Annotated in this window: 49 protein-coding genes, 3 tRNA genes and 1 other RNA gene (1 of these 53 only partly in view); 10 read left to right on the top strand and 43 right to left on the bottom strand. The window is 62.6% G+C overall.

Translation table 11 applies throughout. From position 1 onward, the window contains the following. From HGEM_RS04495 to HGEM_RS04470, 6 genes are all read right to left on the bottom strand, one after another. On the bottom strand, positions 1–499 hold the 5' portion of the coding sequence (locus HGEM_RS04495) for a hypothetical protein (protein ID WP_019128217.1). It extends 110 nt beyond the left edge of the window; the window shows 499 of its 609 coding nt (coding positions 1–499); it begins with the start codon at positions 497–499; the stop codon falls past the left edge of the window. Between the two features lie 47 nt (positions 500–546). Continuing rightward, positions 547–2,046, bottom strand: coding sequence for a sulfatase (locus HGEM_RS04490; protein ID WP_019128216.1), 1,500 nt, complete (start codon positions 2,044–2,046; stop codon positions 547–549). A gap of 328 nt (positions 2,047–2,374) precedes the next feature. Next, positions 2,375–3,202: a PTS system mannose/fructose/sorbose family transporter subunit IID gene (locus HGEM_RS04485; protein ID WP_019128215.1), complete on the bottom strand. Its 828-nt coding sequence runs from the start codon at positions 3,200–3,202 to the stop codon at positions 2,375–2,377. Then, on the bottom strand, positions 3,202–4,014 hold the full coding sequence (locus HGEM_RS04480; protein ID WP_019128214.1) for a PTS mannose/fructose/sorbose/N-acetylgalactosamine transporter subunit IIC: 813 nt from the start codon (positions 4,012–4,014) through the stop codon (positions 3,202–3,204). The genes HGEM_RS04485 and HGEM_RS04480 overlap by 1 nt, the downstream gene beginning before the upstream one ends. A gap of 172 nt (positions 4,015–4,186) precedes the next feature. Continuing rightward, positions 4,187–4,669: a PTS sugar transporter subunit IIB gene (locus tag HGEM_RS04475; RefSeq protein WP_019128213.1), complete on the bottom strand. Its 483-nt coding sequence runs from the start codon at positions 4,667–4,669 to the stop codon at positions 4,187–4,189. Positions 4,670–4,684: 15 nt separating this feature from the next. Then, positions 4,685–5,116 (bottom strand): PTS sugar transporter subunit IIA, encoded by a 432-nt coding sequence (locus HGEM_RS04470; protein WP_035101292.1) that lies wholly within the window; start codon positions 5,114–5,116, stop codon positions 4,685–4,687. 335 nt (positions 5,117–5,451) lie between these two features. Here HGEM_RS04470 and HGEM_RS04465 point away from each other — a divergent pair, with 335 nt between their 5' ends. Continuing rightward, positions 5,452–6,210: a DeoR/GlpR family DNA-binding transcription regulator gene (locus HGEM_RS04465; RefSeq protein ID WP_019128211.1), complete on the top strand. Its 759-nt coding sequence runs from the start codon at positions 5,452–5,454 to the stop codon at positions 6,208–6,210. A gap of 114 nt (positions 6,211–6,324) precedes the next feature. Next, entirely contained in the window at positions 6,325–7,416 is a 1,092-nt protein-coding gene (locus tag HGEM_RS04460) for a radical SAM/SPASM domain-containing protein (RefSeq protein ID WP_019128210.1), read from the top strand. 257 nt (positions 7,417–7,673) lie between these two features. On the opposite strand, the gene HGEM_RS04455 is transcribed toward HGEM_RS04460, so the two are convergent. From HGEM_RS04455 to HGEM_RS04415, 9 genes are all read right to left on the bottom strand, one after another. Beyond that, a complete protein-coding gene (locus tag HGEM_RS04455; RefSeq protein WP_019128209.1) occupies positions 7,674–9,104 on the bottom strand; it encodes a chloride channel protein in 1,431 nt (476 codons plus the stop codon). A gap of 10 nt (positions 9,105–9,114) precedes the next feature. Then, entirely contained in the window at positions 9,115–9,927 is an 813-nt protein-coding gene (locus tag HGEM_RS04450; RefSeq protein WP_035100684.1) for a sulfite exporter TauE/SafE family protein, read from the bottom strand. Between the two features lie 121 nt (positions 9,928–10,048). Next, positions 10,049–11,506: an ATP-dependent Clp protease ATP-binding subunit ClpX gene (gene clpX, locus HGEM_RS04445; RefSeq protein WP_019128207.1), complete on the bottom strand. Its 1,458-nt coding sequence runs from the start codon at positions 11,504–11,506 to the stop codon at positions 10,049–10,051. Beyond that, positions 11,506–12,132, bottom strand: a complete 627-nt coding sequence (locus HGEM_RS04440) for an ATP-dependent Clp protease proteolytic subunit (RefSeq protein WP_019128206.1) — start codon at positions 12,130–12,132, stop codon at positions 11,506–11,508. The genes clpX and HGEM_RS04440 overlap by 1 nt, the downstream gene beginning before the upstream one ends. 175 nt (positions 12,133–12,307) lie before the next feature. Next, on the bottom strand, positions 12,308–13,642 hold the full coding sequence (tig, locus tag HGEM_RS04435; RefSeq protein WP_019128205.1) for a trigger factor: 1,335 nt from the start codon (positions 13,640–13,642) through the stop codon (positions 12,308–12,310). Positions 13,643–13,741: 99 nt separating this feature from the next. After that, positions 13,742–13,825 (bottom strand) — tRNA-Leu (locus HGEM_RS04430). Between the two features lie 229 nt (positions 13,826–14,054). Beyond that, a complete protein-coding gene (locus HGEM_RS04425; RefSeq protein ID WP_019128204.1) occupies positions 14,055–14,645 on the bottom strand; it encodes a metallophosphoesterase family protein in 591 nt (196 codons plus the stop codon). Next, positions 14,642–16,603, bottom strand: a complete 1,962-nt coding sequence (locus tag HGEM_RS04420) for a BMP family ABC transporter substrate-binding protein (protein WP_019128203.1) — start codon at positions 16,601–16,603, stop codon at positions 14,642–14,644. The genes HGEM_RS04425 and HGEM_RS04420 overlap by 4 nt, the downstream gene beginning before the upstream one ends. A 106-nt stretch (positions 16,604–16,709) precedes the next feature. Continuing rightward, the gene (locus HGEM_RS04415) at positions 16,710–18,905 is read right to left on the bottom strand and encodes an alpha-galactosidase (RefSeq protein ID WP_019128202.1); all 2,196 of its coding nucleotides are present in this window, start codon (positions 18,903–18,905) and stop codon (positions 16,710–16,712) included. A 519-nt stretch (positions 18,906–19,424) separates the two neighbouring features. On the opposite strand from HGEM_RS04415, the gene HGEM_RS04410 reads away from it, so the two are divergent. Genes HGEM_RS04410 through HGEM_RS04395 form a run of 4 tightly spaced genes read left to right on the top strand, consistent with a single transcriptional unit; the run spans position 19,425 to position 26,067 of the window. Then, entirely contained in the window at positions 19,425–20,489 is a 1,065-nt protein-coding gene (locus HGEM_RS04410) for a LacI family DNA-binding transcriptional regulator (RefSeq protein WP_019128201.1), read from the top strand. An 18-nt stretch (positions 20,490–20,507) separates the two neighbouring features. Continuing rightward, positions 20,508–22,061 (top strand): 4-alpha-glucanotransferase, encoded by a 1,554-nt coding sequence (malQ, locus tag HGEM_RS04405; protein ID WP_051008437.1) that lies wholly within the window; start codon positions 20,508–20,510, stop codon positions 22,059–22,061. A 1-nt stretch (position 22,062) separates the two neighbouring features. Beyond that, on the top strand, positions 22,063–24,327 hold the full coding sequence (locus tag HGEM_RS04400; protein ID WP_019128199.1) for a glycogen/starch/alpha-glucan phosphorylase: 2,265 nt from the start codon (positions 22,063–22,065) through the stop codon (positions 24,325–24,327). A 36-nt stretch (positions 24,328–24,363) separates the two neighbouring features. After that, positions 24,364–26,067 carry a glycoside hydrolase family 13 protein gene (locus HGEM_RS04395; protein WP_019128198.1) on the top strand — a complete coding sequence of 568 codons (1,704 nt, stop codon included), beginning with the start codon at positions 24,364–24,366 and terminating at the stop codon, positions 26,065–26,067. Between the two features lie 173 nt (positions 26,068–26,240). Here the strand turns inward: HGEM_RS04395 and HGEM_RS04390 are convergent, their stop codons facing one another. From HGEM_RS04390 to HGEM_RS04375, 4 genes are read right to left on the bottom strand one after another with little or no spacing between them, the layout of a single operon-like run. Continuing rightward, positions 26,241–27,086 (bottom strand): carbohydrate ABC transporter permease, encoded by an 846-nt coding sequence (locus HGEM_RS04390; protein ID WP_019128197.1) that lies wholly within the window; start codon positions 27,084–27,086, stop codon positions 26,241–26,243. After that, the gene (locus HGEM_RS04385; protein ID WP_019128196.1) at positions 27,086–27,955 is read right to left on the bottom strand and encodes a carbohydrate ABC transporter permease; all 870 of its coding nucleotides are present in this window, start codon (positions 27,953–27,955) and stop codon (positions 27,086–27,088) included. The genes HGEM_RS04390 and HGEM_RS04385 overlap by 1 nt, the downstream gene beginning before the upstream one ends. Positions 27,956–27,967: 12 nt before the next feature. Next, the gene (locus HGEM_RS04380; RefSeq protein ID WP_019128195.1) at positions 27,968–29,251 is read right to left on the bottom strand and encodes an ABC transporter substrate-binding protein; all 1,284 of its coding nucleotides are present in this window, start codon (positions 29,249–29,251) and stop codon (positions 27,968–27,970) included. A 21-nt stretch (positions 29,252–29,272) separates the two neighbouring features. After that, positions 29,273–30,382 carry an ABC transporter ATP-binding protein gene (locus HGEM_RS04375; RefSeq protein ID WP_019128194.1) on the bottom strand — a complete coding sequence of 370 codons (1,110 nt, stop codon included), beginning with the start codon at positions 30,380–30,382 and terminating at the stop codon, positions 29,273–29,275. A gap of 416 nt (positions 30,383–30,798) precedes the next feature. Here HGEM_RS04375 and HGEM_RS04370 point away from each other — a divergent pair, with 416 nt between their 5' ends. Beyond that, positions 30,799–31,653, top strand: a complete 855-nt coding sequence (locus HGEM_RS04370; RefSeq protein WP_019128193.1) for an AraC family transcriptional regulator — start codon at positions 30,799–30,801, stop codon at positions 31,651–31,653. Positions 31,654–31,723: 70 nt separating this feature from the next. On the opposite strand, the gene HGEM_RS04365 is transcribed toward HGEM_RS04370, so the two are convergent. The 5 genes from HGEM_RS04365 to HGEM_RS04345 form a co-directional block, all read right to left on the bottom strand. Next, on the bottom strand, positions 31,724–33,667 hold the full coding sequence (locus HGEM_RS04365; RefSeq protein ID WP_019128192.1) for an amylosucrase: 1,944 nt from the start codon (positions 33,665–33,667) through the stop codon (positions 31,724–31,726). Positions 33,668–33,779: 112 nt separating this feature from the next. After that, entirely contained in the window at positions 33,780–34,040 is a 261-nt protein-coding gene (locus tag HGEM_RS04360; protein WP_019128191.1) for a hypothetical protein, read from the bottom strand. Between the two features lie 210 nt (positions 34,041–34,250). After that, positions 34,251–35,606, bottom strand: a complete 1,356-nt coding sequence (gene gdhA, locus HGEM_RS04355; RefSeq protein ID WP_019128190.1) for an NADP-specific glutamate dehydrogenase — start codon at positions 35,604–35,606, stop codon at positions 34,251–34,253. Positions 35,607–35,890: 284 nt separating this feature from the next. Next, positions 35,891–35,964 (bottom strand) — tRNA-Gly (locus tag HGEM_RS04350). A 4-nt stretch (positions 35,965–35,968) separates the two neighbouring features. After that, a tRNA-Pro gene (locus tag HGEM_RS04345) sits at positions 35,969–36,045 on the bottom strand. Between the two features lie 155 nt (positions 36,046–36,200). Here HGEM_RS04345 and HGEM_RS04340 point away from each other — a divergent pair. Further along, complete coding sequence (locus HGEM_RS04340; RefSeq protein WP_019128189.1) at positions 36,201–37,313, top strand: diacylglycerol/lipid kinase family protein; 1,113 nt, start codon at positions 36,201–36,203, stop codon at positions 37,311–37,313. Between the two features lie 38 nt (positions 37,314–37,351). Here HGEM_RS04340 and HGEM_RS04335 read toward each other — a convergent pair whose 3' ends face one another. From HGEM_RS04335 to HGEM_RS04325, 3 genes are all read right to left on the bottom strand, one after another. Next, positions 37,352–37,705, bottom strand: a complete 354-nt coding sequence (locus HGEM_RS04335; protein ID WP_338081886.1) for a hypothetical protein — start codon at positions 37,703–37,705, stop codon at positions 37,352–37,354. A gap of 122 nt (positions 37,706–37,827) precedes the next feature. After that, the gene (locus tag HGEM_RS04330) at positions 37,828–38,805 is read right to left on the bottom strand and encodes an alpha/beta fold hydrolase (RefSeq protein WP_019128187.1); all 978 of its coding nucleotides are present in this window, start codon (positions 38,803–38,805) and stop codon (positions 37,828–37,830) included. A gap of 30 nt (positions 38,806–38,835) precedes the next feature. Continuing rightward, positions 38,836–40,119 carry an O-acetylhomoserine aminocarboxypropyltransferase/cysteine synthase family protein gene (locus tag HGEM_RS04325; protein WP_019128186.1) on the bottom strand — a complete coding sequence of 428 codons (1,284 nt, stop codon included), beginning with the start codon at positions 40,117–40,119 and terminating at the stop codon, positions 38,836–38,838. 237 nt (positions 40,120–40,356) lie between these two features. On the opposite strand from HGEM_RS04325, the gene HGEM_RS04320 reads away from it, so the two are divergent. After that, the gene (locus tag HGEM_RS04320; protein WP_019128185.1) at positions 40,357–40,821 is read left to right on the top strand and encodes a C-GCAxxG-C-C family protein; all 465 of its coding nucleotides are present in this window, start codon (positions 40,357–40,359) and stop codon (positions 40,819–40,821) included. On the opposite strand, the gene HGEM_RS04315 is transcribed toward HGEM_RS04320, so the two are convergent. From HGEM_RS04315 to fucO, 6 genes are all read right to left on the bottom strand, one after another. Further along, the gene (locus tag HGEM_RS04315; RefSeq protein ID WP_019128184.1) at positions 40,818–41,453 is read right to left on the bottom strand and encodes an IMPACT family protein; all 636 of its coding nucleotides are present in this window, start codon (positions 41,451–41,453) and stop codon (positions 40,818–40,820) included. The genes HGEM_RS04320 and HGEM_RS04315 overlap by 4 nt on opposite strands. Before the next feature lie 127 nt (positions 41,454–41,580). Further along, positions 41,581–42,204: a DUF47 domain-containing protein gene (locus HGEM_RS04310; RefSeq protein ID WP_019128183.1), complete on the bottom strand. Its 624-nt coding sequence runs from the start codon at positions 42,202–42,204 to the stop codon at positions 41,581–41,583. A gap of 112 nt (positions 42,205–42,316) precedes the next feature. Further along, entirely contained in the window at positions 42,317–43,369 is a 1,053-nt protein-coding gene (locus tag HGEM_RS04305; protein ID WP_019128182.1) for an inorganic phosphate transporter, read from the bottom strand. 362 nt (positions 43,370–43,731) lie between these two features. Continuing rightward, an RNA gene (rnpB, locus tag HGEM_RS09765) (RNase P RNA component class A) lies at positions 43,732–44,099 on the bottom strand. Between the two features lie 107 nt (positions 44,100–44,206). Next, positions 44,207–44,839, bottom strand: a complete 633-nt coding sequence (locus HGEM_RS04295) for an HAD family hydrolase (RefSeq protein WP_195891235.1) — start codon at positions 44,837–44,839, stop codon at positions 44,207–44,209. 677 nt (positions 44,840–45,516) lie between these two features. Further along, positions 45,517–46,677 (bottom strand): lactaldehyde reductase, encoded by a 1,161-nt coding sequence (fucO, locus tag HGEM_RS04290; RefSeq protein WP_019128180.1) that lies wholly within the window; start codon positions 46,675–46,677, stop codon positions 45,517–45,519. A 171-nt stretch (positions 46,678–46,848) separates the two neighbouring features. On the opposite strand from fucO, the gene HGEM_RS04285 reads away from it, so the two are divergent. Next, positions 46,849–47,385, top strand: a complete 537-nt coding sequence (locus HGEM_RS04285; protein WP_019128179.1) for a nitroreductase family protein — start codon at positions 46,849–46,851, stop codon at positions 47,383–47,385. Positions 47,386–47,447: 62 nt separating this feature from the next. Here HGEM_RS04285 and HGEM_RS04280 read toward each other — a convergent pair whose 3' ends face one another. The 10 genes from HGEM_RS04280 to HGEM_RS04230 form a co-directional block, all read right to left on the bottom strand. Beyond that, positions 47,448–48,128, bottom strand: a complete 681-nt coding sequence (locus tag HGEM_RS04280) for a PspA/IM30 family protein (RefSeq protein ID WP_019128178.1) — start codon at positions 48,126–48,128, stop codon at positions 47,448–47,450. 105 nt (positions 48,129–48,233) lie between these two features. Then, entirely contained in the window at positions 48,234–49,298 is a 1,065-nt protein-coding gene (locus tag HGEM_RS04275) for a hypothetical protein (RefSeq protein ID WP_154646803.1), read from the bottom strand. A 218-nt stretch (positions 49,299–49,516) separates the two neighbouring features. Further along, positions 49,517–50,200 carry a DivIVA domain-containing protein gene (locus HGEM_RS04270; protein ID WP_019128176.1) on the bottom strand — a complete coding sequence of 228 codons (684 nt, stop codon included), beginning with the start codon at positions 50,198–50,200 and terminating at the stop codon, positions 49,517–49,519. A gap of 58 nt (positions 50,201–50,258) precedes the next feature. After that, positions 50,259–50,549, bottom strand: coding sequence for a YggT family protein (locus HGEM_RS04265; RefSeq protein WP_019128175.1), 291 nt, complete (start codon positions 50,547–50,549; stop codon positions 50,259–50,261). A gap of 10 nt (positions 50,550–50,559) precedes the next feature. Further along, entirely contained in the window at positions 50,560–51,294 is a 735-nt protein-coding gene (gene sepF, locus HGEM_RS04260; protein ID WP_019128174.1) for a cell division protein SepF, read from the bottom strand. A 206-nt stretch (positions 51,295–51,500) separates the two neighbouring features. Beyond that, on the bottom strand, positions 51,501–52,274 hold the full coding sequence (locus HGEM_RS04255) for a YggS family pyridoxal phosphate-dependent enzyme (RefSeq protein WP_019128173.1): 774 nt from the start codon (positions 52,272–52,274) through the stop codon (positions 51,501–51,503). Positions 52,275–52,464: 190 nt separating this feature from the next. Next, complete coding sequence (locus tag HGEM_RS04250) at positions 52,465–53,316, bottom strand: phosphate signaling complex PhoU family protein (protein WP_019128172.1); 852 nt, start codon at positions 53,314–53,316, stop codon at positions 52,465–52,467. Positions 53,317–53,505: 189 nt separating this feature from the next. Then, entirely contained in the window at positions 53,506–54,297 is a 792-nt protein-coding gene (locus HGEM_RS04245) for a purine nucleoside phosphorylase YfiH/LACC1 family protein (protein WP_019128171.1), read from the bottom strand. Positions 54,298–54,706: 409 nt separating this feature from the next. After that, positions 54,707–55,840, bottom strand: a complete 1,134-nt coding sequence (gene ftsZ, locus HGEM_RS04240; RefSeq protein ID WP_019128170.1) for a cell division protein FtsZ — start codon at positions 55,838–55,840, stop codon at positions 54,707–54,709. Positions 55,841–56,277: 437 nt separating this feature from the next. Then, the coding region (locus HGEM_RS04230; RefSeq protein ID WP_081580807.1) for a cell division protein FtsQ/DivIB at positions 56,278–57,671 on the bottom strand (1,394 nt) is incomplete at its 5' end.

The following is a 57,671-nucleotide window of genomic DNA, read 5'->3' as shown; positions in this document are numbered from 1 at the left end:
AGCCTCGATCGACCCCGTGGAGCCCCTCGACGCGGCGCTCCATGTCCTCGATATATCCCCAGCCCTTCTTGATGTAGATGTCGTGCATCATGCGCGCCTCCGCGACGGCGTCGGCGTCTTCCCAGGCCTCAATCTCGGCGAGAAGCCTCGTCGCCCCTTCGGCATTGCCGCGCTCGAGATAGTAGTTGAAGGCCTTCCCCACGAGCTCGCGGCGCTGGCGGTCATTCTGCCTCATGGAGAGCATTCGCTCGATCACGGAATCCGCCTCGCCGTACGCATCGAGCGCAAGATACCCGTTGAGCTGCATAAACGAGCGATTCCAGGCAGGGAAGACGAGCTTCACGAGCGGTTTCTCGAGCAAGGCGAGGTACGCGCGCACCTCCCCCTGCTCGAGAAGCGAAGCGAGCTCATGGGTATATGCGCGCTTCGCCACTTCAGTGAGGATCAAAAGCGCCGTCGCGGCGATGAGTATCACGGCGCCGATGATGCGGATGTCCACGAAGCCTCCCTGTCGTGTAGGAGCCTGTCCGGTAAGGCCGCGCGAACCTAGGAGAGGCCCAGGCGGTCGAATTGCTCGGCGGGCGCGTCGTGCTCGACGAGGCCGCGTCGCAGCAGCGCGACCATGCGATCCTCGGCAGGGGCATCCTCCCCCGCCAGGTTATGGACCTGGGCATAGTCCCCGTCCAGATCGAAGAGCAGCGAGTCGCGCACCTCTTCCAGGCAGTCCTCTCGCTGATCGATGTTCGCCGGCTTCGTGCAGGGGAACCGGTAGACGGGATAGTCCGTCCACGAGAGGAAGCGCCCCATCTCGATATCATCCACGCAATCGGTGCCCATCTTCTTGCGGATGGTATGGGGAATGGCCGCGTACTCGTAGCACGGGCGGTTTCCCGGCACGGGAGCACGGAAGTAGGTGTAGCGGCCATCCGTCACGTTCACCGTCATGGCGTGCACGCCATAGAGCGCATAATCGCGCGTCGGGGCGGTCGCATCGGTCATCAACGGCATGAGCGATGTGCCGCGCACGGTCGATGGCACCTCGCAACCGTATGCATCGAGCAGCGTAGGCATGATATCGATCGCCTGGGTCAGCTGCCCGGCGCGCTCGCCTGCCCGAGCACCCCCCGGGAAGTGCACGATAAACGGCAGATGGGCGAGCTCGTTATACAGATGCATGTAATTCTTGCCCAGATAGTCGCGATCGCCGAGGAAGTACCCGTGATCGGTGGTCACGAGAATCATCGTGTCGTCGTAGATGCCACGCGCCTTGAGCGCGTCGATGAGCGTGCCGAACCAATGGTCCGTGCACGTCACCAGCGCCTTATAGCGACGCTGCACGTACTCGATGGCGCTCTCGGGAATATCCGTCTCGCTCACGCGACGATAGGGCGGGATCTCGAAGTAATCGCGATCGAGTCCCTCGGCACCGCCGTACATGTCCATGTAGCGGTCGGGCACATCGAAGGGCTCATGCGGGTCGAACGCCTCGACCATGAGGAAGAAGTCATCGTTCTCGGCATTTTCCTCGATGAAGTCGCAGGCCGCCCGGAAGGTGCGCGGGCTCGGCATGTCCTCCTCGCGCGGCCACTTCGCCCGATTCTTCTGATACTGCTCGCGCACACGGCCGTAGAAGGTCTCGGGCATGTTGTCGGGCTCGTCGATGCGACTCACCCACGGGTCGCCCTCCTGGCCGCGGAAGAGCTCCCAGCTGTTGAACAGCTGGAGATAGCCCTCGCCGCCCGTGCGAGCATAGTGGCAATGGTCCGTCTTGATGCAGGTATAGGTACCGCCCGCCCGCAGACCGTCCACGAGCGTGGCGTCGAAGGGCTCGATGGGGCCCCAGGGCCGCTCGAGGAAGTTGTAGCGCCCGCACATGATGTCGCGGCGCGCGGGCATGCACGGCGCGGAGCCGATCCAATGGTTGTCGAAGACCAGCGAGTCCTCAGCGAACGCGTCGAGATGCGGCGTATGGGCGGCTCCCTCGGGGTTGTAACACCCCAGCGCATCCCTGCGAAGGGTGTCCATCAGCACCAGGATCGTTCTCATGCAAGCGCCCTTTCTCTATGATGGCGGGCACGGTGATCGCCCGCTCGCGTTTGTGGGTATAACGCTCATGTTCCACAAGATGCCCGGAATATGCGATGAAGTCCGGGCATGTTGAGGGACACGGGTGTCCGGACCCGCCGTGCGGCAAGCAGCGGGTCCGGACCGCTCGCATGGGGCGCCTCGGTGATGCTTCGGGCGCCCCATGCCCTTTGCGTGACAACGGTGCGAACGCCGGTCACGCGATTACGTTGCGATGACGTCGTACATGCGGTGCCACGCGCCCGGCATCATGAAGCCGGTAGGCGCGGCGCCGAGAGGCCGACCGTCCTTACGCGAAGATGCTGACGCCGGTGTAATAGCCGATGGCAGCGAAGACAAGCGCGAACACGATGATGCCGATGATCACCTGGGCGGTGTTCTTGCCCTGACCCTTCTTGATGAGCTTATAGCAGATCAAGGTGAGGATGACCGGCAGCATGTACGGCATGACCGCGTCGAGCTGGGTCTGGATGACGAGCGGATCGCCCTCGGAGAAGGCGAACTGCAGCCCCGTGGTGAGCTTGACCGTCTGCGGGATCAAGCAGCCCACGACGATGACGCCGAGGACGTTGGCGAGGTTGCCGAGGCGCTCGATGAGCGCGACGCCGCCCTGCTCGATGAGCTCCATGCCCTTGGTGTAGCCCATGTGGATGCCGAAGTACTTCAGCGGCCAGTAGAGCACGTTGATGAGCAGGAACATGACGAGCGGGCCGATGAGCGAGCCGTTGCTGACGCAGAGCGACGCGCCGATGGAACCGGCGATGGGGTACCACGTGAGGTTCAGCATCGAGTCACCGAGGCCGGCGAACGGACCCATGAGCGAGGTCTTGATGCCGGTCACGGCATCCTTGTGGTCCTCGTCGGTGGTCTCCTCGAGCGCGGCGCAGATGCCCAGGATGAACGGGATCGCGAGCGGATGGGTGTTGAAGTACTCGAGATAGCGCTTCATCGCCGTGACGCGCTCCTCCTTGGGGCGGTCCTTGTAGAGCTCCTCAAGGACCGGCGAGAAGCAGTAGGTGAGCGAGAGCGACTGCATGCGCTCGTAGTTATGCGCGAACTGGCAGCCCTGGGTGCGCAGAAGAACCTTGTTCAGGGCGTGATTGCTGACGTGAGCCATTACAGATCATACTCCTCTCCATCATCAGCGCCTTCAGCGGAGGCGATGGCCGGAGCGGCCTGCGTGTTCTTCTGGCCCTCGACGACGAAGTCGTAGAAGCCGGCGATGGCGGCAGCGATGATCGCGCAGCCAAGGGTGGGGATGCCCACATACGCGTTGAGCACGAAACCGATGAGCAGGAAGATCCACATGTTCTTCTTCATCATCATGGTGAGCAGCATCGCGAGGCCCACGGCGGGCATCATGCCGCCGGCAGCGCTCATACCGGAAAGCACCCAGGGCACATCGTTCTGCAGGAAGGCCATGATGTTCTCGATGACGTAGGAACCGATGCCGGTGGCGATGAACACCGGCACGGCGCGCGTCAGGAAGAAGCAGATCGCGCCACCCCAGAAGAACTTGTTGACCGCCTTGAACTCACCGGACTCGGCAGCCTTGTCGGCACCGTGCAGGAAGGTGGCGTTCGTGGTCATGACCAGGATGTTGAGCTGCTGGACCAACGTGGCGGTGGGGACGCCGATGGCGACGGCGAGCGCCGTGGCCTCGGTCACGCTGCCGCCGGACATGATGCCCAGCGACGCGCCCACGATGGTGCCGGAGATGACATCGGGCGGAACGTACGCGCCGATGTTGTTGACGCCAAGCCACATGAGCTCCATGGTTGCGCCGATGATGATCGCGGTGGTCATGTCGCCCAAGATGATGCCGACACCGACCGACGCGAGCAAGGGCTTGCGGAACCCGAGATGCGGGCCCAACTGGTCCCACTCGCACAGGCCCGCCCAGATGGCGAGGAGCAGTGCTTGAACCATACCGTTTCCTCCTTTACAAGTATGGAAATTGCAACGGGTCGCTGGCATGCGGCCCGCAGTGCCGCTGAAACGATCGCGCTCGCCTGGCCAAGAAACCGGACACCTGAAGGCGCGGCGGGACGAGCGCGGGGTGCGCCCGGCGGCGATACGTCACCGGGCGGAAACGGAGCGCCTAGCCCTTGAAGTTCTTGAGCAGGTCGGGCACGCGTTCCTTGGTGTCGCGGGTCGTCGTCTGCATCCAGCACTCCACACCGAGCGACTCGAGCTCCTCGAAGGCGCGCTTCTCGTCCGCGGTGATGGACATGTTCTTATGGATGCGCTGGCGCTCGTCGTTGAAGCGCATACCCGAGACGTTGAGATAGGTGAAGTCAAGCCCGTTCTTCTTCAGGGCGAGGGCGTCGATGGGGTTGCCGAAGAGCACGAGCGTGACCTTTTTGAGCGTGGTCTTCTTGAGCACGTCGATGAACTTCTCGACGGTGAAGACCGACACCTTGATGTTCGGCACCGCGAGTCCGGCGACCGAGCGCTGCACGGGGTCGTTCGCGCAGGCATCGTTCACGATGATCACCGACTCGATCCCGAAATCAGGAATCCACGTCGTGGCAACCTGGCCATGGATGAGACGGTCGTCAATGTCTACAAGCTTGAGGGGCATATCGCTCACTCCTTTCTAGAGGTCGAGGTCGTCCTCGTCCTCTTCTTCCGCCAGCTGGACTTTGACCTCCTTGAGCGCCTCGGCATTGGTGGCGAGCACATGCTCGCGCACCTCGTCGGGCGTAAGGTCGGCCGAGAACACGAGATCGATGAGCACGGGCAGGTTCACGCCGGTAAAGGCGACCATCTCGGCACCGCGCAGCAACGCGCGCGAGATGACGTTGAACGGCGTGCCGCCGTAGATGTCACAGAGCGCGACCACATGGTCATATGCCTCGTCGAGCTCTGAGTAGACCTCGGAAAACTCCGCCTCGAACTCCTCGGCGCTCTTGTTCTCGGTGAGCGAGAGCGCGCAGACGCGCGTCTGCTTGCCCGCGAGCATCTCGGTGCCCTCGAGCAATGCCTCGCCGATGTGCGCGTGCGTCGCAAGGATGATTCCAAACGACATGCTTCCTCCTGACGAATCGTCTTCGCCCGCGCGCGTCGTTTCCATGCGCAGCCGGGCTCCTCCCCTTGTCGGTGTTCCGTGAAGCTGTTGTTCTAATTTGTTCTTTATTGAACATTAGATAACGTAGCAAATGAACACATTACGAAACCGCTAGCCTTACATATATACCGATACAACTCGTGGTTTCGTGGACGAACATATCTTAGCAGGACTTTAAAGCCCAAACGTCAATCGTGTAGAAAATACCGTTTGGCGCGAATATTTGACCGTCTACGTAATTTTTTGATTCTATTTGTTCATTTCTGTTATTTTAAAGAAGCCTAAGGGAGGTAGAAATGCTCAAGGTTCAACGACAGGAAGAAATCGTACGCCTATGCAACTCATCGGGGCTCGTCACGGTGAACGAGGTCGCGGAGCTTCTCGGCACCTCGCCGATGACCATCAGGCGCGATATGGAGGAGCTCGCCCAGGAACATCGCATCGAACGCGTGCGCGGCGGCGCTAAAAGCGTTGTCACCGTGCCGCAGATGGTACGCGAGTTCCCGCACGATAAAAAGAGATCGCAGCACTATGCAGAGAAGCAGCATATCGCGAAGCTGGCGGTGGGGCTTCTGAGAGACGGCGATGCCGTGTTCCTCGGCGCGGGCACCACCTGCGAGCTCATCGCCCAGAATCTGGGCGAGAAGTCGCTCAGCGTGGTCACCAACAGCATCTCCGCCTTCGAGCTGCTCAGAGAGAATCCCAACATCGAGCTCTATCTGCTCGGCGGCCTCTATCGCCGCAAGACGAGCGTGCTCTACGGACATCTCACCGAAGAGGCCCTCTCGTCCATGAGCGTAGACAAGGTGTTCTTCGGGGTGAACGGCATCTGCGCGCCCGACGTGATGGGGCACAACGTCGATATCTCGAACCTCCAGCGCATGGCGCTCGACAAGGGACGCAAACGCTACATCGTGGCGGATTCCTCGAAGTTCTTCCGAAAAGACCTGTTCACGTTCTACACCCTCGACCAGATCGACGCCGTGATCACCGATCCGGGCATCACCGCCGAACAACGCGCCTCCTGCGAACAGTACACGCAGGTGATCTGCTAGCGACGGGTCGGGCGGGACATCTTTCTGCTGGCGGCGGGCGCGACCGAGTCGTCTCCCTGCCAACGGCGAGTCCGACCGGACCGCCTCCAACATCTCATCCGTTCGAGGAGCCCCATGAAGTACATCAGCTTTCTCATCAAGCCTGCTTCGGCCTCGTGCAACATGCGGTGCCGATACTGCTTCTATGCGGACGTCGCCGAGCACCGCGCGGTGCGCTCGCACGGCATCATGGGCACCGATGTGATGGAGGCGCTCATCGACCGTGCACTCGGGCTCGACGACAGCGCGCGGATCGCCTTCGCCTTCCAAGGCGGCGAACCCACGCTCGCGGGACTCGACTTCTTCCGCGCGTTCGTTGCGCGCGTGGAGGCCGGGCGCACGCATCAGCAGGTGAGCTACGCCATCCAGACGAACGGCTACCTTATCAACGAGGAATGGGCGGCATTCTTCCACGAGCACCGCTTCTTGGTGGGCATCTCGCTCGACGGCTACCGCGAGCTGCACGACTGGCTGCGTCCCGATGCTGAGAGTACGGGCACCTTTGCGCGCGTCATGCGTGCCATCGACGTATTGCGCGACGCACACGTGGAGTTCAACGTGCTCACGGTGCTCACCGCGCAACTTGCCAAGCACCCGCAGAGGCTCTATCGCTTCTACCGCGACCACGGTCTTGACTACGTCCAGCTCATCCCCTGCCTCCCGGGACTTGACGACGATGCCGATGAGTTCTCACTCACGCCCGAAGCGTTCGCCTCGTTCTACAAGGTGTTCTTCCGACTCTGGCTCGATGAGTACCGCCAGGGGCGCTACCGCTCCGTCACGCTCTTCGACAACGTGATCCCGCTCTTTGCCGGCGTGGCCCCGCAGCAGTGCGGCATGCTCGGGCGGTGCGCGCCGCAATTCGTAGTGGAGAGCTCGGGCGATGTGTATCCGTGCGATTTCTACGTGCTCGACCGCTACCGCTGCGGGAACATCGTGGATAACACCCTCGAAGAGCTCGCAACCTGCGATGCCGTGCGCGCCTTCCTCGCCGAGCCCCGGCGCGCGTGCTCGCGATGCGCCGACTGCCCCTTTGAGCGCATCTGCCATAGGAACTGCAAGCGCTTGAATATCGCCTATTACCGCGAGGATTATTGCGGCTATCGCGACTTCCTAGAAGAGGCCGCCCCGCAGATGGCCGCCATCGCGCGCACGATCCGGCGCTAGAGACGCCAACGCGAAGCATTGTGGGGTCTTGTCAGCCACTTTTTCAAGTTTTGGGCACTTAACGCCGTTCCCCTCGATTATAGCTGCAAGCCACAAGCGGTCTACCAGGCAGGATACCATCGCGGACAAACGTGCTACTGGGCATCACGCACATGGAGTGCCCAAAAGTTGAAAACACTCGCGCATGCAGACGCCGACTACCCTAAAGCACGGTCGGAGCCTCGGATTCGGGTATTGGAGACCGCCTCTTCCCGCCCTCAGCTTGCCCTGGTGGCCTTCTCGTGATGGTCCGCGATGACCTCGTTGACGGTATGCCCTTGGTCCGCCTCGAGAGAGCGCCACTTGGGCGTTACGATGCGCTGCGCCGGGTACACGCCGCGGTGCCCCGCCACCAGATAGCTCACAAACGAGACGATAACGAAGTACGGAGCCGCCAAACCCCCGAAGAGGTCCACACCGAGCAAGATCGTCGTCATGGGCACGTTGAGCGCCGAGCCGAACACGCCCACCATACCGAGCGCCGCACCGAACGCCGGCGTAACGCCAAGCGAGTAGCCAAGCGCCGCGCCGAGCCAACCACCGAGCGAGGCCCCGATGCCGAAGATGGGCGTGACCTCGCCGCCCTGAAAGCCCGCCCCCAGCGTAAGCGCCGTCATGGCGAGCTTGAGCAACGCATCTACGGGCGTCGCGGCCCCCGTGAACCCAGCCTCCACAAGCCACGAGGAAAGTCCGCCGTAATCGTATAAGCCAAAGACCACATAGGTCCCGAGCACCACGAACGCGCCAACCAGCGCCGCTACCAAGTAGTTCGTGATATGGGCGGCATAGAATCGCTTGACGACGCGAATCGCCCCCGAGAACATGCGCGCCGCGATACCGAAGACCACCGCGGCCAGCACCGCGAACGCAAGCGAGGAAGGCCCGAGCTGCGGGACCATGCCGATGGCGTAGCTCTCGCGCGGGGATCCGAGCGCCGTCGTCACGGCATCGCCGACAAACGAGGCGAGCAAACAGTACACGCCAGCGCGATATTGCAGCTTGCCCACGAAGCACATCTCCATACCGAAGAAAGCACCCGCAAGCGGCGTGCCGAACACCCCGCCGAACGCAGCGGAAATGCCCGCCATGAGGAGATCTTGATGATCGTATTCGCCAAGCTTGAAGAGACGCGAAACGGCATCGGCAATCGTCCCGCCGATCTGGACCGCCGTGCCCTCTCGGCCCGCCGAACCGCCGGCAAGATGCGTGGCAACCGAGCACACAAAGGTGAACGGTGCCATAACGGGCGGAATGTGCCTGCCAGAGACCGTGCAATCAATCACCAGGTTATTGCCGCGCGCAGCATCCTTGCCGTACCTGCGATAGAGCCACGCCGTGAAGACGCCAACCGCCGGCAGCAGCGCGAAGCAGATGAGATGGGCTTCGCGAAAACCCGTAACCGCGTCAAGACACGTGAGAAACGCCCAAGCAGCAACGCCCATGAGCGCTGCGACAAGCGCAACGAGCGAGAAGAGACGCAGGCTCTGCCATGCGTTGCGAGCCCCTCGAATCGTATCCTCGGCGAACACATGCTCGCGAGCTCGCAGGTAGCCACCGATAGCGGCAGATGTCCGAGCAGGTGCCCCGGCTCCGTCGAGCTCAGAGACGGATCGCTCTTCCATACCGACCGCGGTGTCGCTCTCCTTCATTGAAGCACCCCTAGAAAACGAGGTGCTTGGCTGCGTTGTACACGCAGATGAGCACGATGACGACCATGAGCCCGCTGAAGAGCTTGTCCACGTGGCGCTCGTCGATGTGCTTGTTGATGGCGCGGCCGCAGATACCTCCCAGGATGCCGCAGCAGATCATGCCCGCGATGAGCAAGGGATCGATGACGGAGAAATCGACGGTAGGAATGCTCGTGACGGTGCTCGTCGCCTGCGAGCACAGGATGATGAAGAGCGAATTCTGCGCCGCCTGCTTGGTGCCCATGCTGAAGAAGAAATAGAGCACGACGAGGTTGATGGGGCCTCCGCCGATGCCAAGGAACGACGACATGACGCCGAGTGCGAAACCGATGACCACACACGCCGCAGCACCCGAGATGTTGAGCGTGGAGATACGGCTCTTGTTGAGGTTATAGACGAGCGTCCCGATCGTGATGATGCCGAGGGCGACCGCCTGAACGGCACCTGCGAGCTCGGGCGTGGGAAACAGCCCCTCCACGATATCGAAGAGCTGCTTGCCCGCGAGGCCGCCCACCGCTGCTCCAACCGCCAGGGGCACCGCCGTCTTGCCCTCGATGGAAGTTGCGCCCGAGAGGCGGTTGCGCAGCACCGAATAGCAGGTCATGGCCAAGACCGTGCAGCCCGAGAGGAAGTTGATGGTACCGGGCAAGAGCGCACCCGAGGCATCGAGCACGGGCTTGATGATCACGCCGCCGCCGATGCCGCAAATGGCCCCGATAATCGAGGCGCCGAAGCTGATGATGAAGAACAGGGCGTACATGAAACCTCCCGTTACCCGAGCCATACGGTTTCCCAGTATAGCGCGGATAACGGGAGGTCCAGAAACTTCGTCCTACGCAAAATGAGGACAGAGGGAATTTCGCAAAATGAGGACAGAAGATATTTTACCCGGGCAGGCCAGCTACCTATGCGGCGCGATACACGCGGCGGGGCTGTTCCTCGCCACGGACGGCGGCGGCGGTCACCACGACCTTGGCTACGCCCTGCTCGCTCGGAAGGTCGAACATCGTGCGCTGCAGAACGTCCTCGCAGATGGAACGCAAGCCGCGGGCACCGGTCTTCCGCTCGAGCGCAAGCTTGGCCACGGCGCGCAGCGCCTCGGGCTCAAACTCGAGCTCGCAGTCCTCGAGCTGGAACATGCGGCGGTACTGCTTCACGATGGCGTTCTTGGGCTCGGTCAAAATCGAGACCAGGTCATCCTCGTCAAGCGCCTCGGTATGCGTGATCACCGGCGTGCGTCCGATGAACTCCGGGATCATGCCGAAGCTGTTGAGGTCCTGCGGCAGAACCTGGCTCAAGAGGTCGTTCTCGTCGGTGGAAGTGGGGCCGGCGAGCTCGGAGTTGAAACCGATGCCCTTGTTGCCCACGCGGTCCGCGATGATCTTGTCGAGTCCCACGAACGCGCCACCGCAGATGAAGAGGATGTTCGTGGTATCGATCTCCAGGAGCTCCTGCTGCGGGTGCTTGCGCCCGCCCTGGGGCGGCACGCTCGCCACGGTACCCTCGAGGATCTTGAGGAGCGCCTGCTGCACGCCCTCGCCGGACACGTCGCGCGTGATGGAGAGGTTCTCCGCCTTGCGCGCCACCTTGTCGATCTCGTCGATGTAGATGATGCCCACCTGGGCGCGCTCGATGTCGCCGTCGGCTGCGGTGATGAGCTTCAGGAGGATGTTCTCCACGTCCTCGCCCACGTAGCCTGCCTCGGTGAGCGCCGTGGCGTCCGCAATGGCGAAGGGCACCTCAAGGATGCGCGCGAGCGTCTGCGCCAAAAGCGTCTTGCCCGTACCCGTGGGGCCCAGAAGCAGGATATTCGACTTGGCGAGCTCGACATCGGCCAGATCGTCCGCCGGAGCAGCATGCTTTCCGAGCGGCGCCTGGGGGGTGCGCCCATCGCTCGAGTCGAACGCCCCCTCGGCCGCCCCGCCCTCGAGCACGCGACGGTAGTGGTTATAGACCGCCACCGACATGGCGCGCTTCGCGTCCTCCTGGCCCATCACGTACTGCGAGAGCTCATCGTAGATCTCGTGCGGGGTGGGCACGCGGGTGATGACCTGGCGGCACGAATCCTCCGCCTCCTCATCAACCGCCTCGACCTCAGGCGTCGCGAAGGCATCCGCGCCGAAGGCGTTCTCCCCCATCATGTAGGGATAGCCGGGGTTCTGCTGCATGAAATCGTGGGCGAGCGATTCCTCGAGGATCTCGACGCATGCCGAGACGCACTCATCGCAGATAAAGGTGTTGTTGGGCCCCTTCACGAGCTTGCGCACCTGTCCCTGCTCCTTCCCACAGAAGGAGCAGCGGATGGTGCCGCCTTGCGATTCGCCCTGGTTGCCGGTCATGCCGGAGCGGGGATCCATGGCCATTACTCTGCACCCTTCGCAGCCTCGGAGCGGTTCGCGATAATCCGGTCAACGAGGCCGTACTCGAGGGCGTCGGTGGCGCGCAGGTAATGGTCGCGCTCGGTGTCCTGCTTGACCTTGTCGAACGGCTGGCCGGTAGCATCGGCGAGAATCTGGTTCAAGTTTTTGCGGATGCTCTTGATCTCCTCAGCCGCAATCTCGATCTCGGTCTGCTGCCCCTGAGCGCCGCCGCTCGGCTGGTGAATCATCACCATGGAATTCGGCAGGCAGAAGCGCTTGCCCTTGGCGCCGCACGCGAGCAGCACCGCCGCCATGGAAGCGGCCATGCCCACGCAGATGGTGGAGACGTCGGGCTTGATGAAGTTCATGGTGTCGAGAATGGCGAGACCGGAGTACACCTCGCCGCCGGGAGAGTTGATGTAGAGCGAGATGTCCTTCTCGGCATCCTGGCTCTCCAAGTGCAAAAGCTGGGCGATCACGAGGTTCGCGGTCACGGAGTTGATCTCTTCGCCCAGAAAGACGATACGGTCATTCAAGAGGCGGGAATAGATGTCGTAGCTGCGCTCGCCGCGCGGGGTCTGCTCGATGACATAGGGCACGAGCGCGGAATCGGTTCGAAGTAGCGCCATGGGGCTCCTTTCTTCATGCGTTTCAAAGACGTACGGTGCCCGGCCTGCTTGCGGGCCTGGCACCGTACGGAAGACGCCGGTTTACCGGTATGATACTGTACCCAGAACACGGGCGGCTACACCAACGGGCGGCTCGCCGAAAAACATCGGCAAACGCCCCGGCAGCGGAAGCGAGCTACTCGGCAGCGCTCTCGGACTCGTCGGCGGTATCGCCCTCGTCCTGCTTCGCGCTCTCGTCGACCTCGGTAACCTGGGCATTCTCGACCAGCCAGTCGCAAGCCTTGGAGCGACGGATGGAGTCGCGGATGGCGGGCATGCGGCCCTCGGCGATGAAGCTCGCCTTCGAGGCCTCCACGTCCTCGACGCCGGCGTTCTCGAACTCCTTGTCCACGTCCTCGTCGGTGACCTCGACCTTGAGCTCGCGGGCCAGAGCGTCGAGCGCGAGGGACTCGCGGGCCACGTCGTTGGCCTGACGATGCAGGTCGGCAATGAACTGGTCGGAGGTGATCTGCGAGGCCTGGAGCCACTGGTCAAGGCTCATGCCGCGCTGGGCAAGGTTGTTCAGGAAGGTCTGGCCGAGCTCCTGGAAGACGGACTGCTCGTAGTCGGCGTCCATCTCCTCGAGCTCAAGGCGCTCGGCGAGCGCGGCGACGGCGCGGTTCTCCTTGAGGGACGGCAGGCGGGAAGCCTTGTCCTGCTCGATCTCGATCTTCACGGCATCGCGCATGGCAGCGATGTCATCGAAGCCGAACGCGCTCTTGGCGAGCTCATCAGTGAGCTCGGGCACCACGCGGGCCTTGATGTTCTTGACGGTGAACTCGGCGCTGGCCTCCTCGGGCTCTTCATCGCCCTCGGCCTCAGGCGTCCAGCTGACCTCCTTGACCTCGTCAACCTTCATGCCCTTGAGGGCCTCCTCGACAGCCTCGGGAAGCACGCCGGAGCCCATGGCGAACATGCGATCATCGCCGGCAAGCTTCTCGGCACCCTTCACGTCCTTGACGGAAAGGGTGATGAAGTCCTCGGCATCGATGCCGCGGTCCTCGACGTCCTCGAAGCGGGTCTGATAGCCCATGAGCATCTCGACCTGCGCGTCAATCTCGGACTCGGTGACCTCCGCAGGGGGCATCTCGATCGCGACGGGCTCATAGGAGCTGAGCTCGGGCGTGGGACGGAGCGTGTACTCAACGGAGAAGGTGTACTCCTCGCCGTCCTTCACGATCTCCTCGACCTTGAAGTCGCCGTCCTTGACGGGCACGATATCGAGCTCGTTCAGGATGGCGGGAGCCGCCTCGTTAACAACGGACTCGGTAGCGTTGGCCAGGGCAAACTGCGCGCCAAGCGTACTGTCGATGACGGGACGCGGGGCCTTGCCCTTGCGGAAGCCCGGGAAGCGATACTGCTTGGCAGCTTCCTTGTACGCCTGCTTGATCGCGCGGTCGACGTCTTCGGCGGCGATGGTGACCGTAGCGGTGAGCTTGCCGTTCTCGACATCAGATGCAGAGATGTTCAACGTTCCTCCTCTTACCTTGCCAGCGTATCGTTGGGTGCTGGAAACCCTGGTATACCTAAAATAAGCCGATTGCGGCCAAAGCGCGGAGCGCCTGCGCGCTGGTGCGGGCGAAAGGACTCGAACCTTCACGGGAAGCCCACTGGAACCTAAATCCAGCGCGTCTACCAATTCCGCCACGCCCGCAATGTGCGCACAGCCTTAGCATGATACCAGATAACGCCTGCTTGCAACTGATGAACGTGAAGCTGCACAAATGAGACGGTTGCGGGGCGCGCGTTCAACCGCCGCTCCCCCGTTCGGGCGCCCTTCACGCATGTTCGCCGCATGTTTCGGCCCTAGATGCGAAAGAGCGCCCGAACGCAGGGACGTATCACACAAGGGCTTCCACACGGGGACATGCCGCTGGGCAGCGCTACAGGTCGAACATATAGGAGCCGCACGCGTTGACGATACGCGTGCCGGCGGGATGCTCGATCACGCGATCGATGCGCCCGTACTCCATATGGATGTGCCCGTGAACGAGATAGGCTGGCCGCAGAATCTCGATCGCGGTGTTGAAGGCATCGAAACCGGTGTGCGCGTAATCGTCCATGTCGCCATAGCCGTACGGCGGCGCATGGGTCACCACGATATCCACGCCGCCGGTGAGCTTCGCCTGAAACGCAAGGCGCATCACGCGCCTGCGCATCTCCTGCTCGGTAAACCCGTAGACGCGCTCGTTATAGCGCATGGACCCGCCGAACCCCATGATGCGCACGCCGGCCACCTCGCGAATGCGGCCGTCGATGCTATCGCAACCCTCCGGCGCGTGCGAACGATAGGCGGTGTCGTGGTTTCCCGGAACATAGAGGAGCGGGAGGTTGGCCATCGTGACCACGTGCTCGAGGTAGCGCGCCGGCAGATCGCCGCACGAGATGATCATGTTCACGCCGCGCAGGCGCTCCGGATCAAAGCCCGTCGTCAGCCAGCTCTGCTCAACGTCTGCGATGGCGAGGATCTTCATGCGAGCGTCGTCCCCTTATGCGGAAGCTTCGCGACATCGACGGGAATGAGCCCGCTGACCTCCACCTTCTCAAGGCCCTCCTCGGAAAGCTCGCGCTGCTCGGGCAAACGGCCCACCACGTTCGCATTGAGCCAGCTCATGCGCACGATCTCTTCGCTCGAAAGGCGGCCCGCCTCGGCGGCCTTCACCGGGCCCTCTTGGCTTGCAAGCTCGCCGGCAAAGGGATCGATGCGCCGCGTGAGCACCGACTGCCGCAGCACCTCGATGAGCGCTCGCTGGCCATAGGGCAGCCCGTCCGAGAGCCCCACATCGAGCACGCCGGAAGACATTCCCCACCAGTAATTGAGCGCAAGGCCCGAAAGCTCGCTCTGCTCTTTGTGCCACGTCTCGCTGCGGATAGACTGCACGATGAGCTGGTAGTAGCGCCCCCATTTCAGCACGGGCTCGGCAAGGTGCGTGGTCGTACCGTCCTCCTCCACGCGGTAGAGCCCCCATGCCTCGCCCGGGTCCGCCGGGTTGGGATAGTCTCGCGCCGAGACGATCCGCACCTCTTCCTCGGCAAGCTCTCGCTTCCAATCGTAATCCTTCGCCGAGAACCACTTGAGATAGACGGTCACGAGCGGGTCGACCATGGCCGCGCCGATGGCGAAGGCGTTGATCTCAGACACGCTGCCGAAGACTGGGGTCTCGGCAACATAGCCGACCTTATGGTTTTCCGCCATGCTCGCTGCGAGCGCTCCGAGTAGGAACTTCGCCTCGTACAAGCGGATGCTGAACGTGCGCACCGCGCTATGCGAGAGGCTCACCGAGCAGTTGATGAACGTGCATTCCGGATGCGCTACCGCGGCACGCAGGCTGTCGCGCATCTGGGTGGGCGCGATGGTCACGATGAGATCGGACCCCTCGGCCAGCGCGTCGTCCACGGCAAGGTCGAAATCGGTCGCATCGACGCAATCGCGGTAGGCTCGGGTCGAGATGGTCGCCCCCAGGCGCCGCTCAAGCTCGAAGCGCCCCTGCTCATGGAGGGCCGTCCAGCCGTCAACGAGTGGGTTTTCCCCGTAAATGAACGAAGCCCGGAACGGCTTCGAGCGCACGACATCCTTATAGAGGTTCTTGAGCTCGGGAATGATGGCAGCGCGGCTCGAGCGCGGGTCTTCCAGATAGGCCACCTTGCCGCCGTCGCGCTTGACGACGAACTCGCCCCACATGCGCTCAACGTTCTGATCGACCTCGCTCGGCAGCGCGCGCACCGCCTCCTCATAGCCGAAGACGACAAGGTAGGCAAGGAAGGCCTCCCCCGCCGTGAGCCCCAGATGCTCACCCCCGCGTTTGCGGAAGGCGCCGAGGAACGTCTCGAACGCGGAGCGGAAATCGCGCACGACCTCCTGCGGCCAGGCATGATCGAGGTCCTGCCCAGCAAACGCCGCCAGCCGCACGTAGTCGCCCTCGCGGGTGAACACGATGCCGTAGATGGGCGCTACGTTGAAGAAGCGCATGAACTCCTGGTAGATGCGATAGGCCTCGGTATCGGAGGGCATGGGCACCACGCGCGTAACGGACGCGAGAATCGTCGGCTGCCCCAGATAGCGCAAAACGGAAACGCGCTTATTGCCCTCCTGCACGTAGAAGCGCTGCATGAACTCATAGACGACGATGGGGTCGCGTATGCCCTCAGCGCGCTGCGAGTCGATGAGGTCGCTCCACTTCATCGAGAACTCTGAGCCGCTCTCGGGCAGGGGCATGAAGTTCGTCGCGAAGGTGTTCTGACGCCCGCGCGTGCGCGTGCCCGCGATGAGGTCGATATCGATCTCCATCGTGCCCATGGGAACCTCGCCCTGGTACCCCTCGCCCTTGAGGATATCGTCGAGGGCGGGCAGGTACGGGTAGCGGCCCGCAGAAACGTCCGTCTGAAGCTGCTTATGGCCGAGCTTGCGCGCACGGCGATAATCGTCGAGCATCTTCCCCACCTCACTCGTTTCGCGGTCCGGCACCACCGGCGGCAGCGCCCCTACCGATCAGCGTGCTCGAACAGCCCGCAGGCAGACGGCGCGCAACCATCCCCTGCTAGACGTCGACACGCTCGAAGCGATACATCACCGCAGCATTCGCGTCGAGCCCCACCGGCAAGGGGAATCCAGCATCCATGAGGGCGTCGGCCGGATAGACCACGCCCGTGTCCAGATTCCGATAGAGCGCCCCCGGGGTGAGGCCGCGCGGAACGACATAGTTCGCTACGCCGTACCCGTTAACCGAGAGCAGCACTGCGCTCACCACGGCACGGGACCCGTCCTCGGCAACGTACTCCCACGCGCACACGGCATCCGTAAGCGGGGAGCTCAGGCGGAAGAACAGGCCCTCGCGCACCAGGTCCTCGACCTCGTGATAGCGCTTCACCTGATTGCGGATGTGCTCGCAGGCGCGCTCAGGAAGCTTGAGCAGATCGAGCTCGTAGCCGAAGCCGCCCCCCTGCATGGCAACGATGCCGCGCGTCGTGATGGGCGTCTCGCGCCCGTTGACCTCGTTGGGGCATGCCGAGACGTGCGCGCCCATGGCAGACGCCGGGAAGCCGAACGAGGTGCCGTACTGGATGGTCAGGCGATTGATGGCATCGGTGTTGTCGCTCGTCCAGATCTGCGGCGTGTAGTAGAGCATGCCCGCATCGAACCGGCCGCCGCCCGCAGAGCAACCCTCGAAGAGAATCCGGGGATAGCGCTGGACGAGACGCTCGAGCAGGTCGTACAGGCCGAGCATGTAGTCGTAGAGCACCTTGCCCTGATCGTTCGATGCGCGGGAATAGGTGTCCACGATGCTGCGATTGTAATCCCACTTCACGTACTCGATGTTGGCCTGATCGAGCACAGCGCAAAGCTGCGCATAAAGGTTGTCGCGCACCTCCTCGCGCGAGAGGTCGAGCACGAGCTGGTCGCGACCGAGCACGGGGCCCTTCCCCGGCACCGCGAGCACCCAGTCGGGATGTTCGCGGTAGAGCTCGCTGTCCTCGCTCACCATCTCCGGCTCCACCCAGATGCCGAACTTGAGCCCCAAATCGTTCACGCGGTCAACGAGATCCTTCAGGGTGCCGCCGAGCTTCCCCTCATTCACCGTCCAGTCGCCGAGCGCCCGGAAATCATCGCGCCGCGTGGAGAACCAGCCATCGTCCATGACGAGCATCTCGATACCCAGGCTTGCGGCCTGTTCGGCGAGGCGCACCAGGCTCTCGCCCGTGAAATCGAAATAGAAGGCCTCCCAGCTGTTGAGCAGCACCGGACGCGGACGGTCGCGCCACGTACCGCGGCATACGTGCTTGCGGATGCAGCGGTGGAAGTTTTGGGAGACGCGCTCGATGCCCGCATTCGAGTAGGTCATGATGACCTCGGGCGCGACCAGCTGCTCGCCCGGAGCAAGCGGATAGGAGAACCGGTCGTCGGAAAGGCCCATCTGCATGCGCGTCTGGTTGTACTGCTCGCATGTGACCTCGGCCTCGAACCCACCACTATAGACGAAGTTCATGCCCCAAGCACGACCCGTAGATTCCGTTGCCCGCTCATCGCAGAGCACCATCACCGGGCTGTACTGGTTGGAAGACATGCCGCGACGGCTTCCCACCGAGAAGGTCCCATGGCCAACATGGTGGCGATCCGGGGTGCGCTCCATGGCATGGCGCCCGTAGAAGGAGATAACGTCGTACTCACCGTGCACGAAGTCGAGGCATGCCGTCTGGGCACGGTCGACCGTTACGACGCCGGTGCCTTCGTTCTTGATGATCGCGGCGCGCGTGATGATATCTATCTCGGGGAGCACGCCGTATAGCAACTCAACGGTAATGCCCACGCGCTCGTCGGCAAGGCGGATGACGAGCGTCTCAGCTCCATCCGACTCATCCTCGCTATAGACCGCGGGAAGCCCGGGAAGGTCGTACTTGCCGGGCCGAATCTCGTAATCGCGGTAGCGAAGGTCGCAGCCGAACGCGCCGTGGTCGTCGCGAACGACCAGCAAGGGGCTCCTCATGTCTCCCGCGCCTTGGAAGGGGTACTCCTGGGGCAGCACGTCGAGCGAGTACGTGCGGTCGTGAACATCGTAGGGGCAGCCGCACATTCCGCTCCGGTCGGCGTAGGTCACCAAATAGGCCATATAGCCGTCCGTGCGTGCCCCGTAATACAGATGCAGCAAAAAGCCGTACGAATCGGCCTGCATCTGGTACGTCGAGTTCTTGGTTTTGATGGTGAAGATCTTTGTCTCTTCGTCAACGACGATCGGCATGATACCTCCCCTTTAGTTGATGCTCACGCGGTGTGGGCGCCCAAGGGGAAGCAGCCGCAGCCGCCACCCGAACGACACCTCGGTCAAGCAGGCAAAACCCTGCCCGTTGCATTATAAACGCGCATACCTCGCAATAAATCGCAGAGTGAACCAACACAAGCTTAGCAAACTTATCGGGCTGGCGCGGCCCAGCGTTCGGCGAGGTGCGGCTCGGAGGGCCCGGCGTCCGGCGAGAGGCGATGTTGGGCAGGGCGTGGCATGCGAAATAGCTTGGCGCCTCTCGGAGCGCAGCATTCAGTGAGGCAGAATCGAGCGGGTCGCAGCGTGCAGCGCGAGGGCAGCGCTTGACAACGTGCGGAAAACCGCGGGTCGCAGCGCGGCAATCCAGCCCCGTCACTCGATATGTGATGAAACTGTGACTAAGTTATGGAACCGTTTCCATGAACTATCTACCAACGTTATTTAGCCTATAGTACAGATTTATGGAACCGTTTCCATAACACAGGCATAAGGAGGGGCATGAACATCAGGGACATCGCGGAGCGTGCCGGCTACGGCGTCAGCACGGTTTCGCGCGTCATCAACGGCCAATCCAACGTGAGCGACCAAGCACGCGAGCGCATCCTCGCCGTGATGGACGCCTGCGGGTACGAGCCCAACACCAATGCGCGCTACCTCAAGATGCGCTCGCCCTCCCCCGTCGCCGTCTTCGTCATGGGAACGAGCAACCGGCTCTTCGGTGACATTCTCACCCGCATCCAGGCGCGATTCTGGGCCCTGGGCGAAGAGGTGGCCGTCACGCACCTGGAAGACGATGCCAACGAGGTCCAGTTCGCCATCGGCTACCAGCAGACGCGCCATCCCAAGGCGATGCTGTTCCTTGGTGGCGAGCGCACCTACTTCCGCGAGGCCTTCGGCCAGATTACGGTGCCGAGCGTGCTTATCACCAACACCGCAGAGGGCCTTGGCTTCGAGAATCTCTCGAGCGTTACGATCGATAACGAGGCAGCCGCCGCGCGCGCGATCGATTACCTCCATGCCGCCGGCCACCGCCGCATCGGCATCCTCGGCGGCACGCGCTCCCCGGAACAGATCGGCGGGCGCCGCCTCGAGGGCGCGGAGAGCGCGCTCATGGCCCACGGCATCGTCTTCAGCCGCGACCAGGATTATGAGCCCTGCGACTTCACCGAAGAGGCGGGATACCGCGCCATCGGAAGGCTTCTCTGGCGCTCCCCGGACCTTACCGCCGTCCTTGCGCTTGGAGACGTCATCGCCTTTGGCGCCATCCGCGCCATCTACGACCGAGGGGGCAGCGTTCCCGGCACCCTCTCCATCATGGGCTTCGACGGCACCGCGCTCTCGCGCTACTCCGTCCCTCGCATCACCACCGTGCGCCAGGATACCGATGCCCTCGCAGACCACAGCGTGGACCTGCTCCTCCAAGGCATGCAGGGGCCCGCGCAAGCCCTGCACGAGCTTGCCCCCTTCGACATCCTCGAGCAGGAGAGCGTGGGCGCACCCAACACCAGCGGCGTCGCGAACCTTCTCGCCGCCGCCCACGATACGCACCGGCTGCACCGCTAAGAGAAGGGAACCGTCCTCATGAGAAGAGCCGGAATCCTCATGCCCATCACCGCGCTTCCCTCGCCGTGGGGCGTGGGCACCATGGGTGCAGAAGCGCGCTCGTTTATCGATTTCCTCGCCGAGGCAGGCGTATCGGTCTGGCAGGTTCTACCCATCGTGCCCACGAGCTACGGCGATTCGCCCTACCAATCGTTTTCCACGTATGCGGGCAATCCCTACCTCATCGACCTCGACGACCTCGCCGCCGAAGGCCTTCTCGACCGCACGGAGTACGCCGGCCGCACCTGGAGCTCCCAGGCCGACCGCGTAGACTACGGCGCGCTATACGAGGCGCGCTTCGATGTGCTCGCCCGCGCAGCGCGGCGGCTTGCCAGCATGCACCCCGACGAGTTCTACGCCTTCTGCAAGCGTGAGGCCTCCTGGCTGGATGACTATGCCCTCTTCATGGCCCTCAAGGAAGCCCATGGCGGTGCCTCGTGGAACACCTGGGAGGCAGCGCTCCGTCATCGCCAGCCCGTCGAGCTCGCTCGCGCGCGCATGGAGCTCGCCGACCGCGTGCGTTTCTGGCAGGCGGTCCAGTGCCTGTTCTTCCGCCAGTGGGAGAGCCTGCGCATCTACGCCAGGACTGCAGGCATCCGCATCATGGGAGACCTCCCCTTCTATGTAGCCCTCGACAGCGCGGACGTCTGGGCGCACCCCGAGCAGTTCCAGCTCGACGAAGAGCTGCGCCCCACCGAGATCGCCGGCGTTCCCCCCGACGGGTTCTCGGCCATCGGGCAGATCTGGGGGAACCCACTCTTCGCATGGGACCGCATGAAAGCGGAAGGCTACGCTTGGTGGATCGACCGAATCTCGTTCCAGCTGCGCCTCTACGACATCCTGCGCATCGACCATTTCCGCGGCTTCGACTCCTATTTCGCCATCCCCACCGGGGCGGCAACCGCTGCGGGAGGACGCTGGCGGAAAGGCCCGGGCAAGGCGCTCTTCCAAGCGCTGAGGTTTGCCGTGGGCGATGTGAGCATCGTGGCAGAAGACCTGGGATACCTCACCCCGTCGGTGCGCCAACTCCTCGACGACACCGGGTTCCCCGGCATGAAGGTGCTCGAATTCGCCTTCGACACGCGCGATTCCGAGGCCGGAGACGACACCTATCTTCCGTTCGCGTATCCCGAAAACAGCGTGGCCTACGTTGGCACCCACGATAACGACACCGCGCTCGGATGGCTTGCCAACGCACCCGCGCCCGATACCCGCACGGCACGCGAGTACCTCCGTCTCGACGACCGCGAGGGCGAGGGCTGGGGCATGATGCGCGGCATCTGGGCGAGCGCCTCGGAACTCGCCGTCGTGCAGATGCAAGACGTGCTGGAACTCGGCAGCGAGGCGCGCATCAACACCCCTTCAACCCTTGGAGGCAATTGGACTTGGCGGGCGCGTCCCGGCTTTGCGAGCAGATCGCTCGCAGCGCGCCTGCGCCACCAACTCCACCTCTATCACCGCATTCCAGCCGATGAGGCGCGCGTGGCAACCGCCGCGAACGGCGCCGCAGAACCCACGAGCAAGGAGGACTAACATGGACCTCGAAACCAGCCTGGCAAGCACGCTCGACGCCATGGGGACGAACCTCGACCAAGCAAGCCCGGAACAGCTGTTTTGCGCGCTTCTGCGCGTTACCCGCGACGTCGAGCTCAAGCAGAAACCGGCGCAGGGCGACCGAAAGCTCTACTACTTCTCCGCTGAGTTCCTCATCGGCAGGCTCCTCCGGGCAAACCTGCAGAACCTCGGCCTGCTCGACGATGCCGAGCGCATACTCGCCGAGCACGGGACCTCACTCGCCGAGGTCGAGGACCGCGAGCCCGAACCCTCGCTCGGCAACGGCGGGCTGGGGCGCCTAGCGGCATGCTTTCTCGACTCCATCGCCTCGCTTGGCCTTCCCGGCGACGGCATGGGGCTCAACTACCACTTCGGCCTCTTCCGCCAGGACCTTTCGCAGGGCGTGCAGCTCGAAAAGCCGAATCCCTGGATCGAGCCGGATTCCTGGCTCATCGAGACGGGCTCCTCGTTCACGGTGCCCTTCGGCTCGGGCGACCTTTCGGCCCGCATGTTCGACATCCAGATTCCCGGCTACAAGAACGGCGTGTGCAACCGCCTGCATCTCTTCGATGTCATCGACCCTGCGCCCGCACCCGAAAACGGCATCGCGTTCGATGCATCCGATGTGGCGCATCAGCTCACCTCGTTCCTCTACCCCGACGATTCCACCGAGGAAGGGCGTCTTTTGCGCGTATACCAGCAGTACTTCATGATCTCGGCAGGGGCACAGCTCATATTGAGCGAGCTTGCGGAGCGCGGGCACCAGCCTTCGGAGCTTGACCGCTACGCGGCAATCCACATCAACGACACGCACCCCTCGATGGTCATCCCCGAGATGATCAGGCTTCTCATGGAAGACGGCATGCCATTCGACCAGGCGGCCGATGTGATCGAGCGCACCTGCGCCTACACGAACCACACCATCCTCGCCGAGGCGCTCGAAACATGGCCCATGCGCTTCATCGAGCAAGTGGCCCCCGGCATCGTGCCCATCATCCGCAAGCTCGATGAGCGCGCCCGATCCCGCAGCAACGACGAGCGCGTTGCCGTCATCGATTCGAGCGACTGCGTGCACATGGCCCATATGGACGTTCACTTCTGCCATGCGGTGAACGGCGTGGCGGCGCTCCACACCCATATCCTCACGAGCTCCGAGATGCGCCCCTTCGCAGAGCTCTACCCCGACAAGTTCTCCAACAAGACCAACGGCATCACCTTCAGGCGTTGGCTCCTCGACGCCAACCCCGCACTCGCCCGCTGCATCACCGAGCGAATCGGCGATGGCTGGGTAACTGACGCCCAGCGGCTGAGCGGCCTGCTCTCGGTAGCCGATGCCGACGCGCTTACCGGCGAGCTCGAAGCGATCAAGCAGCACAACAAGCGCGCGCTCGCATCCTGGCTGCAGCGGACGCAGGGCATCAAGGTCGATCCCGAATCCGTCTTCGATATCCAGATCAAGCGCATGCACCAGTACAAGCGCCAGCAGATGAACGCCCTCTACGCCATCTGGAAGTATCTGCGCATCAAACGTGGAAACGTTCCCACGCGCCCCGTCACCATGATATTCGCCGCGAAGGCCGCACCCGCCTACGAGCTCGCCAAAGACACCATCGCGCTGCTGCTCGCACTCTCGCGCCTCATCGAGCGCGACCCCGCGGTCTCGCCCTGGCTGCGCCTTGTGATGGTCGAGAACTACAACGTCACCGCTGCCGAGCACCTCATTCCCGCCGCAGACATCTCCGAGCAGATCTCGCTCGCATCAAAGGAGGCCAGCGGCACCTCGAACATGAAGTTCATGGCAAACGGCGCCGTGACGCTCGGCACGCTCGACGGCGCGAACGTCGAGATCGCCAACCTCGTGGGCGCAGAGAACATCTATCTCTTCGGCCGCTCGTCCGAAGAGGTCATTGAGCTCTACGAGACGGGTGGCTACCACCCATGGGACCTCTGGCAACACGATCCCGAGATGGCCGAGGCGATCGACTTCATCGTCTCGCCCGAGCTTCTCGCATGCGGCAATGCCGCCGCACTCGCTCGCGTGTACAGAGACTTCGTGGCGAAGGACTACTTCATGGCCCTGCTCGATGCTCGGGACTACGCGGCCACCAAGGAGCGCTGCCTCGCCGACTACGAAGACCGAGCGGCATGGGGGCGCAAGATGCTCGTGAACATCGCGACATCAGGTTTCTTCTCGTCGGACCGAACGATTCGCGAATACAACGACGAGATCTGGCATCTGGGTTAGCTGGGGCGTGCGCCCAACGGTTGAAAGGAGCTTTTCATGACCAACGCACATGCTGATTGGTGGAAGCAGGCGGTAGTGTACCAGGTGTACCCGCGCAGCTTCTACGACGCCAACGGGGACGGCCTAGGCGACATCGCAGGCGTCACGGCAAAGATCGATTACCTGGCCGCGCTTGGCGTCGATGCCATCTGGCTCTCGCCGTTCTACCCGTCTCCCCTTATCGATGGCGGATACGATGTGGCGAACTACCGCGACGTGGACCCGCGCCTGGGCACGCTCGAAGACTTCGACAAGATGGCTGAAGCCGCCCACGCCGCCGGCATGAAGGTGATCGTGGACATCGTGCCCAACCATACGTCCACCGAGCACGAATGGTTCCGCGCGGCGCTCGCAGCGGGCCCCGGCTCTCCGGAGCGCGACCGCTTCATCTTCCGTCCGGGTCGGGGCGAGCATGGGGAGCTGCCCCCCAACGGCTGGAAGTCGACCTTCGGCGGCCCTGCATGGGAGCCGGTTGGCGACGGCGAATGGTATCTGCACCTCTTCGCTGTAGAGCAGGCCGACCTCAACTGGAAGAACCCCGAGGTCCACGAGGACTTCAAAACCACTCTGCGCTTCTGGAGCGACCGCGGCGCCGACGGCTTCCGCATCGATGTGGCCCATGCGCTTGCCAAGGATATCGACAGCCGCCCGCTTGAAGACTGGCCCGACGACCCCGGCCAATCGAGCCTCGCTCAGAGCGGCAGCGACGACGAGAACCCGCTCTGGGATCGCCCGGAGGTCCACGACATCTACCGCGAGTGGCGCCAGGTGTTCAACGAGTACGAGCCGGCGCGCTTTGCAGTCGGCGAAGCATGGGTAGCGCCCGAGCATCAGTGGATGTACGCCTCCACCGATGAGCTTGGCCAGGTCTTCAACTTCGAATTCGCCAAGAAGAACTGGTTCGCCGCCGACTTCCGGCTCGCCATCGAGGAGGGCCTCGATGCTGCCGAGCGCTCGAAGTCGACGACCACATGGGTCCTCTCCAACCACGATGTCCCGCGCCACGCAACCCGGTTCGCCCTTCCGCAGGTGCCTTCGAGCACCCACCACCAGATTGCAACCGACTGGCTGCTGCGCGACGGCACGACCTACTACGAGGACCGCGAGGCGGGCACCCGGCGCTCTCGCGCGGCGCTCCTCATGGAGCTCGGGCTCCCTGGATCGGTCTATCTCTATCAGGGCGAGGAGCTCGGCCTCTTTGAGGTCGCCGATATCCCGTGGGGGGCGCTCGAGGACCCTCAGGCGCAGATGACCGCTCACGGTGACGCCATCAAGGGGCGCGACGGGTGCCGCGTTCCGCTCCCGTGGACATCGCTCGATGCGACAGGCGACTTCGGCTTCTCCGGCCCTGCCGACCACGCCGCCCCGCACCTTCCGCAACCGGCGTGGTTCGCCCAGTTCGCCGTCGACGTCGAAGAGGGCGACGAGGCTTCGATGCTCAGCTTCTACCGTGCCGCCCTCGCGCTTCGTCGCGCGCTGATCGTGCCCACGGGCGATACATCGCTCGCGTGGGACGAAGCCAACGCAGGCGACGTGGTTGCCTACCAGCGCCCGCTTGCCGACGGCCGCACACTCGTGAGCATGACGAACTTCGGAGCGGCGCCTGCAGCACTGCCCGCAGGAGAGGTGCTCATCGCCTCCGCTGAGCTCGTCGATGGCAAGCTTCCCCAAGACGCTTCCGCTTGGATCGCCTGCGCCTAGAGACGCAGACGATACGCCGCGCGCCGGCAGGCATAGCACAGGCGCGCTCAGCCCCGGGCTGCAAGCCGCTATCCATGTGGCTCGCAGCCCGGTTTTTTCTGCCCAACGCAAAGCGCGCCCGCAGCTTCTCGGAGCTGCGGGCGCGCTGCATGAAGCGAGCGAATCTGTAAGCGCTACTTCACGGCACCGTTGGTGACGCCGCCGATAATCTGCTTCTGCGCCACGATGTAGAAGATGATCATGGGGAGCATGGCAAGCAGGTACGAAGCGAACGCCAGGTTGTAGTTCGTCGCGAACGCGGTCTGGAAGTTCATCTGCGCGAGCGGCAGGGTGTTCACGCCCGAGCCGCCCATGATGACGAGCGGGGTCATGACGTCGTTCCACACGGCCAGGCCGGTGATAACGGCGACGGTCGCATGCATGGGCTTCATGAGCGGGAAGATGATCTTCCAATACGTCGTCCAGGTGCTCGCGCCGTCCACGCGCGCGGCCTCCTCGAGCGCAACGGGGACGTTACGCAGGTAGCCCGTGTAGAGCATCATGTTCATGGGCATGTAGAAGACCACGTAGAGCACCATGACGCCCACCATGTTGTCGAGGTGCATCACGGCGGTCTGCTTGACGAGCGGCATCATGAGGATCGCGAACGGCACGTACATGCCGGCGATGATGAAGTAGTAGGAAACCTTGAAGATCTTCTTGCGATCCATGTTGCGCCCGATGGCGTATGCCGCGAGGCTGTGCACGAGGATCGACACGACCACGGCGGCAACCGTGATGATGAGCGAGTTCATGAACGACCGGAAGAAGTCGGTGACCCGCATGGCCTCGATGAAGTTGTCGAGGCTCCACGTGCTCGGCAGCGACAGGATTCCCGCGATGTCGTTGGTCATCTCGGACGGATCTTTGAACGCGATGACGACCGCCATGTACAGCGGGAAGACGATGGTGATGAGACCCACGATGAGCAGGATGGTCACAGGCCAGTTGACCCGCTCCTTGACTTTTGCCTTTGCCATTAGAGCTGCTCCTCCTTACTGTTCAAGAATTTGGTCTGCAGGATCGAGACCACAGCGATGAGGATGAAGAAGATCACCGCGTTGGCGCACTGGAACCCGAACTGGCTGTTGTTGAGACCGTTCTGGTAGATAAGGTACGAGATGGACTCGGTGGACTGCGCCGGGCCGCCGGAGGTCATGGACACGATCTGGTCGAACACCATGAGCATGTCCTTCATGACGAGCACCATGTTGGTGGTAATAGAGGGCATGATGAGCGGGAACGTGATGTAGCGGAACTTATCCCAGCCGGTCGCGCCGTCAAGCGCGCCCGCCTCGTAGACGTCCTCGGGAACGGAGGAAAGCCCGGTGATGTAGATGATGGTCGTCTGCGCGCACGCCTGCCACACCAGCACGACCACGATCGCGACCCAGGCCCACTCGGTGCTCGCGAGCATCGAGGCGGTACCGGTGAGGGCCGGCAGGATGTAGGTGAAGAAGTAGCTGAAGACGTAGCCCACGACCAGGCCGCCGAGAATGCGGGGCACGAAGTACACGCCGCGGAGCGCGCTCTTGAACTTGATCTTGCTCGAGAGGCCTATCGCGAGCGTCAGGCTGATCACGTTCGTGAGGATCGTGGCAACGACAGCGACCTTGAACGTGAAGAGATACGAGTTGAGCACGCGCGTATCGGTGAACAGGTCGATGTAGTTCTGGATGCCCACGATGCTGAACGAGCCATAGCCCTTGGAGTCCGTGAAGCTGTAGAAGAAGCCCGTGATGAGCGGGATCGTATTGAAGAGAACGAAGATCACCAAGACGGGGATGAGAATCGCCATGAACGTGCGATTGCGTGCCGACCCGATCTTGGCCTTTGCGGTTTGAGCCATGTGTATACCCCCTTACTCCTGCGCGGCTTCCTGCACCTTGCGGATGACCGTCTTGTTGTAGCGCTGCCACAGCGAGTCCCAGTTCTCCAGGAACGCGTCCACGTCGCCGTCCATGAGGAAGGCCTGGAGCCGTCCGTCGCACGCCATGCCGGAGGGATACGAGTGGTCGGGATAGTCGATGACCTTGCCCGCATCGAGGAACTCCTGGATGTCGTCGAAGAGCGGGTCGAGTGTGAAATCGCCCTCGATGCAGGGAATGGCCTTCTGGTCGTCGCAATAGGTCTGGAGGTTGTCGGGCTCGTTCAAGAAGTCGATGACCTCATAGACCAGCTCGCGGTGATCCTCGTTCGCCACCGTCATGTTCCAGCATAGGTCCACGCCGGAAACGACGAGACGGTCCTCGGGATCGTCGGCGGCGGGCATGGCGAAGAGGCCCACGTTCATGTCGGGGTTGGCCGAGAGGATCTGGGGAACCGCGAACGAGCCGCAGGGGAACATGGCGCTCTGGCCGCGCGCGAACGCGGTGCAGGCGTCCTCATAGCTGTAGGCGAACGGGCCTTCCTCACCATACTGCAGCAGCTGGTAGAGCTTCTCGGCGGGCTCGCGATAGTAGTCGGCGAACTTCGCCTCGCCAGCGTTCACCTTGCGGATATGGTCTTGCGGCACCAGGTCGACCAAGATGGAGTTCCACGGCGAGAGGATGGTCCACGTATCGAGGAATCCGAGATACAGCGGCAGCACCTCGCCCTCCGCCTTGATCTCTTCGCACAGCGCGATGAACTCGTCCCAGGTCTCGGGGATGTCCCAGCCCTTCTCGGCGAACATGTCCTTGTTGTAGAGCATGCCCGCGGCGTTGGCGATGTAGGGCACGCCGTAGATGCCGTCCATGGGCACGTAGGTGACGCTCTTCATGATGTCCTGATAGGCCTGCTGCACCTGCGCCATGCCCGGATACTCGGTCATGTCGGCTAGGATGTTCGAGTCCACGAAGTCGGCGTACGAGGCGTCGCCGCCGATGGCCACCACGTCGGGGTAGTCCTCGCGCACGAAGCGCGTCTTCATGATGGTCACGGCATCGTTGGGGCTGGTGAAGTTGAGGTAGATATGGTCGTTCGACTCGTTGAACTCCGCCATGAGCGCCTCGAAGATGCTGACCGCCTCGCGCTTGTACGAGACGAATTCAACCTCGGTCTTGCCGTCCGAGCGTGTCTCGGAACAGCCGCCGAGCATGAGCGACGCCGCCCCCGCAGCCGAGAGCCCCAGGAGCGAGCGGCGCGAAATTGGCTTGGTAAGCATGCTTTGCCCTCCTCCCGAATGCTAGTGAACGATGGCGAGCTCGGTGTCCTTGTCGAACACGTGCAGCTTGTCGACATCGAAGGCGACCTTGATGCGGTTGCCGGTGCGGACGGGGTTGCTCGCCGAGATATGGGCGGAGATCTGGCCGCCGTCCACGTCGCCGTAGATCATGGCCTCGGAGCCCAGGAGCTCGTAGACGGTCACCGTCGCGTCGATCTGCTCGGAGAGCGCCTTGCCCTCGGCGTACTCGTGCTCCTCCACCACGTCCTCGGGGCGGATGCCCATGACGACGACCTTGCCCGCGTACGGCTTGAGCGCGGCCGCCTTGGCATCGGGCAGGGTGACAGCGTTCGATCCAAAGGTAAGGGCCACCGCGCCGTCCTTCTCGACCACCGTGGCGTCGATGAAGTTCATCTGCGGGGAGCCGATGAAACCGGCCACAAACAGGTTGCAGGGCTCGCTATACAGCTTGGACGGGGTATCGACCTGCTGCATCACGCCGTCCTTCATCACGACGATGCGGGTGCCGAGCGTCATGGCCTCGGTCTGGTCGTGCGTGACGTAGATGATGGTGGCGCCCAGGCGATCATGCAGCTTCGAGATCTCGGCGCGCATCTGCACGCGGAGCTTCGCATCGAGGTTGGAGAGCGGCTCGTCCATGAGGTAAACCTTGGGACGACGCACGATGGCGCGGCCCATGGCGACACGCTGGCGCTGGCCACCGGAAAGGGCAGACGGCTTGCGATCGAGAAGCTTCTCAAGGTCAAGGATGCGCGCGGCCTCGTGCACGGCCTTGTCGATGTCGGCCTGCGGGACCTTGCGGAGCTTCAACGGGAAAGCCATGTTGTCGTAGACCGTCATATGCGGGTAAAGCGCGTAGGTCTGGAAGACCATGGCGATGTCTCGGTCGGCCGGCTCAACGTCGTTCACCACCCTGCCATCGATCTTCAGCGTGCCGGAGGTGATGTCTTCCAAGCCGGCAATCATGCGGAGCGTCGTGGATTTGCCGCAGCCCGAGGGACCGACGAAGATGATAAACTCCTTGTCCTCGATCTCGAGATTGAAGTCCTTCACCCCCTCAAAGCCATTTGGGTACGTCTTGCCAATGTGTTCGAGTGAAAGTCCAGCCATCGAGCGACCCCTTCCATCGCAAGTCCTTGCTTTGTACATGGCGACAGACAAAGCGTTCCATGCAGCATGGTAAAAAATTATCTTTTTGCTAGGAAGTCCATGTATTTAGGTATATTTATATACAATCTTATTGTTCGCGCAGGTATATCGCACTGATGAATTATTGATAATATGCTAAGTTTTCGTTAAATGGTAGCTATTATTACGTGAACGGCATGGCAGTAAGATTTAGCGCAAAGAATTTCAGCAGGTCATCTATCCTATCGAGATAAAACCGTCTATGATGGGGATGGAGTATCTCAATATAAGGCCGTATACCAAAAAACAGTTTATATTGCGATATTATATATCATAGTACATACTGTTTAGCATTATGATATATTACTAAGCAAGACCGTGAGCCAGGAGGCGAGACCGTGAGAGCACATGAAGTCGAGTTCTCGACGTTTGAAGGCGGTATTTTTACCGATCTCGTCCCGTATCAGTACGGACGCGAAGTCTGCGTAGCCGGCCACGCCTTCGGTCCCGCGCGCCGGAGCCACTATCTCTTTCATTACATCATCCAAGGATCCGGCTCGCTTACCGCAATCAACGAATCGGGGAGCCAGGCATTCTACGACATCAAGGCCGGCGAAGGGTTCCTTATCTTTCCCGGGCAGACCACGACCTACGTTGCCGACCTCATCGACCCATGGGAATACATCTGGATTGAATTTGACGGCTCGCATGTAAAAGCTTCGCTTGACCACATCGGGTTCTCCCCTACGAGCCCCATCTATCGAATGGTCGACCCGGAAGCTCGCGACGAGATGCTCGGCACCATGAGGCGCATACTCGAGCACAGAAACGACTCCCCCCTATATCTCGTGGGGTGCACGTACCTCTTCTTCGACGCATTCTTGCGGTCCGCAGAGTCGCATCGCATCCCTCAAACCACCAAGCTGCATGGCTTCTATATCGACAGCGCCCTTTCCTTTATCGAGAAGAACTACCAGGCAGATGTGAGCATCGAAGACATCGCCCGGTATATCGGGCTCAATCGAAGCTACTTCGGCAAGGTCTTCAAAGAGGGCATGGGCGTGTCGCCGCAGCAGTTCCTCATCGGATACCGCATGGAAAAAGCATGCGAGCTCCTTAAGCTCTCATCGCTTTCCATCGGAGAGGTCGGGCGCTCTGTGGGCTATCCAAACCAGCTGCACTTCTCGCGGGCGTTCCGCAACACCTACGGCACATCCCCGCGCACCTGGCGCCAGCAGCACACCGTTCGCTAAGGTGAAATTCCCTCTGTCCTGATTTCACATGGCGGGGCGGGAGAAGACCTCTCGCCCCGCTGCATGCTGCCTATTGGCGCTCGTACCAGGCAAACTCCCAGGCTGGAAGCTCGAATGTCTCGAGCTCCGCCTGTTCGCCGGATATGAGGTTCCTATACCGCGCGCGCTCGGGCATCCAGATGGTCTTGCTCGAACCACTGAAGTTGAACACGGCATGAAGCGTTTCCTCGCCGCGCTCGCGCACGATCCAAAGTACCGCCGGATCGCTATAGTCCTTCGGATACCATGCTGCCTCAGACCCGAAGACGGGGTCCTCGCGCCGGATGCGTTCGAGCTCGTCGAGCCCGGCGAAGATTTGGCTCTGAACCGTTCCCGCCTGCTCGATGTTCGCAACCAGCTCCCACGAAAACTGTCCGCGATGGATATAGCGCGAATCATCCGCTTTCTCGGGATCGTCCCGATAAGCATAGTCGTTGACCTGGCCGACCTCGTCTCCGCTGTAGATGATCGGCAAACCCGATTGCGTGAACATATAGGCGTGGAGCATGAGGTCCTTGCGCACGGCAACTTCCATAGCCTCGGCATTGCCCTCGAAGCCCGCGGCCTCGATGCCGCACATGGAAGCCGTCGTGGCGCAGAAGCGCGCGTCCCCCGTAACCGGATCGGCGTTGTAGAGCGCCCCACGGCTCGGGCTTCCGGGGATGTTGCCCAAGAAGTAGTCGTTCAGGTACCGCTTATGCGGCACCTCCTCTTGGCCCCAACCTCTAAGCGTCTGGTAATCGAGGCCCCACCCTATGTCGTCGTGACAGCGCAGGTAGTTAAGGAAGGTGTACTCCTTGGGCAGGGTGCAGACCGCATCGAGCTGCTGGCGCAGGAGGCGCGTATCTTCTGTGGCTACGGTATGCCAGGTAGTCGCCATGGTCGTCACGTTGTACAGCATGTGGCACTCAGGCTTTTCAACGGTACCGAAGTACGGAACAACCTCGACGGGAGCCATCACGACCTCGCCCAACAACGCAACCCCGGGGCACACGACCTCTCCGATCATACGCATCATGCGCACGAGCGTATGGACCTGCGGAAGGTTGCGGCAGTTGGTGCCAAGCTGCTTCCAGATATAGGGAACCGCATCGAGGCGCATGATATCGATGCCCTGATTCGCCAGATACAGGAAGTTGTACATCATCTCGTTGAAGACGCGGGGGTTCCTGTAGTTGAGGTCCCATTGGTACGGGTAGAACTGCGTCATGACGCATTGCCCAAGCTCGGGCAGATAGGTCCAGTGACCCGGCGCCGTGGTGGGGAACACCTGCGGCACATCGCGAGAGTACTGGTCGATCACCTCTTGATTGGATTCGAAGAAGTACCTGCTCATGTACTCGCCCTCGCCCGCCCGCGCGCGGCGGGCCCATTCGTGCTCTTCGGACGTATGGTTCATCACGAAGTCCATGCACAGGCTCATGCCCCGCTCATGACAGGCGGAGGCGAGGTGCGCGAGCTCGTCCATCGTGCCGAGCCCCGGCTGCACGCGGCGGAAATCCTTTACCGCATAGCCGCCATCGGAACGGCTCTTGTCGGACGGGGTATCGAGGAACGGCATGAGGTGGATGTAGTTCACATGGCAACGCTCGAGATAGGAAAGCTTGTCCTCGACGCCCTTGATGGTGCCGGCGAAGTTGTCGATATACATCTGCATGCCGAGCATGTCTTGGCTCCGGTACCACGCGCCCTCCTGCTCGCGCACGATATCGAGCTTCCGGAGCGCTTCTGAGCGCTCGTCCGAGAAGCGTCGCATGCGGTCGATGAGCTCAGCGAACATGTCGCCGTTGTCGTAAAGCTCCATGTAGAGCCAGCGAAGCTCATCATGGTGGCGCGCGAGCCGGGATTCGAACACGGAATCGCGCGCGGGCCGCGCGGGCGACTTCGTGGGCGCCGCCTTGCCGCGTGCGGCGGGCGCATTCGATGCGGTCATGGATTTCGGTGCGGCAATGGATTTCTTCGATGATGACGACATACGCTCCCTCGAAAACGAGACAGGGCGGCCTGAGCGTGCCGCCGGTTACAACGCCGAAGCGGTTCGAGCTTTCGAACGCGTATGTTTGTCGCCGCTAATTACTATAGCGCCCTTAGCCCGCGACGAGCAAGATGATTTGCCCAACGAGATAGACGACGGGCGTAAGAAGACACAGAACCACTCCGGCGATGGACGCCACCGTTCCGATGGAGCACGTCAGGTCGCGCCGATAGTCCTCGCGTCGCGCCTCCCGCGCGAGCCGGAATCCGACAACGGCGGCAACGGCACCGATGAGCTGGATCGGAATGAACGGGCAAAAGGAGACGGCCATCGCGGCAACTCCGATAACGATCGAGGCGATGTCTTTTCGCATAGCAACCTTCCTCTGTGCCGAACCGAACGCGATCGGAGCAGGCAAACGAGCGAACGCATGGCCCATTATACGACGCGAGGCCCAGATTGAGGCATGTCCGTTATAACCGATGCTCGCTTTGCCTCCCCGGATGCGAGGTGCCGAAGAAAAAAGCTGGCACCCCTTTCGGGATGCCAGCCGAAACGAAAAGCGTGTCGAAAACCTAGACCTTTAGCACACACCCTGGGCCATCATGGCATCGGCAACCTTCATGAAGCCGGCGATGTTGGCGCCCATCACGAAGTTGCCCTCATGGCCGTATTCACGTGCCGTGTCGTCCACATTGTGGAACATACCGCGCATGAGCCCCTCAAGCTTGCCATCGACCTCATCGAACGTCCAGGAAAGATGCTCTGCGTTCTGGCTCATCTCGAGGCCAGACACGAGCACGCCGCCGGCGTTCGCCGCCTTACCGGGCATGAAGGCAACGCCGTGCTCCATGAGGTAGATGGTCGCATCCGGCGTGGTGGGCATATTGGCGCCCTCGCCCACAACCTTGCAGCCGTTCGCCGCGAGCGCCTGGGCGTCCTCGAGCGTCAGGGTGTTCTCGCGAGCGCACGGCAGCGCGACATCGCACGGAAGCTGCCATACGCCTCGACCGTCTCCCTCGTGCCAGGTGGCACCAGGGCGCTGGTCGAGGTACATGGCAAGGCTCACGCCCTGATCATGGCCGGAACGCTTGGCGTTGTAGATGTCTTCAAGCACCTTGTAGTCGATACCCTCGGGATCCTCGACCCAGCCCTTGGTATCGGAGCATGCAATGGTCTTGCCACCAAGCTGGGCGACCTTCTGGATTGCATAGATGGCGACGTTGCCAGAACCATGAACGACAACGCTCTTGCCCTCAAACGAATCGCCCTGGCTCTTCAGATACTCATCCACGAAGTAGACCAGGCCGTAACCCGTGGCCTCGGTGCGCGCAAGCGAGCCGCCGAAGGTCAGGCCCTTGCCGGTCAGCACGCCCGACCACTCGTTGCGAAGGCGCTTGTACTGCCCGAACAGGTAACCGATCTCGCGACCGCCCACGCCAAGGTCGCCAGCAGGAACGTCGGTGTTGGGACCAATGTGGCGGAAAAGCTCGGTCATGAAGGACTGGCAGAACGCCATGATCTCGCGGTTGGATTTACCCTTGGGGTCGAAATCCGAACCGCCCTTGCCGCCACCCATGGGCAGCGTGGTGAGCGCGTTCTTGAAAATCTGCTCGAAGCCCAGGAATTTAAGCATGCCGACGGTCACCGTTGGGTTGAAGCGCAGGCCGCCCTTGTAGGGCCCGATCGCAGAGTTGAACTCGACGCGATAGCCGCGGTTGACCTGCACCTTGCCAGCATCATCGACCCACGGTACGCGGAACATGATGACGCGCTCGGGCTCGACCAAGCGGTCAAGCAGGCTCGCCTCCTCGAACTCGGGATGCGCCTCGACGGCAGGCTCGATGGTCTCGAGCACCTCGATCGCAGCCTGGAGGAACTCGGGCTGGTCGGCATAGCGCTCGCGCAGCTCGTCGATCACACGCTGGGTATAGCTCATGCGATTCTCCTATCGATGTGTTTCCCTCGCTACCGTTGCAAGCAACGGCAACGTTGTGGCCGCAGGAATTGTACTTCAATCGGGTTGCCGTACGGTCAACGCGCTGAATCGTAACGTGCCCGCAACACGCTCAGCACCGACGCGAACCGGGCGCCCTTCTACTTTTCGTACAGCACCGAATGCAAAGCAGGAAACAAAGGCCGCACCGCCGTTCATCAAGAATCCACGAAGGCGACGAAAAAGACGAACCCGGCACCAAAAAGATGCCGGGTTCGAGCGATTGCTGGAGCGGGCGACGGGAATCGAACCCGCGTCATCAGCTTGGAAGGCTGGGGTTCTACCATTGAACTACGCCCGCGATATGGTCGGGACGACAGGATTCGAACCTGCGGCATCGTGCTCCCAAAGCACGCGCGCTACCAGACTGCGCCACGTCCCGACGTCCAGAGCAAGCATTATAGAGGTTTCTCTTCATCTGGGCAACGCCCGGTTCGCGCTACCCCAAGGAACGCACGCGGTGTACATGAGTCGCTCGGACGTATACTGTGAATGCAACCAACCCCGAGACCGCCTACCGCGCGGCTAAGGAGCACCATGAGCGAACACGACAGCAACCGTCGGAACGCGCCGGGAGCGGCGCTCGGCCGCACGCTCATCATCGCCAACCCCGTCGCGCAATCTGGCGCGGGAAAGCGCATCGCTGGCCAGCTGCAGCGTTTTCTCGCGCTCTATCACCACGACAACGCCTCGTTCGAGCTCGTGTATACCGAGCACATGGGCCATGCCGTCGAGCTTGCCGAAGCGGCACGGAACTACGACTCGGTGCTCGCCCTCGGCGGTGACGGCGTGGTGCACGAGGTCGCAAACGGCATCATGCGCATCGACGCGGAGCATCGGCCCGCGCTCGGCGTGGTGCCCGTGGGCTCGGGCAACGACTTCGCGCGAACGCTCGGCCTCGACGATTATGGCGGAAAGGATTTCGCTCGCCTTCTCACATGCGAGCGCGTCTCCCTCGACGTGGGACGCGTAACCTACGTTCCGGCAACGGGAATTGAAGGCGCCGAGCCCCAGAGCTGCGGGCGAGCGGGGCGGCATCGCACCCCCAGCCCAGCCGAAAGCTCCCCAGCACCCATGCCGCCGGACATCCTACCTGCGGGAGAAACCACAGGCACCACCAACGATACGGCGACCGAATACTTCGTCCAAACGCTCTCTTTCGGGCTCGACGCGGCGGTCGCGATCGGCACCGTCGACCTGCGAGCCACGGTGGCGCTCACCGGGGCACCGCTCTACCTCATGAGCGGCGCAGGCGTTTTCCTTCGTTCCTTCAGGTCCTACCCCGCCCGCGTGTCCATCGACGGAGGAGCAGCCCAGGAGCTACGCACGTTCCTCATGGCCATACAGCTGGGGCCCACCTATGGCTCGGGCTTCCTCATCTGCCCTGAGGCAGACCCTGCAGACGGATGCTTCGATCTTTGCTACGCCAGCGGCAAGGCCACCCGCGCGCATGCGCTCGCCCTGCTTCTGCGCGCGAAAAACGGCCATCACCTGAGCTCGCCCCTCATCCACACCGCCACCGCTCGGCATCTTGAGCTCTCATTCGAGCGCGACGACTACCCCATCCAAGCCGACGGGGAACGCATACGCGCTCGCAGCATGACGGTCGACCTTCTCCCCGGAGAACTCACGGTGCTGCAGCCGCTCTAGACGGCACCCTCCGCGATCAACGTGCCAAGAATGCCATCTTATGCGGGAAGGAACTCTATCGTTCCGGCACCGGCATCCATCGACCCCACGCGCGCGAGCGATTCGACACGGTAGCCGCGGGCGCGCAGGCGGTCTCCCCCGCCCTGAAACGCCTTCTCGATCGCGATGCCAATGCCCTGCACCTGGGCCCCTGCGAGCTCACAGATTTCAAGCAAGCCCTCGAGCGCTTTGCCGTTTGCAAGAAAGTCATCGAGAATGAGCACATGGTCATTAGGCCCGAGGAAGCGCTTCCCCACGATAACGGGAAACTCGCGCTGCTTGGTGAAGGAGTAAATCGATGTTGCGTACTGCTCGCCATCAAGATTGATTGACTGCGCCTTCTTGGCGAACACCACCGGCACGTTCCCAAAGTGGCGTGCCGCAACGCACGCGATGCCGATACCCGCTCAGGAATCATTCCGCCCTGCGCGCGAGGCAGACCCCGTCGCCGGCCGCACCGATGCGTGCTCGGAGATCATCGCGAGCCGTCGGCATTGCCCAACGCGGCATCGAACCACGCGAGCACGTCGCGATAAACCTGCGCACGGTCGGGCTCGTTGAGAACCTCATGGCGCATGCCCTGGTAGATCATCTCATCCACATGGACCATGCCAAGATCGCGGTACTGCTTTGCGGCCGCGCGCACGCCGCGCCCACAATCCCCCACCGGATCGTTCGAGCCCGCGATGAAAAGGAGCGGCAGCCCGCGCGGAATCCCACGGGCAAGGTTGCGCCGCTGCGATGTTGCGGCGAGCTCCGTCACCGCCGCGTAGCCGCCCACGGTAAACATCTGGCCGCAGAGCGGGTCGCGCCGGTACGCCTCGACCACCGCAGGATCGGTCGAGAGCCAGTCATACGGCGTACGGGCGCCCTTGATCGCTCGACCGTATGCGCCCACCACGAGCTCGTGGATAAGGCGGCTTCTGAAATGCTCGCCCCGCAGGCGCGCAAGCACACGGCAGAACGCGTTGCCCGCCCGGGCGAGCGCCGGCGGCTGCTGGCCCGTTCCACAGACGACGGCCGCCGAGACGCCCTCGGCATGCTGGGTGAGGTACACACGAACGATAAAGCTCCCGAGTGAGTGGCCGAAGAAGATGTACGGGATGCGGGCAGAAACGCCCTGCGCACGCAAGCGCCCGATGACGCGGCTACGCAGGGCGTGGACATCGGCAAGCAGGATGTCCACGCCGCCTGTGAGCGGAATGTGGCCGAGGTCGCAAGTAGCGGCGGCGGTGCGCCCGTGACCCACATGGTCGTTCGCGCAGACGAGGTATCCCGCTGCGCAGAGCGCCTCGGCAAAGGATGCATAGCGCTCGGCGTGCTCGGACATGCCGTGCACGAGCTGCACCACGCCTCGCGGCGCGGCGCTGCCGGAAGACGCGGGCGCCCAGACAAGCGCCCGAACGGTCGAGCGCCCATCTGCACTCGGGTAGGTCAACGTCTCCGTGCGCACCGCGCCTCCTTCCCCAAGTATCAAGCGGCGCTACTGCAGCGCGTCAAGGGCCTGGGCAACATCGGCGATCAGGTCGTCGGTATCCTCGATGCCGCAAGACAGGCGCACCATATCGGGTGCGATGCCCGCAGCGGCGAGCTCCTCATCCGTCATCTGGCGATGCGTGGCGTTGGCCGGGTGCAGCACGCAGGTGCGGGCATCGGCCACGTGCGTCGCGATCTGCGCCACATGGAGGCTCTTCATGAACTGCTCCGCCGCCGCTCGGCCACCGGTAAAGCCGAAGCTCACCACACCGCAGCAGCCATTCGGCAGATACTTCTGGGCGAGCTCATGCCACGGGTCGTCGGGGAGGCCCGGATACTTCACGAAGCGAACCTTGGGATGATCATGCAGGAACTCCGCCATGGCCTGGCCGTTCTTCACATGCTGCGGCATGCGAACGTGCAGGCTCTCGAGGCCGAGGTTGAGCAAGAAGGCGTTCTGCGGACTCTGGATGCAGCCCAGGTCGCGCATGAGCTGGGAGGTCGCCTTCGTGATGTAGGCCGCGCCCTGGCCGAACTTCTGGGTGTAGACGACCCCGTGATACGTCTCGTCCGGCGTGGTGAGGCCGGGGAACTTGTCCGCATGCGCCTCCCAGTCAAAGTTGCCGGAGTCCACGATGGCACCGCCCACCGCAGCTCCGTGACCGTCCATGTACTTGGTGGTGGAGTGCGTCACGATATCGGCTCCCCACTCGAAGGGGCGGCAGAGCACGGGCGTCGGGAAGGTGTTATCCACGATGAGCGGAACACCATGGGCATGGGCGGCCGAAGCGAAGCGCTCGATGTCGAGGACGTCGAGAGCGGGGTTCGCGATGGTCTCCCCGAACACCGCCTTCGTGTTGGGACGGAACGCCGCCTCGAGCTCCTCATCGGTGCAATCGGGCGAGACGAACGTGCTCTCGATGCCCATGCGCCCCATGGTGTGGGCGATAAGGTTGTACGTGCCTCCATAGATGGCGGAGCTTGCCACCACATGGTCGCCCGCACCGACGATGTTGAAGAGCGCAAAGAAGTTGGCAGCCTGGCCGGAGCTCGTAAGCATGGCGGCGGTACCGCCCTCGAGCTCGCAGATCTTCGCCGCCACGGCGTCGTTCGTGGGGTTTTGCAGGCGCGTGTAGAAATAGCCCGACTCGTCGAGGTCGAAGAGCCGCCCCATGTGCTCGGACGTATCGTATTTCCATGTCGTCGACTGATAGATGGGGACCTGGCGCGGTTCCGCATCACCGGGACGATAGCCGCCCTGGACGCAGGTGGTGCCGAGATGCTCTGCCATATGAAGCTCCTTTGCACGTTCGTTTCGATGGGCGCGAAACGCCGCTGGGCGCCGCGCATACGTTCATAAGCTTACTCGCCTTCGCGCTCCCGCGTATGCCTGCATCTAGTTTTTACAGAGAGTCAGCAGGCGCGCTCCGGCGAGGCGGCGCTATCATAGGTGCGAAAGCTAGCGCCCGACTCCGCACGCTCGCACCCAGCAGCGAACGCTTACAGGCGCCCGAGAGAAAGGAACCCCATGCCCTCCTGCGACCTCACAACCCGGTCAGACGAGCTCGCTGCCCGCGCGGTCGCGCTGCGCGCCGAGCGCGGCTACAACTGCGCCCAGGCGGTCGCATGCGCGCTCGCCCCAGAGATCGGCGCGGACACGGAAGCCTGCTACGTGCTTTCCGAGGGGTTCGGCGGCGGCATGGGAGGCCATACGGAGACCTGCGGCGCCATCTCGGGCGGCGTCATGGCGCTCGGTCAGGTGAGCAGCGGGGGCACGGCGCTTTCTGGAACCACGAAGAAGCGCACGTACGAACTAACCCGGGAGCTCGTCGAGCGCTTCGGCGCAAAAAACGGCTCCACCATCTGCTGCGAGCTGAAGGGCGCGGGATGCGAGCACGGACCGCTTCGTAGCTGCCCGGGGTGCATCGAGGACGCGGTGAAGATCACGGCCGAAATCATCGCGCGCCAAAGCGCTCCGGAAAACGCCGCTTAAAACTCATCGAACCGCGGGCCCGAAACCTCCACGCGCTCCCGTCCGGCTAAGCGCTCACGGAGCGCGGTGAGGAACGGCTGCTCATCGCCCGTCTTAAACACGATCGAAAGAGCAACCTCGTCGGTATACGCGGTGTCGGAAACCTTTCCGCCCGCCTGTTCGACCATATGAAGAACCTGCTCGTACTGGGGGTACGCGACGGTCACGACAACCGAGACGACTGAAGTCATCTCCACCAGCTTGCCCGCCTCGCGCGCCGCATCGATCGCAGCCTGCACCGCCGCACCGTAGGCGCGCACCAGGCCGCCGGGGCCCAAGAGCGTGCCACCGAAATAGCGAGTGGTCACGCAGCACACATCGCGTAGGTTGGCACCGCGCAGCACCTCAAGGGAGGGCATGCCGCTTGTGCGCTGCGGCTCGCCGTCATCGCTCGCCCGCTCGCGGCCGTCGGCCAGAATCCATGCTGGCACGTTGTGGCGCGCATCGAAGTGACGCGAGCGAACCGCCGCGATGTGTTCCGCGGCATCCTCCTCACACTCCACATGCACGAGTTGCGCGATGAAACGGCTCTTGCGATCGACGACCTCGCCAACCGCCTCTTCGCCCGCGCGCACCGTACGATAGCTCTCCATGCTCGCCTGCCCTACGCCATCTTGCCATTCGCTTCCAGGCTATCCTATCAGGAATACGACGAGCGCGCCCGCCCGCAGCAAGGAGCTGCGTCGGCGGGCGCGCTAAGAGAACGAAGATACCGTGCGCTTACGAGTTCTTCATTACGATCGTGTCGATCGTGTCGGCAACCTGCTCGCAATAGTCGACGCAGTACTCGAGGAACGAGTAGGTTTCGTGCCACGTGAAGACAACGATCGGGTCCGTGCAGGTCGTATGCAGGTTGCGCATAGACCTCATGTAGCAGTCGTCGGCCTCCTGCTCGATGGTGTTGAGCTCAACGACGTACTGGCGCAGCTTCTTCGACTTCTTGAACTGGGAGAGCTCGCCCACGAGCGAGCGCATGAGCTCGCAGCTGCGGACCACGATGTCCACAAGCTCGAGCGCATCTGGGCGCATCTCGCGAATGTTGTTGAAGTACAGCCGATGCAGCACGCCCTCGATACGGTCGGTCACGGTGTCCAGGTACTCGCTGAGCTCAGCGATGTCCTCGCGCTCGATGGGCGTCACGAACGCCGTCACCAGCGCGTCGAGCACCTCGTGGCGCCGCTCGTCGGCCGCCTGCTCGATAGCGTGCATCTCATCGATCGCCTCTTCCAGGCGGTCGGGATCGAAATTGTGCATGATCTTCGAGAGCAGCTGCGCGGCCTGATACGAATAGTCCGCGCTTGCGCAGAACGCTTCGAAGTAGAACGCGTCGTTTTTCCTTGCCATGGAATCCTCCGATTCTCGTTGTGCATCGCGTTTGCGATCTCAGCGCGGAACCAGCCGCGCGATCATACCGAACACCCTGGCTGCGCCGAGGGGTGCAGCCGTCAAACGGCCGTTAGAACACCATCATGAAGACCTTCGCCATCACGAAGCTGATGAGGCCGCAACCGGGAAACGTAAACACCCATGTGAGCATCATGTCCTTCACCACCGAGAAGTTGATGGCGGACAGACGCTTGACCGCGCCGACACCCATGATGGCGCTCGTCTTGGTATGCGTCGTGGAAACGGGAATGCCCGTGAGGGTCGAAAGCAGGATGCACACCGCACCGGCGAGGTCGGCCGAGAAGCCCTGGAAGGTCTCGAGCTTGACCATATCCATGCCGACGGACTTGATGATCTTCTCGCCGCCCACGCTCGTGCCGACGCCCATGGTGATGCTGCAGAGCATCATGAGCCAGATGGGGATGGCGGCGTTCACAAGATCGGGTTGGCCATTGCAGAAGGCCACGCCCAGCAGCAGCACGCCGATGAATTTCTGACCGTCTTGGGCGCCGTGCATGAAGCTCATGGCGGCAGCACCGAAAATCTGTGCGTACTTGAATGCCTTGTTGGTGCGTCGCCGGTCCATATTCGCGCAGATGATGGTCAACGCCTTGCAGATGCCCCAGCCCAGCGCGAAACCGAGGGCAAGGCTGAGCACCAAGCCGTAGATGACCTTGATCCACTCCTGGCCGTTTACGCCGTCGAGGCCGCCCTGGACGGCAAGCGCAGCACCGGTGAGGCCCGCGATGAGGCTGTGGCTCTCACTGGTGGGGATGCCAAAGATCGAGGCGCCCACGCTGTAGACGACGATCGAGAAGAGCGCGGCACACAGGGCGACGAGGGCCATCTGCGTGTCCGTACCGAAATCGACCATGTTCGAGATGGTCGACGCCACCGACGAATTGATCATCGTCATGAGTAGTACGCCCAAGAAGTTGAAGACGGCGCTCATGATGATGGCGGGGCGGATATTGATGCTTCGGGTCGTGACTGCCGTCGCGATCGCATTGGGGGCGTCGGTCCAGCCATTGACGAAAATGACGCCCAAGGTGAGCAGAACGGTAACGGCCAAGATGGGGTTCGAGACCACCTGCGCGACAAATTGCGCGAGCGAGACATCCAACAGAATTCTCCCTATTCAGCTTCACAGGAACGCTCCAGCGGGCATCCCCGACACGTACGTCGCCATTTTACCGTTTCTTAACGGTTTCTTGATGCATTTATGCAGATTTATCAGCCTCACGTAAACGGGTTTCATGACGAGTACGCCTTTGAACTGGTATTTTATATATGGCTGTAAAAAGACCTTACGTTAGCTTTACATTTCCCTGATACAGCGCTTGCGCCATGAACACAGGATGCACCACATCGCAGGTGACGCGCCCAAAGGGCATCATCGGGACCGTAAGCCTCATGGACACCGAATCATCGTTGACAGGCACGGTGGGAAGGCACGTCCACCGCCACAAGCGCGCGAGAGCAAAAGAACGAAGCGGGCCTATAAGCCGGGTTCTGTCGAGGACGGTCATTTATCTTGGCACGCACGTCACCGTGCGGCTCCTCGCACGCTACCCGGGCGCGGGCCGGGCCGACCCATAGCGCCCCTATTTGCGCTTGCTCCGGATGGGGTTTACCAAGCCGCCGCGTTGCCGCGACGCTGGTGGTCTCTTACACCACCGTTTCAGCTTTTCCCTTTACGCGCCGAGTCAGCACGCAGGTGGGAGTCTTCTTTTCTGCGGCACTTTCCGTCGGGTTGCCCCGCCTGGCCGTTAGCCAGCATCCTGCCCTGTGGAGCCCGGACTTTCCTCACGCCTGTGCCGGAGCGCAGGTCGCGCGACCGTCCGGCCCGCTTCGCGCGAGGTATTGTAGCATCTGGCGCGGGTTACGGCGCGCAGGCCTCAAATCCACACGAGGCAAGCGACCCGTCGAATGCGAAATTTCCTCTGTCCTGATTTCTCACTCAGTCCTGGTTTTTCAAGATGGCAGTAAGCGAGGAGCCGTCGACGCATCGGGTGGCAGCCGCACGCGCAGCGGACGACCCGTTGAAAGCGATGCTTTCGCCCACCGCAGCGAAGAGCGGCAGATCCGAGCGGCTGTCTCCTACGGCGATGCACCGCGCAGGGTCGATGCCGCGCTCGGCACAGACCCTAAGAGCGTAGTCGCGCTTGTCGTATTCATCGAAAACGCGCTTCACCCGGCCGGTAAAGACGCCATCTTCCTCTTCGAGCACCGGGCCACAGCACCCCGCGAACCCAAACCGGCGACAAAGATACTCCCCCACGACCGTCCAAGCCAGCGAAGCGAGATGCGGCTCCATGCCAGCACCGCGGCATGCGTCAACCGTTTCACGGATGTCCGCGATCAAAGGCAGCTCGTCTAGCCACGACTCGACCTCGGCACGGCGGTAACCGCGCCATGAGGCTGCATCGATCGCGCAAACCTCGCCGTTATCGATGCGCCCCTCCTCGTAGGCGCGCTCGGCAGCCGCCATCTGCTCGAGAGACCCCAAGCGCTTTGCGATAAACGAACCCGTACTCGTATCCGGCACGAGCGTCCCGTCGATGTCGAAGAATATGAGCCGCTCCACCATCATGACCCTTCCAACTTGTACGCGAACATGCCCTACTGTACGCAACAAAGCGCTGCAATCACATAGTTCGAGTCTCGAATCAGCACTTTTGTTAAGCCCGGCATAGTATCTGAATTACTATACCCCCTGCATTCCCTGCGGAAATGCATTCGATGCGGAATGGCCTGCTCAGCGGATCACAAAAAGGCACTGGATCGAGGCTCGAGCTACTCCCTCGGCATTTTTACTGCCGCATAGCAAGAATAGCCCTGTCACCGCACGCAACTGCGTGCGCAATGCCTTCGTTGTAGCTCGAAATACCCTCGTGATCTCTTAGCCGGAACAAAACTTCCGTCAAAGGACTTGATTTTGGGATACCTTCAAACTATCCGCTACAAGCCCATCGCGTCTACCAGCAGTTTTTATGTTGCATCTAGCGGGTGTACTCGGAAGGTCTTCGAAAATTCGATCCTTTGACGCAAGATTTGCCCCCGGCGCCGCGCGAGTGCGCCGGCATCGCGAAATCTACCGTTCCACACCCCCCAACCCGCGCAAAATCGGACGGGCATTCCATCCAGCCGCAGGCGCGAGAAACGAGCCACGCGCTACGGCGGCGGCCTGCACGACAACGCGCTACGGCGGCGGCAACCCACACAAAATCGGGGCCGCTGCCAAAGCAACGGCCCCGCCCAAACGATGCGCTACATCAGCTTGCGGAAGAGGTTCTTGATATCCTCGACGCTCGCATCGCGCGGATTGCCGGGTGCGCAGGCGTCGGCATGAGCGGACTCAGAGAGGAAGTCGAGGTCCTCTTCCTTGAGACCGTCCACCTTCGTGGGGATGCCCACATCCTGCCCGAGCTTGGCCACGGCAGCCACAGCGGCAGCGCGGTACTCGTCCTGCGACATGTCGTCAACGCCCGCAACGCCCATAGCGCGAGCGATCTCGCGATACTTCTCGCCCGTTTCGGAAGCGTTGTACTCCATCACGATGGGCAGCGCCATGGCGCAGGCAACACCATGCGGCGTGTCGTAGACCGCGCCGAGGGTATGGGCCATGGAATGCGCGATGCCAAGCCCGACGTTGGAGAAGCCCATGCCCGCAATGTACTCGGCAAGGGCCATGCCCTCGCGGCCGCTGCCCGGTTCGCCGCTCTTGGCCTCGGCCACGGCGTCGCGCAGGTTCTGAGCGATCAAGCGGATGGCCTCGAGGTGGAACATGTCCGTCATCGCCCATGCCGCCTTCGTGGTGTAGCCCTCGATGGCATGGGTGAGCGCGTCCATACCGGTCGCAGCCGTAAGGCCCACAGGCATGGTGGCCATCATGTCGGGATCGACCACGGCAACCACGGGCATGTCATGCGGGTCAACGCAGACGAACTTGCGCTTGCGCTCAACGTCGGTGATGACGTAGTTGATCGTGACCTCGGCCGCGGTACCCGCCGTGGTGGGAACGGCAATGATCGGCGTGCACGGGTTCTTGGTGGGAGCAACGCCCTCGAGCGAGCGCACGTCCTCGAACTCGGGGTTTGCGATGATGATGCCGATGGCCTTCGAGGTGTCCATGGACGACCCGCCACCGATGGCGACGATGCAATCGGCGCCCGAAGCCTTGAAGGCCTCGACGCCATGCTGAACGTTCTCGATCGTGGGGTTGGGCTTGATATCGGAATAGACCTCATAGGGAACCTGGGCGGCATCGAGGAGGTCGGTCACCTTGGCCGTGATGCCGAACTTCACGAGGTCGGGGTCGGAGGCAACGAAGGCTTTCTTGAAGCCGCGGGCCGCGATCTCGTTCGGGATCTCGGTGATTGCACCCGATCCGTGATACGACGTCTCGTTGAGCATGATGCGCTGAACCATTGGAGTCTCCTCTCTACGCCGACGTGCGATACGCCGCGCCGGCAAACCTCAGGGCGTACCCACGCCCCGAATACGATTTCAATCTACCCGAACGCCCCTTCGCCTATTCTGCCGCTCCGGGCCACGAGCGCTACAATGGGGCCGTTGGAAACGCGTTCATAGGAGGTATCCATGTCCTTCGCCGACCTCACCCGCGCGCGCTATTCGTGCCGCTCCTACGAGGACCGCGCCACCGAGCCCGAGAAGCTCGCTGCAGTGGTGGAAGCGGGTCGCATCGCCCCTTCCGCCCACAACAACCACCCTACCCGAATCGTTATTTGCGACACTTCCGAGCTAAAGGAGAAGGCGGCGCACGCGGCCAACAGGTTCGCCAAAGACGGCAGCGTCTTCGGTGCGCCCGTGGTCATCCTCGCCTGCGCGCGCACCGAAGATGCCTGGGTACGCCGAAACGACGGCATGAACTCGTCGCTCATCGATACCTCGATCGTGGTCGACGAGATGATGATGCAGGCAACCGAGCTCGGCTTGGGAACCTGCTGGGTTTGCATGTTCGACCCTGAGATCGCACGCCAGGAGTTCGGCCTTCCCGAAGGGGTCGAGCCGGTATCGATGCTCACCATGGGCTATCCAGCGGACGAAATCGCCGAACCCGAGAAGCGAGAAGCCCGTTGCATCTCCCTAGAGCAGTTCTGCGACGTGACGCGCTAGCGTAGACGAAGCCTGGCAGGGGCCGGAGAAAGCCGCCGGCGCTCCGCCCCCTGCCTGTGGGCCTAGAGACCCATCTCTTCCTTGAGACGGGCGAGCTCCGCGTCAACGGCCGCCGTCGATGCGGAATCGGCATACTTCTTCTCCAGCTCGGCGGCAGCGTCCTCCGGCTCCGAAGAGAGCTCGCTCATGGCGTTGGAGCGGTCGAGCATCTCATCGGCCTTCGCCTCCATGCGGTCGAACGCGCTCATGGCACCGGCCGCGCGGTCGCCTGCGGAGGACATCTTGTTGACCTTGTCCTGGGTCTTCGCCACGGCGACCTTCGCCTTGATGGCCTCGCGCCGACTCTTCAGCTGCTCGATATCTCCCACGAGCTTGTCGTGCATCTCGCGCATCTTGGTTGCATTCTCGTGCGCGGCCTCCGCGGCAGCGCGCAGCCCCTCGCCCTTCGTTACGAGCTGCTGCTTCTTTGCCAAGAACGTTCGAGCATCGTCTTCATTGCCCGCCTCGAGTGCCGCACGGGCGAGGCCGTCGTACTTCGAGATGTCGGCCTCGTTCTCCTTGACCTGCCGCTCGGTGCGCGCCTCCTCCGCCATGACGCCGGCAGTCTCCTGCTTGACCTCGGCAAGCGACTCGGTGAGGTCGCGGAGGTACTGGTCGACCATCTTGGATGGATCCTCGGCTCGGTCGAGCAAATCGTTCACATTTGCCTTGATGATATCGGTAAAGCGGTCGAGCATGCCCATGTGCACTCCTTTGACTCTTCGCCGGGCCCACCCCGGCGCTTCGGCGCCCATGGACGCCGTCTTGTACCTTCTACCCCCAGAGCGGGTACAGCATCACGCGCCGTCTCAGTCTTTCGGGCCCTGGTACTTCTTCTCCAAATCTTCGAGGTCCTGATCGCCGAACGTCTCGAGCGGCGTGTTGAGCACCTCTTCCATGCGCTTGGCTTCCCGCTCCTTCGATGCTCGGTAGCTCTTCACCCCAAAGAACACGAGCCCGGCCACGATGACTACCGCTGCGCAAACGGCGACATACACCACAGGCGATGTCGTGCGGCTCATGATGCGCGCTCCCGTGTCCTCGAAAGCCCGCGCGAAGATCTCGTCTTCGGATATCGAATAGTCTTGGTAGTACCTATCGAGGTAATCGGCGAGAATCCCGATCGCTTCGTCATCCATCACGGTCTTGGCCTGGCTACCAACCGTATAGCCGCAGTTGAACGACCCGTTGCCATCGTCGCAGAACACGAGGAGGAAGCCCGCTTCGTCGTCGAAGACCTCATCGTACAGCTCGTCAGCGCGTTGGGAGAGCGCCTCGGTCGAGGTCTCGCTCCCATTGGGGAGGATCCACACGAACGGTTGCACGCCCGTCTCATCCTGGAAGGCGTCAAGCCCGCGCTCAATCGTTCCCGAGCTATAGATCCAGCCCCCATCTTCATCGCGATAATGCTGAGAGAGCTGGGTGGTGACCGCGCTTGCGGGCAGCGCCTCGCGATCAACCGTTGATGCGGAGATGTCTGCGCTCATGGCGGTAGACGTGCACGATGTCAAGCGAGTCGCAACGGTACCGAGAAGCGCCATGAGCACGACGGCGGCGAGCGCCGCCACGATGATCGAAGCGCAACCGCATCCCGAACCACCCGAATCCCCGCCAGAACCCCTCCCGGAGCCCCCGGAACCGCGCCCCATGCCGTAGCCGGCCATGAACGGCCAGAAGCTACCGCCACCGTAAGAGCGCGGGCCATGCCAACGCGGCGCGCCGAAACCGCCCCCGAATCCGCCGAAGCGGGGGCCGCCCGAACGACCGCTCCTGCCGTGACCGCCTCCCCCGGAGAAGCCTCCCGAAGATCTGCCTCCGCCGGAGAACCCTCCGCTGCGGCCACCGCCTCCCGACCTGCCGCCAGACCTGCCCATACGCATCCCTTCGCCGTCATTCTTCATGCAATGTCATTGGTTCCATTATGCCCAAAGGGAGCGGGAAAGGCGCAATCGAACGTGCACCCCCTTTTGGCAGGCAAAGCACCCCTGGCCACGACATGGAACGCTCGCGCCCCTCGACATGAAAAAAGGCACCGTCCGATGGGCGGTGCCTTTCGTCTGCGAAGCGCTTACCTCGCAAGTTGAAGCATATGCTAGTCCAGATCGTCCACGCCGAAGTTGTCGAGCGGGGCGAAGGGATCGGCGACCGGGGTGACGGGCGCGGGCTCGGGAGCCGGGGTAGCCACCGGGGCAGACTGGAGCACCGGAGCGGCACCCGCAGCGGCGGAGCCAACGGGCAGCGAAGAAACCATGAGCTCGGGCGGGAAGGAGTTCTGAGCATCGTCCATGAAGTGCTGGAGCAGCTTCAGGTACTCCTCCTTGAACTCCTCGCGGGAAGCCTTGAGACGATCGATCTCCTTCAGCTCCTCCTGCTTCTCCTGCAGGGCCTGGCGGATGACGTCGCGCGCCTTGGCATCGGCCTCGTTGCAGATGTGGTCGGCATTCTGCTGAGCCTCGGCAACGATGGCGTCCGCCGTCTGCTGAGCAGCGATGAGGGCCGCGGAAATCTGACGCTCGGAGGCGCCCATGCTCGACGGCTGCTGCACCGGCGCGGGCGCGGCAATCGTCTGAGCCTGCGCGTTCGCAAGCTGGTCCTGAGCATCGGCGAGCTGCTGCTCGGTCGCCGTCAGGCGATTCTTGAGATCGACGATCTTGGCAAGCATCGCGTCGACCTCGGTAGCAAGCTGCTCGAGGAAGACATCGACCTCAGCGGGATCGTAGCCGCGCTTGGCCTCGGAAAACGTCTGAGCCTGAATGTCGGCGGGTGTGATTGCCATGAGCACTCCTTTTCATCGCACGCAGGACCTTGCCCCGCTTGCGCCTAGACACTGCATCCTAAACGATTATACCTATTACCAGCCGCGACACGAGATTCAACGCAAGAACCGCAATAACGGGAGAGAAATCGAGGCCGCCCATCGGAGGGATAAACCGACGGAAGAGGCCCAGATAGGGCTCGCAAAGCGATTGAAGCACCATGCCGATATCGTGCACCAAGCTACCCTCGCGGATCGGGAACCACGAGAGCAGGATGTAGACGATGATGAGCATCTCGTAGAAATCGACGAGCGTAACGACGAGCTGAGCGACCGAGTAGGCGTTCAAGGTGAAAGTCGGAATCGTCAAGCACCCCCGCCTATTTGAGGAAACCGTCGTCGCGGAGCTTTGCAAGATCGGAGTCTTTAACCTCACAACCCTGGGGAAGCACCATGAACACGCGGTCGCCCACCTCTTTGACGGAAGCGCCGAGGCCGCAGGCGAAACCATAGCTGAAGTCGAGAACGCGCTTGGCTACCTCTGTGCGCACGCCCACGAAGACAAGCGCCACGGGCTGCTTGGTGCGCACGCGACGCACGACGGTCTCGACGTCGTCGTAGCTCTCCGGGCGCAGCACGTATGCCGGCAGCTGGGGAGTCGCGTTCAGGATAGAGCTTGCATGCCGGTCGATGGCTGCAGCCTCAGGGGCCGGGGCGGCCGCAGCGTGCTCGCGCACCGAGGCAGCATAGCTCGAGGGCGTATCGTAGGCCCCGGGACGATAGGAATCCTGGCTCCGGGCGGGAGGATTGTACGTGGTGGCATGACGGTCCGCATCGCCCACGAGCTGGCCTGAGCGCGTGTAGACCGCGACGGACTCCGCCTCGCCGCGACGGGTCTGCCCGAGCATGCCGTTCGAAGGCTCTGCGGGCTGCGCGGCATAACCGCCGCTATAGCCCTGCGCACCATAGGCGTCTTCCGTGGTCTGGTAGTCGTCCTGATAATCGCCGTCATAGTAATCGTTATAGCCGTCACCCTCGTCATAGCCGTCTTGGCCGTAGGAAGCTTGACCTTGGCCGAAGGGGAGCCGACTCTTGATGTCGTCTAAGAAGCCCATCTCTCAACCTCTCTGCATGCTGCGATTCGTGTACGGTTGCAGGTCTGAGTTGGCCTGACCTGCTTATCGTACCAGAACTGCCCTATTCTAGGCCCTTGTACCCCGCAAGATGCGGCAACGATTCCTAAAATACCCCTCCCAATGCAATGTTCACACTCATGCTTGCCACATGCGCATGCGCCAGCGTGCAAGGAGCGGCTATGCGCCTAGGCGAGCGCGAAGGACGGATCGAACGCGACCCTACCGAGCCTGATGAGCGTGGACCCTTCCTCGATAGCCGCCTCGAAGTCCTCGCTCATACCACAGGAGAGCTCGGCAAGGTCGACCGAGGGGTAGGATGCGGCCAACTCGTCGCGCAGATCGCGTAGGCCGGCAAACGTCTCGTGAGCGCAGCGAACATCCCCACGGGGAGCCATCGTCATGAGACCGGTGATGCGAATACCCGGGAGCTGCGCGAGCTGGGAGAATGCATTTCGCAGGTCATCGGGGGCAAACCCTGACTTCGAGGCCTCGCCCGAGACGTTCACCTCGATGAGAACCGGCTGCGGGCCGGCCAGCTCCCCCGCCTCGACGCGGCGTGCGGCACGGGAGGAAACCGCCTCGGCAAGGTGAAGCGAGCTGATGGAATGGATGCACGCGGCGCGACCGAGCACGGCGTTGATCTTGTTGGTCTGCAAGTTGCCGATCATATCGAATCTAAGATCGCGAGCATCGGCACCGGCAACGCACCCGTCCTCGCCGGCGAGCACGGAAAGTCCCTCGAGCTTACGCACGAGTTCCTGCGGCCGGTTCTCGCCAAAGAAGCGATACCCCGCATCGATGGCAGCGACCACCTGCGGCACGTCGACCGTCTTGGAGACGGCCATCACCTTAACCGAGCCGGCCTTGCGCCCGCTCCGCGCAAGCGCCGCATCGACCCGCTCCATGATCGCCTCGCGCCGACGTGCGACAGCCTCGCGATACGCATCTAGCTCAGACATACCATGCACCTCTTGTCGTCGATAACCTCCCCATACTACCGCAGAGCGCGACCCTGCGAAGAGGATCGCGCTCGAACGCGCAATGTTTACGGTTTTGATGAGCGCCGCCTCCGCATGGAGGTGCGCGCGGCGCCTGGTCGGCGGGCGAGGCACTCGGGTGCTTACTCAGCCGGCATGGTTCCTGCGGCGCTTACTCAGCGGGCGAGACCCCCGCGGTGCCCTCGATGAGCTCGCACACGCGTTGATCGAGCTCGTCGCGCGGGATGCGCGCCACGCAGAGCGCATCGGATGCTGGGTCGAGAAACGCGCCCTCTCCCGCCGGAACCCTCATTCCCTCGAGCTCGTCCTCATCGAAGGTAGCGATTTCCATCTGGTTCCACCGCTGGCCGGTGAGCAGGAACAGGACGCGCGCGGCTGCGTCGATGCTGTACTGCGCGCACCGGTCGAGATAGCGCGACGCCATGATTACACGGCGCAGGTCGTCGTATGAGCTATCGTCGCTCCCCTCGCCGAGATCGATGGCCGCCATGCGATTGTACGAACGGAAGAACTCTTCGTAGACGCCGTGAGCAGACTCCTCCTGCTCGCTCAGCTCGCGCAAAAGACCGAGGTCGTTCAGCACGAGCACCGAGGCGGCCGTTCCCATGACCCTATAGACGGTCTTCGCCTCTTCCTCAACGAGCTCGATAAGCTCTGCCGGAAGCTCGATATCGGCCGAGACCCGCAGCTTTGCCGCACGTGCGGTGCGACGGACCTTATCGCACATGCGCTGCAGGCAGAAATCGGTATAGATGATGGTCTGGAGAAGCCTGAAATCCGATGCGACCGGCCCTTGGGTAGCGATGAGGTTGTAGCAGACCGCTTCGAGGTTCGCGCAGCGCGCATCGATTTGGTACGTCTTCTCCCGCGTAGCGCCCGCGAGCTTCTTGTCTCCCGAGATGAATGCGCGCACGGCATCGTGGAGGGCGAGGTCGATCGTCTCGTAGATCGAGAGCATCTCGTGGCGTGCCTCCACGAGCTGGCGATGGTACAGCTTTCGCATGGTCTACTCCTTACAAGCCAAACCGAATACAAGCAGGTCAAATACACCAGGGGCGGCAGCGCGGCCCGGCTCGCACAGCGAATCGCCGCAGGCGGGCAGGGTGCAACGCCCCCACCTCACTCTACGTGGCGCATGTAAGGAATGTGTAAGGAGCCGTTCGTCACCCGGCAAACGGTCGGGGGTACCGGGTCAGCGCATCACCGCGACCGCAGCATGACGCCCGCAGGAGCCGTTCTCGGCACGATAGGAGTAGAAGCGGTCGTTGTGGCGAACGGTGGAAAGACACGTATCAAGAACTGACCCTTCCGCCAAACCGGCGCGAACGAGTGCCTGCGTGATGGCGCGCGCAAGGTCGAGCATCCGCGGGCCCGACGGGTTGGTATCGGTGAACCGCTGGGAGAACTGCTCGATGAGCTCAGCGGAGACCTCGTATTCATCACCCAGGACGTGCGGGCCAATATATGCACGCATATCGCTCGGCGCGCAGCCCGTGGCCTCACCCAATGCACGCGCCGCCGTTCCGGCGATTTCCGCATACGTGCCCCGCCAGCCCGAATGGACGACGGCGAAACCGCCCGGGCAGACAACGATCACGGGAACGCAGTCGGCAAAGCACAGCAGCACCGGTACGCCCGGAACGGTGCACACGACGGCATCGGCGCCCGCAGTTGCCTCAGCGCGAGCCCCACCAAGCGCTGCCGCATCCGAAGAGGACACGGTCACGACATGGTCGCCGTGGACCTGGTTGGGAACGATAAGGCGGCCGAGCGCCTCCTCGCATCCGAGCGCTGCAAGCACGCGGCGCCGGTTCTCCTGGACCGCCTCGGGCTCATCACCCACATGGCTTCCCAGATTCAACGAGGCGTAAGGGGGCTTCGAAACTCCGCCCGTCCGCTCGGTGAATCCGAATGCAACCGGGCCTTCGAGGGACCCCACCAACGCAACGCCCGTATCGTTTACCAAACGTTCAAGCTCCTGCATAGCGCCTCCCCAAGCGCGAGTCCATGTGTTCTGTTCATTCTACATGCCATCCAGCGCGGCGGCCCATACGACATCCCACGCGGCCTTCTACAAGGCAGCTCACACGACATCTCTTGCGGCGACCTACGAGGTAGCCTGCATGGCATCTTATGCGGCGGCCCACGAGGCATCCTGCATGGCACCTTATGCGGCGGCCCACACGGCATCTTACATGCCGAATTACGCAATAAGGAGAAAAATATCGGCTCTTATTGCGTAATTCGGCATGCAACTTTGAAAAGGGCTCACGGGAGTGCCCGCTTGGCTCGTTCGCTCGATACGAGAAGCGCCGAGGCAATCAGCCCCGGCGCTCATGCAATGCAACCAATTGTGCCGATGCAGGCGAATCCGTCCGCATCCGCGATGCAGGCTAGAAGTTGCCGCGCTTCAGGAAATCGGGAAGCTCGAACTGGTCGTTACCGAAGTTCGGAACCTCGGTGCCACCGATGGTGCGCGTCGAAGAAGACTGCTTGCTCTGCTGAGCGGGCGCGGAAACAGGCTCGCTCTTCTGGGTGCTCGCCTGGAAGAGCTGATCCTGACGGCCCACGTTGGCATCGGAGAAGCCGGTGGCGATGACGGTGATGCGCACCTGATCGCCGAGCGACTCGTCCACCACGGTACCGAAGATGATGTTCGCCTCGGGGTCGACGGCGTTCGCCACGAGGTCGGCGGCGTCGTTGATCTCCTGGATGCCGAGGTCCTTGGAGCCGGCGATGGAGAGCAGCACGCGCGTGGCACCATCGATGGAGCTCTCGAGCAGGCGGCTCGAGATGGCCTGTTGGGCAGCGTCCACGGCGCGGTTGTCGCCAGAGGCGGTGCCGATGCCCATCATGGCGGTACCGGCCTGCTTCATGATGGTCTTCACGTCGGCGAAGTCGAGGTTGATGATGCCGGGCACGGTGATGAGGTCCGTGATGCCCTGGGTGCCCTGGGAAAGCACGCCATCGGCCGTGGCGAAGGCCTCGAGCATGGTGGTCTTCTTCTCGGCGATGTCGAGCAGCTTGTCATTCGGGATGACAATCATAGTGTCGACGCAGTCGGCCAGGGTACGGATGCCCTCCTCGGCGCTCGCCTTGCGCTTGCGGCCCTCGAAGGTGAAGGGCTTCGTCACGACGGCCACGGTCAGCGCGCCGATGTCGTTCATGGCGATGTCGGCCACGATGGGAGCAGCGCCGGTTCCGGTGCCGCCGCCTTCGCCGCACGTGATGAACACCATGTCGGCGCCTTCGAGCGCCTCCTGGATATCGTCACGGCTCTCGTCGGCAGCCTTGCGGCCGATCTCGGGGTTCGCGCCGGCGCCCAGGCCACGCGTAAGATCGGTACCGATGTGGACCTTGATGTCCGCATCCGAGATCGCGAGCGCCTGCGCGTCCGTGTTGATGGCCACGAACTCGACGCCGCGGATACCCTCCTCGATCATGCGGTTGACCGCGTTGGTTCCGCCGCCGCCGACGCCCACCACTTTGATGACGGCAAGGTAGTTGCTGATCTCGCTCTCGTGCATGTCGGTCCTCCGAATTCGGACTGCGGTTCCGGGTTAAACTCTAACGTTCAAGTTTACATTAAACGTCGAGGTAAATCGGCATATCTTTGCACAAAAATGCAGTTGGAGTCAAATGGACGGAGGCGAAAATATGAAGCTCGCTGCATATTCGCAGGTCGGGCGGGGTGACATCATGCAACGCGGATTTCAGGGTGCGTGCTCGACGCGCAACGCCCCTCTCACAGAACACCACGGAGACACGGACGGGCCTGGGCGCAGCGCGGGTCACAGGAGAGCGTTCAGAGCTTTGATAGACGCCCTTCGCACCTGCTGGGCGTTTCTTGCGCCCCGCACGGACACCCGGCTCCTCCCCGGGCGTGCTGCGGCAGCCCGGCGCACCCCGCACGCACCGCAGTAGCCCAGCGCTCCCAGAGCGCACACGGACGCGCGGCTCCTCCCTAAGCGCTCGGCGCGCTACGGTATGTCGGGCTCTCGGGGTTGCGGACATCGATATACGTGATGCCCTGCACCTGGTCGAGAAGCCCGGTAACGACCCGTTCCTTGAGCGAGACGTCGGTAGGCTCCCCGAGCGCGACCTCGATGCCATTCGAAAGGAAGACGGAGATGGCATCGACCGACTCGAGCGACAGGTAATCGACCTGCGCGAGGAAGTCGCTTGAGAAGCCGCTTACGTACTCCAGCCCCGCCGTGATGACATCCGAAGAAACCTTACTGCCTTCGGAGGGTTCGACATCGGATGCTATGTCGGTGAACAGCACCGCACCGTCCTGGCGTGCAAGCGCCAGCGCGGCGTTGATGCCTGTTAAGGTTTGCGTACCGTCGGCGGCACTGCCATCGGAGCTCGAAGCGTTATCCGCCGAAGCTGTGTCGGAGCCCGAGCCGCCATCGGCTGGAGCCGTATCGGAATCTGCGGAGGAGCCGCCCTCGGCATCACCGGCTGCATCTGAATCAGAAGATGCACCCGAGGTGTCCGCGCCGTCACCGGACGACGAAGCGTCGCCATCCGTGCTGTCAGAGGAAGCTGCATCGCCGCCCGCACCGTCAGAAGAAGCAGAGGCATCCTCCGAGCCATCACTACCCTGCTGCAGGCTTGCCTGCGTGCCCGCCGTGCCCGAAACGACGCTCCCCTCGGCGTCTACCGCGACCGACAGCGAGATGGGCGCGATCCAGGTGCCGCTCGCATCGATTGCCCAGGCAACGTCGCTCGAGGTGATGTAGGCGATTGCAGCGACCTTGTACTCAACCGGGGTAATGGTAATCGTATGCGGGAACGTACGCTCGATCTGCACGCTCTCGACCCAGGGATTCTGTTTGAGCGACGCCTCGATCGCCGATGCGTCGTAATTGAAGAGCGTCGAACCCTCGGGAACGTCCACCAAACGCTCGACCGTATCCTGCGTAACATGCTCGCTGCCGTTCACGACGACCTCCGTCACCGAGAAGATCGGCGAGTTGGTAACGACCACCCCGCCAACGACCAGCACCAGGAGCACCGCAGCGACCACCGCCACGATGCGCCCCGGAATCGCGACAGCGGGAAGCTTGATGCGACTGAGCACGGAGGCAAGGCCTGCGCGCCCCTCGCCCGCACCGCCGGAAGCGCGCACGGCGCCGCGTTTCGCAACACCAGAAGGCTTCGGTGAGGGTTTCAAACGGGAGGCGCCCGAAGCGCCGAGCTTGGAACGAGATGCGGGAGACGCGGCCGCCGGCTGGCGCAGCGGTTTGCGCCCCGCGGCAGGGCGCGACGAGACGGACCCCGCAACAGGCCGCGACGAAGCCTTCGCCGCAGGCTTGGGAGCAAGACGGGACGCTCCTGCCTGCCTAGCGGTGC

The organism is Enorma massiliensis phI, assembly GCF_000311845.1.
In the GTDB taxonomy this organism is placed as follows: Bacteria; Actinomycetota; Coriobacteriia; order Coriobacteriales; family Coriobacteriaceae; genus Enorma; species Enorma massiliensis.
Note: the sequence above shows the minus strand (reverse complement) of the source record. Positions and strands in the feature narration are given on the sequence as shown.

Coding starts and splice junctions, on each gene's coding strand:
- HGEM_RS04490 (WP_019128216.1), bottom strand. CDS start 2,046: ATGAGAACGATCCTGGTGCTGATGGACACCCTTCGCAGGGATGCGCTG.
- HGEM_RS04485 (WP_019128215.1), bottom strand. CDS start 3,202: ATGGCTCACGTCAGCAATCACGCCCTGAACAAGGTTCTTCTGCGCACC.
- HGEM_RS04480 (WP_019128214.1), bottom strand. CDS start 4,014: ATGGTTCAAGCACTGCTCCTCGCCATCTGGGCGGGCCTGTGCGAGTGG.
- HGEM_RS04475 (WP_019128213.1), bottom strand. CDS start 4,669: ATGCCCCTCAAGCTTGTAGACATTGACGACCGTCTCATCCATGGCCAG.
- HGEM_RS04470 (WP_035101292.1), bottom strand. CDS start 5,116: ATGTCGTTTGGAATCATCCTTGCGACGCACGCGCACATCGGCGAGGCA.
- HGEM_RS04465 (WP_019128211.1), top strand. CDS start 5,452: ATGCTCAAGGTTCAACGACAGGAAGAAATCGTACGCCTATGCAACTCA.
- HGEM_RS04460 (WP_019128210.1), top strand. CDS start 6,325: ATGAAGTACATCAGCTTTCTCATCAAGCCTGCTTCGGCCTCGTGCAAC.
- HGEM_RS04455 (WP_019128209.1), bottom strand. CDS start 9,104: ATGAAGGAGAGCGACACCGCGGTCGGTATGGAAGAGCGATCCGTCTCT.
- HGEM_RS04450 (WP_035100684.1), bottom strand. CDS start 9,927: ATGGCTCGGGTAACGGGAGGTTTCATGTACGCCCTGTTCTTCATCATC.
- clpX (WP_019128207.1), bottom strand. CDS start 11,506: ATGGCCATGGATCCCCGCTCCGGCATGACCGGCAACCAGGGCGAATCG.
- HGEM_RS04440 (WP_019128206.1), bottom strand. CDS start 12,132: ATGGCGCTACTTCGAACCGATTCCGCGCTCGTGCCCTATGTCATCGAG.
- HGEM_RS04425 (WP_019128204.1), bottom strand. CDS start 14,645: ATGAAGATCCTCGCCATCGCAGACGTTGAGCAGAGCTGGCTGACGACG.
- HGEM_RS04420 (WP_019128203.1), bottom strand. CDS start 16,603: ATGCTCGACGATTATCGCCGTGCGCGCAAGCTCGGCCATAAGCAGCTT.
- HGEM_RS04415 (WP_019128202.1), bottom strand. CDS start 18,905: ATGCCGATCGTCGTTGACGAAGAGACAAAGATCTTCACCATCAAAACC.
- HGEM_RS04410 (WP_019128201.1), top strand. CDS start 19,425: ATGAACATCAGGGACATCGCGGAGCGTGCCGGCTACGGCGTCAGCACG.
- malQ (WP_051008437.1), top strand. CDS start 20,508: ATGAGAAGAGCCGGAATCCTCATGCCCATCACCGCGCTTCCCTCGCCG.
- HGEM_RS04400 (WP_019128199.1), top strand. CDS start 22,063: ATGGACCTCGAAACCAGCCTGGCAAGCACGCTCGACGCCATGGGGACG.
- HGEM_RS04395 (WP_019128198.1), top strand. CDS start 24,364: ATGACCAACGCACATGCTGATTGGTGGAAGCAGGCGGTAGTGTACCAG.
- HGEM_RS04390 (WP_019128197.1), bottom strand. CDS start 27,086: ATGGCAAAGGCAAAAGTCAAGGAGCGGGTCAACTGGCCTGTGACCATC.
- HGEM_RS04385 (WP_019128196.1), bottom strand. CDS start 27,955: ATGGCTCAAACCGCAAAGGCCAAGATCGGGTCGGCACGCAATCGCACG.
- HGEM_RS04380 (WP_019128195.1), bottom strand. CDS start 29,251: ATGCTTACCAAGCCAATTTCGCGCCGCTCGCTCCTGGGGCTCTCGGCT.
- HGEM_RS04375 (WP_019128194.1), bottom strand. CDS start 30,382: ATGGCTGGACTTTCACTCGAACACATTGGCAAGACGTACCCAAATGGC.
- HGEM_RS04365 (WP_019128192.1), bottom strand. CDS start 33,667: ATGTCGTCATCATCGAAGAAATCCATTGCCGCACCGAAATCCATGACC.
- HGEM_RS04360 (WP_019128191.1), bottom strand. CDS start 34,040: ATGCGAAAAGACATCGCCTCGATCGTTATCGGAGTTGCCGCGATGGCC.
- gdhA (WP_019128190.1), bottom strand. CDS start 35,606: ATGAGCTATACCCAGCGTGTGATCGACGAGCTGCGCGAGCGCTATGCC.
- HGEM_RS04340 (WP_019128189.1), top strand. CDS start 36,201: ATGAGCGAACACGACAGCAACCGTCGGAACGCGCCGGGAGCGGCGCTC.
- HGEM_RS04325 (WP_019128186.1), bottom strand. CDS start 40,119: ATGGCAGAGCATCTCGGCACCACCTGCGTCCAGGGCGGCTATCGTCCC.
- HGEM_RS04320 (WP_019128185.1), top strand. CDS start 40,357: ATGCCCTCCTGCGACCTCACAACCCGGTCAGACGAGCTCGCTGCCCGC.
- HGEM_RS04315 (WP_019128184.1), bottom strand. CDS start 41,453: ATGGAGAGCTATCGTACGGTGCGCGCGGGCGAAGAGGCGGTTGGCGAG.
- HGEM_RS04310 (WP_019128183.1), bottom strand. CDS start 42,204: ATGGCAAGGAAAAACGACGCGTTCTACTTCGAAGCGTTCTGCGCAAGC.
- HGEM_RS04295 (WP_195891235.1), bottom strand. CDS start 44,839: ATGATGGTGGAGCGGCTCATATTCTTCGACATCGACGGGACGCTCGTG.
- fucO (WP_019128180.1), bottom strand. CDS start 46,677: ATGGTTCAGCGCATCATGCTCAACGAGACGTCGTATCACGGATCGGGT.
- HGEM_RS04285 (WP_019128179.1), top strand. CDS start 46,849: ATGTCCTTCGCCGACCTCACCCGCGCGCGCTATTCGTGCCGCTCCTAC.
- HGEM_RS04280 (WP_019128178.1), bottom strand. CDS start 48,128: ATGGGCATGCTCGACCGCTTTACCGATATCATCAAGGCAAATGTGAAC.
- HGEM_RS04275 (WP_154646803.1), bottom strand. CDS start 49,298: ATGGGCAGGTCTGGCGGCAGGTCGGGAGGCGGTGGCCGCAGCGGAGGG.
- HGEM_RS04270 (WP_019128176.1), bottom strand. CDS start 50,200: ATGGCAATCACACCCGCCGACATTCAGGCTCAGACGTTTTCCGAGGCC.
- sepF (WP_019128174.1), bottom strand. CDS start 51,294: ATGGGCTTCTTAGACGACATCAAGAGTCGGCTCCCCTTCGGCCAAGGT.
- HGEM_RS04255 (WP_019128173.1), bottom strand. CDS start 52,274: ATGTCTGAGCTAGATGCGTATCGCGAGGCTGTCGCACGTCGGCGCGAG.
- HGEM_RS04250 (WP_019128172.1), bottom strand. CDS start 53,316: ATGCGAAAGCTGTACCATCGCCAGCTCGTGGAGGCACGCCACGAGATG.
- HGEM_RS04245 (WP_019128171.1), bottom strand. CDS start 54,297: ATGCAGGAGCTTGAACGTTTGGTAAACGATACGGGCGTTGCGTTGGTG.
- ftsZ (WP_019128170.1), bottom strand. CDS start 55,840: ATGCACGAGAGCGAGATCAGCAACTACCTTGCCGTCATCAAAGTGGTG.